Here is a 57,671-nt window from a genome sequence, read left to right on the forward strand (position 1 = left end):
ATGTCGGTGGCCGTCGCCGACATGTCCGGTCAGCCGGTCGCCACCGTCGACTCGCTTCTCGTACGGGCCGTGTCGCGCGAGCAGCTGACCGGCCCCGGCGGCGCGGGCAGGGACTCGCTGTTCGGTCTGGAGTGGACGGCGGTGACGGCCGCGGCCGGGCCGGACGTTCCCGAGTCGGCCGCGATCCTCGGACCGGACGCCTTCGGGCTCGCCGGCGTACTCGCGAAGGACGGTACGTCCGGAACGGGTGTCGAGGCGCACGCCGATCTGGCCTCGCTGGCGGCCGGGGACGCCCCGGCGCCGGGTGTCGTGCTGGTGCCCGTCCTGGGCGAACAGGGCGGAGCCGCGGGGCGGCCGGCCGTACCCGGCTCGGTGCGCGAGGTCGTCTCCCGGGCGCTGGGACACCTCCAGGGCTGGCTGGCCGAGGAGCGGTTCGCCGGCTCGCGGCTGGTGTTCGTCACGCGGGGGGCCGTGTCCGTGGACGGCGGTGCTGTCGCCGATCTGGCGGCGGCGTCCGTATGGGGTCTGGTGCGGTCCGCGCAGTCGGAGAACCCGGGCTGCTTCGGGCTGCTGGACCTCGACCCGGTGGATGACGCCGACGCGTTGGCGTCGCTCGTTCGGGCTCTCGGCTCCGAGGAGCCGCAGTTGGTGCTCCGAGCGGGCGAGGTCAGGGCCGCCAGGCTGGACCGCGTAACCCTCCCGGAGCCCGTCACGCCGACCGGCGGGCAGCCCGTCGGCCCGACCGGCGGGGAGCCCGTCAGCGCGACCGACGGGGAGACGGGAGACGCCCGAGCGACAGGAGTGAGCTGGGAGCAGGGCGGGACCGTACTGATCACCGGCGGAACCGGCGGCCTGGGCGCCGTACTGGCCAGGCATCTGGTCGCGGAACGCGGCGTACGCCGGCTGCTGCTGCTCAGCCGCCGCGGTCCCGGCGCCGAGGGCGCGGGAGCGCTCGTCGAGGAGCTGGAGCGGCTCGGAGCCGAGGTCACGGCCGCGGCCTGCGATGTCGCCGACCGGGAAGCGCTGGCCGAGGTGCTGGCCGCCGTACCCGCCGCACATCCGGTCTCGGCGGTCGTCCACGCGGCGGGTGTGCTGGATGACGGTGTGGTCGGTTCGCTGTCGCCTGAGCGGTTGGACACGGTGCTGCGGCCGAAGGTGGACGCGGCGTGGCATCTGCATGAGCTGACGCGTGATCTCGGTCTGGACGCGTTCGTGGTGTTCTCCTCTGTCGCGGGTGTGTTCGGTGGTGCCGGGCAGGGTAATTACGCGGCGGCCAATACGTTCCTGGACGCTTTGGTGGCGTGTAGGCGGGCCGAGGGTCTGCCGGGTGTGTCGCTGGCCTGGGGTCCGTGGGATCAGGTGGGCGGGATGACCGGGACGGTGAGCGAGGCGGACATGCGGCGCCTGGCACGCTCCGGGATGCCGCCGCTCTCCGTCGAGCAGGGCGTCGCCCTCTTCGACGCGGCGGTCACCGGCTCGCGGGCGCTGGTGCTGCCCGTCCAGCTGGATCTGGCGGCCCTCCGTGCCCGGGGCGAGATCCCGGCTCTGCTCAGCGGTCTGATCCGTACTCCGGCGCGGCGCTCGGCGACGGCCGCCCCGCGGTCGGCCGAATCGCTCGGGCAGCGGCTGACGGGACTGACCGAACAGGACCGCCGTGCCGTTCTGCTGACGCTGGTCCGCGAGCAGGCGGCCGTGGTGCTCGGACACACGGACGGGACGGCGGTCGGCGCCTCGCGGCAGTTCCAGGAGCTGGGCTTCGACTCCCTGACGGCGGTGGACTTCAGGAACCGGCTGAACGCGGCCACGGGGCTGCGGCTGCCGGCCACCCTGCTGTTCGACTTCCCCACCCCGGCCGAGGTCGTGGACCATCTCCACTCCCGGCTGGTGACCGAGGAGGTCACCGGTGCCGGATCGGTGCTCGCCGTCCTCGACCAGTTGGAGAAGGCGATCACGGAGATGACGGTCGACGCGCAGGAGTTCAAGCACGTCGCCGGACGCATCGAGGTGCTCAGGGCGAAGTGGGCCGCGTTGCGGCAGGAGTCGGCGAACGGCTCCGGCGAGTTCGACCTGGAGGCGGCGTCGGACGACGATGTGTTCGCGCTCCTCGACGACGAACTCGGCCTGTCCTGAACCGCGGCGGCTCCGGAAAGCGGCACGGTCCGCCTCCCGGAGCCCCGGGCGGTCGAGGCTCCGGGCGGTCGAGGCTCCGGACGGTCGGGCTCCGGACGGTCGGAGTCCCGGACGGTCGGAGCTCCGGGCTCAGGGAGGCGTTTCCTTCACTCCCGAGCGGGTTCCGTCACCGATGTCCCTACGGAGACCAGGGAGAGACTAGGGAATTTCCCACTGTCCGTCCTAGTGGAATGGGGAGGTCGGTCACCGGGCCGGCACGTGGCGGTCGATGAGAGTGCGAGTGGGACGATGCGAGTCGTCCGCCCACTCTGTTGGGTAGGAGTGCCGCATGGAACGTTCGGTCGCTTCGGCGCGATTACGGCGCGCGGTGTGCCACGTCCCGTCATATTCCACTGTCATTGGCCCGGAGGCCCGGATCGCTGCGCGGTCCGGATCGCCCGGCCCACGCCTAGGAGGATGCAACACGATGACGACGTCCACCGAGGAGAGCCTCTGGGCGCGGTGCTTTCACCCGGCACCGGCCGGCTCGGAACAACTCTTCTGTTTCCCCCACGCGGGTGGCTCGGCGTCCTTCTACTTCCCGGTCTCCGCCCAACTGTCGTCCGTGGCCGAGGTGTTCTCGGTGCAGTACCCCGGCCGTCAGGACCGGCGCAAGGAGACCAGCCCCGGCGATCTCGGGGTCATGGCCGATCAGATCTACGAGGCGCTGCGCAAGCGGCTCCGGGCCCGGCCGACCACGTTCTTCGGGCACAGCATGGGCGCGACGATCGCTTTCGAGGTCGCGCGGCGGTTCGAGGCCGACGGCGGTGAACTCTCCCATCTGTTCGCCTCCGGCAGACGCGCCCCGTCGCGCCACCGGGCCGAGAGTGTGCACGAGCGCGACGACGACGGCATCGTCGCCGAGCTGAAGCTGCTGTCCGGTACGAATACGGCGCTGCTCGGAGACGAGGAGATCCTGCGGATGATCCTCCCGGCGATCCGCAGCGACTATCGGGCCATTGAGACCTACCGCTGCGATCCAGCGACGAGGGTCCGGGTCCCGATCTCCGCGCTGACCGGCGACAACGATCCGAAGACCACGCTGGACGAGGCCGAGGACTGGCGTGGCCACACCACGGGAGCCTTTGACCTGAAGGTCTACCCCGGCGGGCACTTCTTCCTCAGTTCACAGGCGCCGGCGGTGATCGCGCTCCTGCGGAAACATCTCTCCACTCAGGCGTAGTCCGCCGATCCGGCTGAGCCGAGCGGGCCCCCTGAGCGGCCGAAATCAGTGAGCGAGCGGTCAACGCCTCTCGGTTGATCAACACCTTCGGGTGGTGTGTGCTCCCTGATGTGCCTCTAGCGCCCGTGATGGCACGGTTGTGCCCGTTGCTCTGGAAGAATGTCTTCTCGTGCGGTCATCCGGATCATCCGGTTATCCGGACATCCGGGTCTTCGGAGTCGGTCGCTGCCCGGAGAACGGGCGGCTCGCCGGGCGGGCGCGTCACCAACTCCCGCACGGCGCAATGGCGTCCAGCGGACAGAAGTGCTTGATCCAGTTTGCGCTGGGTAGTTCCCAGGTGCCGAAACGGGCCTCGTGGGTTTCGTGGGTTGCGGGATCTTGTGATCATGTAACCGCGCGCCGCCGATCGTGGAACGTTCAGTTGTTTTTGCGAGATGTGCGAGTTGCGCGGGATGAGCGGGATGCCTCGATGAGTCATCGCGTCTGTTGTGTCCCCCGAGAGGCGAGGAGACCATGATGCTGGAACAGGCCGACCTCTCCGGTTTGTCCAGCAGATTGGTCGGCCGCGCCCGTGAGCTGCGGGTGCTGCGCCGCCACGCCGACGCCGCGCGCGCCGGACGTGCGGGCCTGGTGATGCTGTCCGGCCCCGCGGGCATCGGGAAGACCAGTCTTCTGCGGACGTTCCTCAGGAGCGACGCGTGCCACAACATGGCGGTGCTGTACGGCTCGTGCGGCGAAGTCGCCGCAGGCGCGGGATACGGCGGCGTACGGGAGCTGTTCGGCTCGCTGGGGCTCAGCGGAGAGGACGCCAAGAACTCCCCGCTGCTGCGCGGCCTCGCCCGTCGCGCGCTGCCCGCCCTCACGGCGGGACCGTTCGAGCAGGAGACATCGGGCGCGTCCGCCGCCTATCCGGTATTGCACGGGCTGTACTGGCTCGCGGCGAATCTGATGGTGGACCGCCCGCTCGTGCTCGTCCTGGACGATGTGCACTGGTGCGACGAACGCTCCCTGGGCTGGGTGGACTTCCTGCTGCGGCGCGCGGACGATCTGCCGCTGCTGGTGGTGCTCGCCCACCGAAGCGAGGCCGAGCCGGTCGCGCACTCCGCGCTGGCCGACATCGCCGCGCAGCGCCGGCCCGCCCTGATGCGGCTGGCGCCGCTCACGCACGCGGCCGTCGGCGAGATGGCCCGGCAGATCTTCCAGGCGCCCGTCGAGCCGTCCTTCGCCGAGCGCGCCGCCGCCGTCTCCGGCGGCAACCCCCTCACCCTCAGCCGGCTCCTGGGCGAACTGCGCGCCGAGGGCGTGCAGCCCGACGAGAAGGGCGTACGGAGAGTCGCCGAGGTGGGCGGCCAGGTGATCGCGTCCTCCGTGAGCGCGCTGCTGGACAATCAGCCGCTCTGGGTACGTGAGGTGGCCAGGGCGATCGCCGTCCTCGGCGAGGAGAGCCCCGATCTGGTCGGCATGCTCGCCGATGTACCGCCCGCGCTCGTCGCCGAAGGCGTGGTGTCCCTGCGGCGCGCCGAGGTGCTGGCGGCGGACCGCGCGGACCTCGTGCACGAGGTGGTGCGCTCGGCCGTACTGGAACCCCTCGGCGTCGAAGCGCTGGCCGGGCTCCGCACCAGAGCCGCCCTGCTGCTGAGTGACGCGGGCAGGCCCGCCGAGGAAGTCGCGGGCAGGCTCATGCTGTTGCCCGCCCTGACCCAGCCCTGGATGCCCGCGGTGCTCCGCGACGCGGCCGTCCAGGCGGAGGGGCGTGGCGCTCCCGAGGCCGCGGTGCGCTATCTGCACCGTGTGCTGGAGGTGGAGCCGGACAGTGTGCCGGTACGTGTCCAGATGGCCACGTCCCTCGCGGAGATCAATCCGGCGGAGGCCATCCGGCTGCTGGAGGAAGCGCTGCCGCTGGCCGGCGACCCACGCGCCAGGGCGATGGTCGCCGTGCGGTACGGAATGGTCTGCCTGGCCGTTCAGCGGGCGCCCGCCGGCGTACGGGTCCTCGAAGAGGTCCTCGCGGAGCTGGAGGCCGAGTTGGGACCCGGCCCGGATCCGGCCGACCGTGAACTGCGCACACTCGTCGAGTCGGTCCTGCTGATCGCCGGGGCGGACGAGAAGTCGACGGTCCCCGCGACCCTGGAGCGGGCCGCGCTGCTGACCGCGCCCCCCGGTGATACGCCCGCCCAGCGCCAGATGCTCGGGATGATGACCGTACTGACCGCGATGGACGGCCGCTCGGCGGAGCGTACGGTCGAACAGGCCCGCCGCGCGCTGAGTTCGCCCGGGACGGAGCTGGAGAGCTGGCCACTGCTCGCCTCGTCCTTCGCGCTCAGCCTCGCCGACGAGGCCGAGGAGGCGCTGGACGCGCTGGACCGCACGCTCCGGCACAGCCAGGACAACGCCGCCGTCCGGACCTTCGTGCTCGCTCTGTCCACCCGCGCTCTGGTGCTGCACGGCGCGGGCGCGTTCCCCGACGCGCTGGCCGACGCCCAGACGTCCATCGAGATCATCGGCGAGGAGAGATGGGGCGACGGCGCCGCGCTGCCGCAGATCGCGCTCGCGACGATGCTGGTCGAACGGGGCGAGCCCGAACGGGCCGAGGAGGTGCTCCGCGGTATCAAACGGGTCGGCCTGGACCGGTTCGTCCTCGAATACCACTGGTGGCTGATGGCGCGGGCCCGCGCCCGATGGGCGGTCGGTGACCGGGAGGCGGCCCTCGGCCTCTACCGCGCGTGCGGCAGGTCGCTGGAGGAGTCCCGGTTCAGCAACCCGGCGTTCCTGCCGTGGTGGTCCGAGGCGTCCTGTCTGCTCGCGGTCATGAACCGCGGCGACGAGGCCCGGGAAATGAGCGAGTACGGCAGCGAGCTGGCCCGGCGATGGGGCACCCCCCGCGCCCTCGGGCTCGCCGCGCTCGCCCGCGGCGTGATCGCCCCTGGCGGGACAGGCATCGACACGCTCACCGAATCGGTCCTCACCCTGGCCGGCTCGCCCGCCAGGGCGGAACACGCCAAGGCGGAACTGATCCTCGGCCGCGCCCTGCTGAAGACCGGCGACCAGCGCGGCGCCCGTGAGCATCTGCGTACCGCCACCGACCTCGCCCAGCGCTGCGGAGCCCTCGCGCTCGCCGGAGTCGCCCGCAGGCTGCTGGTCACCGCCGGCGGCCGGATGCGGAAAATGAGTGCCTCACCGCTCGACATGCTGACGGGAATGGAACGCAGGGTGGCCGGCCTCGCCGCGGCGGGCGCCAGCAACCGCTCGATCGCGGAGACCCTGTTCGTCACGGTACGCACCATCGAAACACATCTGACCGGCGTGTACCGGAAACTGGGCGTGAGCGGGCGTACCGAACTGGGCGCCGTTCTGCGCACACCCGACATCCCCGATGGACAACCACCGGGCTGGGTATCCGAATCACGCTGGCGACGCTGAAGCGAACGAGGCGAGGCGGTGCGTGTGACTGGCCGGAACAACAATTGTCTGAGCACGCGATCCCAGGAGTGGACGCATGGATCCGACACCCCTAGAGACGCGATGGACCTGCTCGAACGAGGCCGCGAGCAGGCGGCGCTGACCTCTCTGCTCACCTCGCTCGGCGGAAGACGCGCGGGCATCGTGACCCTGACCGGGAGACCGGGCCACGCGCAGAACGCCCTACTGAGATGGGCCGCCCGGCGTGCCCGGGACGGCGGGCTGTCCGTGCTGCACGCCCAGGCGTCCCCGGCCGAACGTGACGTGCGCTACGGCGTGATCGCCCAGCTCATGACCTCGCCGACTGGCCAGGCCGAGTGCGGCCCGGCCGGCGGCTCGCTGCGGGAGCTGATGGAGCACCGGCATCCCGATCCGCTGCCCGGACTCGACGCGACCCTTCATTCCGCACAGGAGATGCCTACCCTCGTGGCGATCGAGGACACGCAATGGCTCGATCCCGCCTCCCTGCGCTGGCTCCACGCGCTGGTCCGGCGGCTGACCCCGGACACACCGGTCGCCGTGCTGGCGAGCGGCAGCGGCGTGTCGGCCAAGGGCCGGGACTGGCTCGGCCTGCTGCCCACCTCCCCGGTGCCCGCCAAACAGCTCGTGCTGCGCGGTCTGACCGAGAACGGTGTCGCCACCGTGGTGGAGACGGTCTGCGGCACCCCCGGCGACCAGCGGTTCACCGCGACGGTCGCGGCGGCCACCGAGGGCAACCCCGCCGTACTGCGCGATGTGCTGAGCCAGTTCACCGGCCAGGGCCATGAACCGGTCGCCGCCCGGCTGCCCGAGCTGCGTACGATCACCGCCGCCGTCGTCGGCGACCACGCGACGCGCGCGCTGCACGGACTGCCCGCCGAGGCCGTCTCGCTGCTGCGGGCGCTGGCCGTCTGCGGCGAACTGCTCAGCTTCCCCCTCGTCCGCGCGCTGGCCGGGCTGAGGCCCGTACGCGGCCAGGAACTGCACGTGATGCTGGAGGCGGCGGGACTCACCGTCTCCGGGGGAACGAAGACACAGGTACGCCACCCCACGGTGAAGGCCCGGGTGCTGGAGGACATGGCCACCGGCGAACGGGCCCAGCTGTACTCCCGGGCCGCCGAACTGGCCCACCGGGCCTGGGCGAACGACGAGGACGTCGCCCAGATCCTGCTCCGCACGCCGCCGCTGGGAGCCCCCTGGGTGGTCAGCACCTTGCGCGAGAGCTTCGCCGCCGCCCTGAGGGCGGAGGACCACGGCCGCGCCGCCGCGTATCTCTCCCGCGCGCTGCGCGAACCGCTGGAACCGCGCGAGCGCGCCCGGCTCACCCTGGAACTGGCCGCCGCCGAAGCGATGTCGGCGCCCCTGGCGGGGGACCGAAGGCTCGGCGAACTCGTCAGGGCCGGCAGCGGCGCCCCCGAAGGACTGCGGGCCCGCGCCGTCGACCTCGGACTCGCCCGCGGCGACAGCGACTGGGCGCGCAGGGCCGCGGCCGAGGCGCTGTGCGACGTCCGGCCCGGCGAACGCGACAGCCTGGTCGCGCTGTTCTGGCTCGCCGACGAGTCCCGGGACGACACCGAACCGATGGTGCCCGAGGTGCCCGCCCTGCCCGAGCGGCCCTCGTCCCCCGCGCAGAGCGGTGTACGCGCCTGGCGGCTCGCCGTGCGCGGCGAGGACCTGGAGACGACCAGGAAGCTGGCCCGTGCCGCTCTCACGGGCGACGGCTCCGACACCCCGCTGGTACTGCCCCGGCTCGCCGCCTGCCGGGCCCTGATCCTGACCGATGACCACGAAGAGGCCCGCGCCGAGCTGGACGCGCTGCTCACCGCCGCACGGCACGGCCACAACAGGGCGGCCACCGCACGGATCCTGACGCTGCGCGCCGAACTGTCCCTGCGCGCGGGCAGGTTCGACGCCGTCGAACGGGACGTCGAGACCGCCGAGCGGGCCCTGCCCATGTCGAGCAGGCATCCGCTCATCGCCCCGAGCCTGACGGCCCTGCGCATCATGACGGCGGTGGAAGCCGGTCGCCAGGGGTACGCGCGGTCGCTCGCCGCCGCGCCCACGCGGCCCGGGGCGGAGGAGAGCGTGGCGTGGTCCGCTCTCCTCTTCGCCAGGGCGCGCGTGGCCGCCGTCGACGGGCGCTGGACGGAAGCGATGGAGCTGGCGAAGGAGAGCGGCAGGCGGCTGCTGCGCCGGCGGTGGAGCAATCCGGCGCTGCTGTACTGGCGCCCGCAGGCGGCCGCGGCCTGCTACGCACTCGGCGACCGCGAGGAGGCGGAGCGGCTGAGTCAGGAGGAACTGAGGCTCTCCCGCCGGTGGGGCTCCGCGAGCGCGGTCGGCCTCGCCGAGCTGTGGACCGCCCGGATGCCCGGCTCCGGCGGCGGGCCCGTGGTCCGCGCCCGCGAGGCGGTCCGGGTGCTGCGCGGCTCACCCGCCCGGCTGTCCTACGCGTGGGCGCTGGCCCGGCTGGCCTCCTGCGAGCTGGAGGAGGGCGACAGCCGGGCCGCCGCGCTCTCCCTCTCCCAGCTCTCCACGTTCATCACGGCCTGTCCGCAGGGCCGGCTGGCGACGGCCGTGCGCGGGCTCACCGAACGGCTGGAGAGGCCGGCCGGTCCTGTGCCCCCCGCCCTGCCCCGGGAGTGGACCACGCTCTCGGAGGCCGAACAGCGCACCGCGACCTTCGCCGGACGCGGCCACGGCAACCGCGAGATCGCGGAACTGCTCTCCGTGAGCAGACGCACCGTCGAGCTGCGACTGAGCAACACGTACCGAAAGCTGCGTATCACCGGGCGCGAGGAACTGTGCGTACTGGTTCGGAACATGGGAGAACGGCCGAGCGATGCTTCTTGAGCGGGAGACGGAACTGGCACGGGTGGGGGCCGCGTTGGACGCCGCCGAGGGGGGCACCTCGTCGGTGATCCTGTTGTCAGGACCCCTCGGCATCGGAAGAACGGCCCTGCTGCGGCAGCTGCCCGGTGTCGTCTCCGGCACCGGTGTACGAGTCCTGCGGGCGAACGCCGCCCCGATGGAGCGCGACTTCGCGTTCGGCGTGGTCCGGCAGCTGCTCGACAGTCTGCTCGCCAGTGCCTCCTGGGCGGACCGCGAGCGCTGGGCGCGCGAACCCGACCAGGCCACCGGCCTGATGTTCGGCGCCGACGACCTTCCGCCCGGCCGCCCGCTCGCCGAAGACATGCCGGGAGGGAACACGCCCGGCGGCGCGGGGGCCGGAGGACCGGCCGGCGCCGCGTCCGAGGCGACCCTGCACGGCCCGCGCTCGCTCCTCGCCGACATCAGCGAACACGCCAGGCTGCTCATCCTCGTGGACGACCTCCAGTGGGTGGACATCCCCTCGCTGCGCTGGCTCGCCTATCTCACCAAACGGCTGCGGGGCCTGCGGGCCGTACTCGTCTGCACACTCCGGGACGGGGACCGGGGAGCCGGACACGCCCTGGTGCGCGAGATCGCCGCCGCCGCGACCCAGATACTGCGCCCCGCCCCGCTGTCGCGCGACGCCACCCGGGCCGTGATCCGCGAACGGTCCGGCGTGCCAGGACACGAGGAGTACGTACGCGCCTGTCATGAAGTGAGCGGCGGCAACCCGCTGTTCCTGATGTCCGTACTGCTGGGCATGGAGTCACGGGGCCACGCGCCGACCACCGACCACACCGACCGGGTACGCGCCCTGCGACCGGCGGGGCTGCGGGAGCGGCTGGCGAGCTATCTGAGGACCCGGCCGCGGGCGGTACGCGACACGGCCGCGGCGATCGCCGCCTTCGGCGGTCACGGAGACCCCGCGCTCATCACGGAACTCGCCGGACTGGACGAGACCGGCTTCGGCGCCGCCCGGCGCGCGCTCCGCGAGGCGGGGCTGCTGGCCGACGCGCGCGAACCGCGCTTCATCCACCGTGTCGTCCAGGACGCCGTCGAATCCGCGATGTCCGTGGCCGAACGCGAACGCTGGCACGCCGCCGCCGCTGACCTGATGTACCGCAGCGGCCGTCCCGCCGAGCAGGTCGCCGCCCATCTGATGGCCGTCACCACCTTCGGCCGCCCCTGGTCGGTGATGGTGCTCCGCGCCGCGGCCGACACCGCGCTGCGCCGGGGCGCTCCGGAGACCGCCGCCCGCTATCTGCGCCGCGCGCTGCTCGGCCACCGCCGCCAGGACGAGAGCCGGGCCAGACTGCTGGTCGATCTGGCCACCGCGGAGCGGGAGTTCGACCCCGAGGCGTGCCGGCGCCATATCGTCCAGGCGATGCCCTTGCTGACCACGATCAGGGACCGGACCGCCGCCGTGCTGCGTACCCCGCCGCCGCTGCTCGACGCCGTACCCTCCTCCACCGCCACGCTCCTGCGCGGTGTCAGTGACGAACTCGGGCCGCCCGCGGAACTCGACGAGCCGGCACGGGAGATGGCGCTGCGGCTCGAAGCCCGGCTCAGGCACTACGGGCACGAGAACCCCGGAGAGCTGGCCTCGGCCGTGGAACGCCTGCGCGAGCTGGGGGAGGAGCCCCCGCTCGGCTCCGCGGCCGAACGCGAGCTGCTGGCCGTGCTCCTCTTCTCCGGCGCTCTCACCGGCCGGCTGTCCGCGGCCGAGGCGGCGCGTACGGGCGCCCGCATCCTGGAACGCGAACCGGCGGCCTCGGCGGGCGTGCACACCACACTGCCGCTGGTCGTCGTCACCCTCTTCGCCGCCGAGTCGGTACAGGACGTGGGCTCGTGGCTGTCGACAGAACAGCAGACCCGATGGCAGAACGCGACGGGCGCCGACGGCGTACTCCTCCTCGCGGAACGGGCGTTCGTCCTCGTCTCGCAGGGCAGGCCCACCCAGGCACGCGAGTATGCCGAGCGCGCCCTGGGGTCGGCCGGGGCGGACTGGCGCGAGGTCTCCCTCATCATCCTGTCCGCCGTCGCGCTCGAACTGCGCGACCCGGCGCTCAGCGAGCGGATCCTCGCCAGGGCCCGGCGGCGCCGGACGGCGGGGCTGGCGCTGACGGCCTCACTGCAGATCCTTCAGGCGTCGGTGGACGCCCAGCGGGGACTGCGGCCCAGAGCACTGGAGACTCTGCTCGCCTGCGGCCGTCAGCTGGACGCCTCCCGCTGGCGGAACTCGGCGCTGTTCCCCTGGCGTCCGCATGCCATCGGCCTCTACCAGCGGCTCGGCGACCCCCGTTCCGCGCAGCGGCTCGCCGAGGAGGAACTCGCCTGGGCCACGGCATGGGGAGCCCCCGCCGCGCTCGGCCGCGCCCTGCGGCTGAAGGGCTGGCTCCACGGCGCGCAGGGCGTCCCGCTGCTGCGCGAAGCGGTCACCGTACTGCGCGGCTCATCCTTCGAACTGGAACTCGCCAGGACACTCGTGTTGCTGGGCCGGCAGTTGGGCAGCGGCACCGAGGCGGAGGCGGCGCTACGGGAGGCGGGTACCCTCGCGGCGGCCTGCGGTGCTCCGTGGCTGGTCGAGCGGGCCGAGCACGGCCTCGGTACGGCCGCCGCGCCGAAGACGGCCGTCCTCACCCGCAGCGAGCGCAGGGTGATCACTCTCGTCGGCCGCGGGCTCACCAACCAGGAAATCGCGGATGAACTCGGCGTGAGTTCGCGCGCCGTCGAGAAACATCTTACGAATTCCTATCGGAAGCTTGGCATCTCGGGCCGGCATGAGCTGGCGGATGCTCTTCCCGCGTAGCCGCCGAGGCGTAACTGTTAACGGCATGCTACGCGGAGCTGTGACCTGTGCGGCCCCTGGGCGGCCTGGTTCGGCCCCTCTTGCCGCGCGTACCCTCAAGGGAACCTCAAACAGGGCTGAATTACGCGGATGCCTCGCCAATCCGTCCCGCCCGGCATGCCGGGTTTTTCCCACCGTCGACATCGTCATTGCGGACCGAACCTTCCGGGGGAGGGACCACAGCTTTAGCCGTGTGAGCAGGGCTCTTGTTGACGGGCAACCGCAAAACTACCTACTCTCAATTCAGTAAATGGATAACCCCGCCAATGAGGTCAGGGGAGGCCGGCTGCCGGTGTTATCCCACCCGCATAATGATGTTGAGTATTCCCAAGGAATCGGGGGAACTCGAAAGGATGGCGGTCTCGTGGCGATTGCTGCACTCGCAGATTCGGCGCAGGTCACAACGAGCGATCATAAACCCGACCAGAACGGGCACGGACACGCCCAGTTCGACCAGCCGGGGCTGTGCATGGCCTCACTCGACCCGGCTCTGACCATCCAGCAGGCGAACGAGGAGTTCTTCCGCCGGTTCGGCGACTCCTCGGCAGGCGTCTGTGGCCGCAGCTTCCGTGATCTGGTGCATCCCAGCGTCCAGCAGCCGCTGATGCGCCAGTTCTCCCGCCTGGTGGAAGGCAAGCGCCAGCGGTTCGCCTCGCACGTGGTGGCCGTGGGACCCGAGGACTCCGCGTTCGCGGGGACGCTGACGGCCGCGGCCGTCAGCGGGGAAACCCCCGACGTGGCCGCGATCCTGGTGCTCATGCGCTCCTCGGAGGGGTCCGAGGACGCGGGCGTACTGACCCATCAGAAGAAGATCCTCACAGAGATCGACGCGCGTATTCTCGAGGGCATAGCCGCGGGTCTGTCCACGATCCCGCTGGCCTCCCGGCTCTACCTGAGCCGGCAGGGCGTCGAGTACCACGTCACCGGGCTGCTCCGGAAGCTCAGGGTGCCCAACCGGGCCGCCCTGGTCTCCCGGGCCTACTCGATGGGGGTGCTGAACGTCGGCACCTGGCCGCCGAAGGTCGTCGAGGACTTCATCAAGTGACGACGGAGCCGCAGCCGGCCGCCAACGGCTCGGTCCGTCGCGGTTGATAACGCCTGTACCGCGCGAATCCGCCGAACCGCACATTCACTCTGGAACCGCAGGTTCTCCCCGGACCGCACATCCACCCGCAGAACCGTGACGCCTTGATCGGGCGCCACGGTCCTGCGGGTTTCCGCGTTCTTGTCCGACTTCCCTCACCGATCCGCCCCGTCGGCTATTTCTCCCGGTATCCGTCACGGTTTCGTCCGGCCATGCGACCGTGATAACTCACTCATGAGTCCGCTTGTGCCGTCCCGGTTGTCTGTTTGCCGAACTCGGCAGCATGGGACAGTGAAGTTCACATGTTTGTGCTATTTCGCATGGCGTGCGAGAAACGTTTCACTTCGTCTGCCCGCAAGTGCTCCGAGCCGTGGAGAGCGTGCGACCCACAGTAATTGTGCTGCGCGGCACATTTCGAAGCCCGATGTTCGAATGGAATGGTTACCGTGTGGTTTTGGCCACCGCCGCTTGTGGTTTTGCTGACCGATTCGACCGGTGATTCGGGGCGGGACGGGGCGGGGCGCGGCGGGCGGGATACCGTCCGCCGGTATCAGTGGCCGAGAAGTGCCAGATGCATAGTCATGTGTCCCGCGAAGCCGCCGACCGCCTTTCCCCTCGCGCCATGTTCTCAATCTCCCGGCCGCAATCGAATCCGGACCGGCCGTGGCTCAGCCACGGCCGGTCCGGAAGAGACCTCCATACGAGGGGCGGACACAGGCGGTGTGGGGGGCGGTGGTCGATCAGACGGACGCTCAGCCGGCGGACGCCTGATAGAGGCCGCGGCCGGCCCGGTGGGCCCGCGAGGTGCCGACGAGCCGGTCGAGCGTGCTGCGTACCGCGTTGATGCTGCCGGGGGTGCTGTCGCGCCCCAGTTCCTTCGCCACATCGCGGGCACGGACGGGAGTGCCGTCGGATGCCGCGAGCACCGCGAGGATCTGCTCGGTCAGTCCGCTCGCCGACTCCTCCGCCGTGGCGGGGGCGGCGGCCGTCTTCTTCGCCGCACGGGTCTTCGTGACCGTGGCGGGCGCGGACTTCTTGGCCGGGCGGCTCTTCCGCTCCTTGGGAGCCGACGACTTCGCCGCGGAACCCCCGCCGGAGGTACGCGCCGACGCCGGGGCCGACGCCGACGCGGTCGCGGACTTACGGGACTTGGCCGCCTTGGCCGGCGCGGGCTTCTCCTTGGCGGGGGCTTCCTTGGCGGGAGTCTCCGCGACGGGAGCTTCTTCGGCGGGAGCCTCTTCGGCGGGAGAGTCCACCGCGGGGGTCTCCTTGGCGGGAGTCTCCGCGACGGGAGCCGGGGAGGCGACCGTCTCCACGACCGCCGGCTCCGCGGCCCGCTGCTCCGGCACGGTCTCCTGTGCCTGGCGGGCGGGGGCGAGCGCCTGCAGGGCGCTCAGGGCCGTACGTACCGACTCCAGGCGCTCGGTGACGCCGGCGAGTTCCTGTTCCAGCGACTGCTGCTGTGTTTCCAGCTGGGGCAGTTCACCGCGGAGGAACTCCGTCGTGGTTTCGATGCTGTCCGGTGTGCCGGATGGTGATGTCATGGTGTAGCCCTCTCGTTCCGTGTCACCGTTGTCGTTGTCCCCGTTGGTGACCGTTGGAGAGCAGACTAGGCTCTGTTGCGTTGTGATTGGTAACGGATGAGCCAGGTACGGCCCGGGGTTCGCGGTGAAGTGCCCGTGCGCCGAGGTGTGAAACGGTGGCCACCGCAGGCCAACTCCCCCTTTAATCAAGGGTGGTGTGGGGCGGAGGCGCGAACTGCCTCCCGCGCGGGGACGCCGTCATAATTACCGGCGGCATTATTGTCGGCGACGGCAGTGTGGTCGCGGGGTGATCCCGGTGGCCCGACCGGAGCCGGGAGCCCACCGACCGGGAGCCCATCGCCCCCCCGGAGCCGCACCGCTCCGGAACGCCTGCGACATATGTGCGTAACAGAACGGCTGCTCGAAGGACGAGTGTCGGTGTTACGGTCATGGACACGCGGTCGCCGCTGCCCGCCGGTCTGCTTCCCCCGCTCGACGAGACCGGTCGTACAGGAGACTCGTGCCCGCACCGCCTTCCCTTCGTTCTCTTTCCTCCATCGCGCGCTCCGTGCCCGCCTGGCTCACGCACCCACTGGGCTGGCGCTCCGCGCCCATCCCGTGGACCGCCGTGCTCCGCGGTGCCCTGAGCGCGGGACCGCTGCTGGCGCTCGGCCTGCTGACCGGACACCTGAGCCAGGCGGTCCTCGCCGGGCTCGGCGCGATGCTCGCCGGTGTCAACGACCGGCCGGGTACGCGGCGTACCGGTGTGGTCCACATCGGTCTGCCCGCCGTCGGCGGCGCACTCGGACTGCTGTGCGGCGGACTGCTCGCCGACGGCGGGAGCCGCTGGGCCGCCGTGCCCGCGCTCTTCGTCGTGGGCTGGCTCTCCGGCGCGCTGAGTGTGACCGGCCCGGTGTGGTCGGCGGCCGCCATGCAGTGTCTGGTCACCGCGTCGATCGGCGCCGGGATGCCGATACCCGGCCCCGCGTGGCTCAAGGCCGTCTGCTATCTCGGCGGCGCGGCCTGGCTCCTGCTGCTCCGGTTCCTGCTGCGCGCCCCGCGGCACCTGCTGCGGCGCGGCGCCCGCCGCGAGGGGGAGCGCGAGGCCGTCGCCGCGGTCTTCGACGCGCTCGCCGACGCCCTCCTCGCCCTCGGCTGCTCCGGCGCGGAGCCGGCCCGCCGGCGTCTTGTCGCCGCACAGCACCGCGCGGACGAATCGTTGCGCCTGATGCGGCTGCTGCCCTTCCCCGGACGGCGCGAGGGCCGCGGTTCAGCCCAGGCGTACCGGATAACGGAGCGCTTCGCCGCCGCCACCGCCCTGTGCGAGGCAGGGATCGCACTGCTGTGGGAGGGCAGGCCGCTGCCCCGGCACGTGGCGGAGGCACCGCGCCTGCTGGCCGCCGCCGTACGGGCCGACTCCGCCCCCGGCGCCCTGGCGAGCCCCGTCTCCGACACCGTCCAGCGCGGCGCGTTCGACCGCGCGCTGCTGGCCGCGGCGGTGACCTTCGACCGTACGGCGCTGCGCGGGACGCCCGTACGGCCCGTCCCGCCCGAGCCCCGCGAGCCCGGTGAGCCGACGCGTGCGACACGGCCGGTGCGTCCCCCGCGTCCGTCCCCGAACACGCGAGGCCTCCGCCGGGCGCTGAAGGAACTGACCGCGCGCGGCTCGCTCCGTGCGCTCGGCCGTGTGTTCGCCCCCGCCAGGCGCGAGAACGCGCTGCGCGTGGCACTCTGCGTCGCGGCGAGCACCGCCGTCGCGCTCAGCCTCCACCAGACCCACTGGTACTGGCTCCCGGCCACCGCCGCCTTTCTGGTGAAGCCCGATCTCGGGCCGCTCTTCTCCCGTGTGGTCAACCGCGTCGCGGGCACCGCCACCGGGGTGCTCGTCTTCACCGTCCTCACCCTGGCCATGGCCGGACTCGGCGGCCTGTGGTGGCTGGTCGCCGTGGTCGTGGCGGGCGGCGCGCTCATCCCGGTCGCCACCCGCCACTTCGGTTTCCAGACCGCGGTGGTGACGCTCCTCGTCCTCTCCTTCGTCTACGCGCTGGGCGACACCGAGGCGACCGCCGCCCGGCTGCTGGACACGGCACTCGCCTGCGGGATCGTGCTGCTCGTCGGCCACCTGCCGCATCTGACGGACCCGCGCGTCCGGGTCGGCCACCGCTTCGCCGTCGCGCTGCGCCGCACGGAACGGTATCTGCGGTACGTACTGGACGCCCCGGAGACGGCACCCACCACATCCGCGGGCGCGCCGGGCACAGAGAGCACGGACGGCACGGCGGGCACAGCGCCGGTGGCGCCCCGCGGTGGAGACGCGACGGGCATCGCGCTGCGGTACGCCGCGTACCGGGCGCTCTCCGAGGCGCGGGCCGCGGCGGAGACGGCCGCGGCCGAACTGCCGGGGCCCCACCGCGCACACCGCCACGACTGGCTGGCCGTCATGGCACGCGCGGAGCGCATCGTGGACGCCGCCACCGTCTGCGCCGTACGCGTCGAGCAGGGGGTGCCCCGGCCCACGGCCACCGAGGCGCGGTGGGTGACCGAGGCGCTGGCCGCGACGGCGGACGCGCTGGAGGGCGGCCGTGGCACGCCGATGCCCACGCTGCCGCCGGTCCCGAAGGACTGCCGTTCACTGCGCGATGTGATGACCGAGCTGCACGGCATCCAGTCCCTGACGACCGTCACCTGAGCTGTGCGCCGGTCACCGCCCCGGCAGCGGGTTTCGGGCGTTTGCGCCGGGTGAGGGGTTTTTCGATGAGGTAGTGGGACGCCGTGGCGGCGAGGAGACTGGCGGCGACCGTGGCGGTCGCGTGCCACGTGTCGTCCACTCCCAGATCGGAGACCAGCCGGCTGAGCGGGTAATGCCAGAGGTAGAGGCCGTAGCTGAGATTGCGGCCCACCCAGACGAGCGGGGCCAGGGACAGTCCCCGGGAGAGCCAGGTACGGGGCTGGAGTTCCAGGGCCGCCACCACCGTCGCCGACAGCACGGCGGTCACCAGGAAGCCGACGGTGTACCAGGGCATGGTCCACGCGTTCGAGCCGGTCATCGGCACGTACGCGACGATCAGCGCCAGGACCCCCAGCGCCGGCCAGGCGAGCCGCGCCGACCAGCGCCGCAGCGCGGCCAGCCGCGGGTCGTCCCTGTGCAGCCGGGCCACCAGGACCGCCAGCACCGCACCGGCCAGCAGTTGGTCCGCGCGGGTGTCCACCCCGTTGTAGATACGGTGTGCCGCGGTCGGGTTCCACAGGATCAACCGCCAGACCAGCGGCAGCAGACACAGCACCGCGGCGCAGAGCAGCACGGTCCGCGCGCCGACCCGACGCAGGAGCAGGACCAGTACGGGCGGCCAGATCAGGTAGAACTGCTCCTCCACGCTGAGTGACCAGGTGTGGGACAGCAGAGAGGTGTCACTCGAATAGACACCGGGCTGGGCGGCCCTGACGATGTTCATCAGGAACGTGGCGGCCAGCACGATCGCCGCCCACGCGCTGTCGAAACTCGGCAGCCGCGTGGTGAGCGCCAGCACGGCGCACACCGCGCAGACCGCCAGCAGGGCGGGGACCAGCCGCAGCCAGCGCCGCCAGTAGAAGGACCGCATGGCGACATCGCCGGTACGGGCGAACTCCGCCAGCAGCAGCCGGGTGATGACGAAGCCGCTGATGGTGAAGAAGACATCCACCCCCAGGGCGCCGCCCGGCAGCAGGCCCGGTTCCAGGTGGTAGACGATGACCACCGCGACGGCCAGCGCCCGCAGACCGTCCACGCCCTGGACCCGCCCGCCGGCCCGCAGCGCGGAGGGGAACCCGCGCCCGCCGCGGACGAGCCGGCCGTCGACCCGTCGTGGGAGGAGGGCCAGAGCGACACCGGGCCGGGTGGAGTGATGTCCGGCCCGGTCGGGTAGGTGAGCGGCAGCGGTGCCCGCGCTGCTTCGTGTGTCCGCGGTGGGTGGGGTGTCCATTCATTTCCCGTGCCCGCGATGCGGCGGAGCACGCGGCAGTTAACCGAAATCTCAGAAACACCACCCGTCCGCCCCACACCGGCGCCTGCCCCATACCGGCGTCCGGGCCGCGACGATGCCCCGCCACACCGGCGTACGGCCCACACCGGCGTCCGGGCCGCGCGGCGGTGTCGCCACGGTGTCCCGGAAAGCGGCTACTTCAGTGGTTCGGCGAGCAGCGGGACGACCTTCTCCAGCGCGTACGCCACCGACAACACCGAGTCCGTCGAGAAGGCCGCGCTGAGGGTCGAGTCGTCGAACACCACCGAACGGCCCGCCTTGACGGAGGGGACGGCCCGGTACAGCGGGTCGTCGCTGATCTTCGCGGCGGGGATCCCGATGGGTGTCATCACCGTCAGATCGGCGTCGAGCAGATCGAGGTTCTCGCGGGAGACGTTGATGAAGAACGACGCGCCGGCCTTGGCGTCGACCCGCGGGTTGTTCGTGAAGCCGAGGCGCTCGATGAAGTCGACGCGGCCCGTGCCGTGCACGTAGGCGCCGAACCCTTCGCTGGTCCGGGAGCCGAGCGTGATGGTCTTGTCCTTGAACTCGGGGTGGGCGGCCGCCGAGTCCCGGAACTTCTTCTCGGTCTCGGATATGACCGTCTTGCCCTTCCCGGGAACACCGAGGGCGGTCGCGACCATCTCGGTCTGCTCGCGCCACGAGATCTTGTACTGCTCGCCGCCCTTCGGGACGCCGATGGTGGGCGCGATCTTGCTGAGCGTGTCGTAACGGGACCGGTCGCCGCTGGACTTGGTGTCCAGGATCAGATCGGGCTGAAGGGCCGCGATCTTCTCGAACTCCGGCTCCAGTGTGCCGATCATCTGGGGGCTCTTCTTGTAGAGGCCCTTCGCCCAGGGCCCGACCCCGTCGCCGCCGAACGCCAGCCAGTCGCTGGCTCCGACGGGCTGTCCGCCGAGCGAGAGCACTGCCTCGGCGTCGCCCCAGCCCAGCGCGACGACGCGCTCGGGCCGCTTCTCCACGGTGATGTCCCCGAACTTGGTCGCGACGGTGGCGGGGAAGGCACCGTCCTCGGCGCCGGACGCGGCTTCCGGCGAGGAGCCGGCGGAGTCCGACGCGGTGCCGCAGGCCGTCAACCCCACGACGAGGGCGGCGAGTACGGCCCACAGCGCGAGGAGAGCCGGCCGGGGGCGGTGTGGGGAGGGGGCGGAGGGGTTGTTTCGTGATGACATGGGCTTAGGTTAGCCTATCCTAAGTCACGCCTGAACCGGGGTGATGTGATGACGCCCGATCGGTACGATCATGGGCGTGCCCGAGGCGGGGTCCTCGGTGATCGAACAGCGCATCCCGAACACCTCCGTGACCAGCTCCGCCGTCACGATGTCGGTGGGAGCGCCCTCCGCCACGATCCGCCCCTCCTTCATCGCGACCAGATGGTCCGCGTACCGGCAGGCCAGATTCAGATCGTGCAGGACGACCGCGATGGTGGAGCCGTACTCCCGGTTCAGATCGGTCAGCAGGTCCAGCACATCGAGCTGGTGGCTGATGTCGAGGAATGTCGTCGGCTCGTCCAGCAGCAGGATGTCCGTACGCTGGGAGAGCGCCATCGCGATCCAGACCCGCTGCCGCTGGCCGCCGGACAGTTCGTCGACCGGCCGCCCGGCGAGCTCCAGCACATCGGTGGCCAGCAGGGCCCGCGCCACGGCCGCGTCGTCCTCGGACGTCCAGCGGCGGAACCACCCCTGGTGCGGATAGCGGCCACGGCCCACCAGATCGCTCACCGTGATGCCGTCCGGCGCCACCGGGCTCTGCGGCAGGATGCCGAGCACCGACGCCACTTCCTTGGTCGGCATCTCCTGGATGCTCCTGCCGTCCAGGAGCACACTGCCCGAGGACGGCGCCAGCAGCCGGGCCATCGACCGCAGCAGGGTGGACTTCCCGCAGGCGTTCGGGCCGACGATCATGGTGATCGCGCCGGGCGGTATGTCCAGACTCAGCCCGCTGACGACCTCACGGCCGTCGTAGCCGAGCCGGACGTCCCGCGCCGCCAGCGTGTGCTCCGCACTCATGCGCGAATCCTTCCGTTCCATCGGTCAGCCGCCCTTGCCCACACGGTTCGAGCGGGCCAGCAGCCACAGCAGATACGGGGCGCCGATCAGGCTCGTCACCACGCCCACCGGGAACTGGACGGAGCCCAGCAGATGTTGTGCCGCGAAGTCCGCGACGCTCACGATCAGCGCTCCCGTCAGCGCGGCGGGCAGCAGGGCCGCGCCCTGCCCCGGCAACAGCCGGCGCGCGATCGGCGCCGCCAGGAAGGCCACGAAACTCACCGGTCCCGCCGCGGCCGTGGCCACTCCCGCGAGCGCCACCGCGCAGCCGATCAGCGCCAGCCGGCCGCGCTCCACCCGGGTGCCGAGCCCCCGCGCGGCGTCATCCCCGAGTTGCAGCGCGGGCAACGACCGCGCCGCCAGGAAGGTCAGTGGTACGAGCACCACCATGGCCCCCAGCAGCGGCCACAGCTGCGACCAGGACCGGCCGTTGAGGCTGCCCGCCAGCCATGCGAGGGCGTCCTGCGCCTCGGTCACCGCCGAACTGGTCAGCAGGTACGAGACGAGGCTGGACAACCCCGCGCCGATGCCGACGCCGACCAGCACGAGCCGATATCCGGCGACGCCCTCGCGCCAGGCCAGTGCGTAGATCGCCACCGCGGTCAGCACCGCCCCCGCCAGGGCGCAGACCGAGAGCGGGAGACCGCTGAGGCCGAAGGCCGCACTGGCCAGTACGCCCGCGGCGCTCGCGCCCCAGGTGATACCGATCATGTCGGGGCTGGCCAGCGGGTTGCGCAGCAGCGTCTGGAACACCGCCCCCGAGAGCCCGAACGCCGCGCCCACCAGCAGACCGGTCAGCGCGCGCGGCAGCCGCAGTTCGATGATGACGAACCGCGAACCGGCGTCGCCCCCGCCGGCCAGGGTGGCGACGACCTCGCGGAGCGGGAGGACGAGATCGCCCACGGACAGCGCCAGGCACAGCGTGGCGAGCGTCGCGGCCAGCAGGCTGACGGTGACCACGGCGGCGCGGGCCCGGCCCGCCCGGCGGACCAGGGCGACCTCCCGTACGGCACCGGCCAGTCGCTCCTCCGTGAACGGGCCGCCGGGGGGCCGTATCTCTCCGGCCATGTCACGTCCCACGTCCGCCGCCGACTCCCTCACAGCTCCGCCAGATCGCGGCGGCGCACCAGCATCACGAAAGGCACGGCGCCGATGGCGGCCGTCACGATCCCCACCTGTACCTCACCGTTCGAGGCGATGAGCCGCCCCACGATGTCCGAGACCAGCAGCAGAACGGGCGCCAGGAGCATGCTGTACGGCAGGATCCACCGGTAGTCGGGGCCGGTGACGACCCGCGCGGCATGCGGGACGAGGAGGCCGACGAAGCCGATGGGTCCGGCGACCGCGGTGGCCGCGCCGCACAGCAGCACCACCGCCGCGGCGGATGCCAGCCGGGCCATCCCCACGCGCTGCCCCAGCGCCCGCGCGAGGTCGTCACCGAGCGAGAGGGCGTTCAGCCGCGGACCCAGCGCCAGCGCGAACACGGCGCCCACACCGATGAACGGCAGCGCCTGCCAGAGAACTTCGGGATCCCGGTCGGCGAGCGAGCCGACCTGCCAGAAGCGGAACCGGTCGAATGTCTGACGGTCCGTCAGCAGCAGGGCGGTGGTCAGCGAGGTGAGCACGGCGCTGGTCGCCGCGCCCGCGAGAGCCAGCTTCACGGGCGTGGCCCCCTCCCGGCCGAGCGAGCCGATGCCGTAGACCAGGACGGCCGCGCCGAGCGCACCGAGGAACCCGAACCAGATGTACTGCGGCGGCTCCGTCAGCCCGAGCACCCCGATCGCGAACACCACGACCACGGACGCGCCCGCGTTGATCCCGAGGATGCCCGGGTCGGCCAGCGGATTACGGGCCACTCCCTGCATCACCGCCCCTGCCAGGCCCAGCGCCACGCCCGCCAGCAGACCGGCGACCGTACGCGGAACACGCACCTCCCGCACGATCAGCTGCCCCTTGTCGGACAGATCGGGATCGAGCAGCGCACGGAACACGTCACCCGCTCCGGCGTCTCCCGAACCGGTCACCAGGCTCGCCCAGGTCGCCAGCGCGAGGGCGGCGGCGGTCACCAGCAGCCCCAGGGCGAGCAGCGGACGGCTCAGGACCGCACGACCGGCCTTCCCGGTCTCCACGCCGGCCAGTGAGTCCGCCGTCACGCCCCGCGGACCTTCGAACCGATCGTGCCACCACGCATGCGAGCCGCCCTCACTGCCTCTCCGCGTCCGGCTGTGCCACCGGGCGGAATCTCACCATCCGAAAAGTAAGGTGACCCTAACATTGAAGCGCGGCGGGGTGCGCACCCGCCCGGGGGCGCTCACCCGCCCGCCGGCACCCTCGGCGTCACGCCGATTCGCGCCGTACCAGTTCGGTGGGGAGGATCACCGTGGACGTGTCCTCCCCGCCGATCTGCGCGAGCAGCACGCGCACCATCTCCGAGCTGATGCGGTCCCACGGCTGCCGGATCGTCGTGAGCGCGGGCCGGGTGTCCAGCGCCGCCGGGGAGTCGTCGAACCCGCCCACCGCCACGTCGTCGGGCACCCGGCGGCCCGCGTCCCGCAGCGCGCTCAGCACACCCTGCGCCATCAGGTCGGACGCGACGAACACCGCGTCCAGGTCCGGTGCCCGCCGCAGCAGTTCACCGGCACACGACTCGCCGCTCGCCCTGCTGTAGTCCCCGGTGGCGACCAGCCGTTCATCGGCCTCGATACCGGACTCGGCGAGGACGTCCCGGTACCCGGCGAGCCGTTCGGTGCCGCCCGGGGTGTCGAGCGGACCGGTCACCGTCGCGATCCGCCGGCGCCCGCTCCGTACGAGATGGCGGACCATCTCCCGGGCGCCGTCCCGGTCGTCGGCCGCGACATAGCTGACCCGTGAACTCTGCCCCAGCGGCTTGCCGCAGGCCACCAGCGGGACGCGCGCCGCGCGCAGCTGCTCGGCGACCGGGTCCCCGGAGTGACTGGACACCAGCAGCACACCGTCCACATGGCCGGCGGTGATGTACCGCGTGATCCTGCGCCGTTCGTCCTTCGTGCCCGCGATCATCAGCAGCAGCGGAATGTCGTGGCCGGCCAGCGCCTGCGTACAACCCCGCAGCAGCACATTGAAGTTGGGGTCCTCGAAGAAGCGCTCCTGCGGTTCGGTGAGCAGAAAGGCGACCGAGTCGGACCGGCCCGTGATCAGACTGCGCGCGTGCCGGTTGACCACGTACCCGGTCTTGCGGATCGCGGCGTTGACCGCCTCCTCCGCCGCCGGGCTCACGTAGTGGCCGCCGTTGAGCACGCGCGAGACGGTGCCCCGTGAGACACCCGCCTCCCGTGCCACGTCATGGATCGTGGGCGGCTTGCGCCGGCCGTTGCTGCCCGTGGTGCGGCTCATACCTGTCGTTCTCTCATGATCGTGCCTGTCGCGTCAGGACTTTACGGCCCCGGACAGCAGATCCAGGCTCCAGAACCGCTGGATGACCAGGAACAGCGCGATCAGCGGCAGCACCGCGAGCAGCGCGCCGGTGATCACCAGGGTGTAGAGGGCGGGGGTGTTGGAGCCCTGCTGGAGCAGGGTGTAGAGGCCCAGCGTCACGGGGAACTTCCGGTCGTCGCCGAGCATGATGTACGGGAGCAGGAAGTTGTTCCAGACGGCGACGAACTGGAAGAGGAACACCGTCACCAGTCCGGGCACCATCATCGGCAGCGCCACCGACCGGAAGATCCGCCACTCGCCGCCCCCGTCCATCCGCCCCGCCTCCACCACATCGGGCGGTACGGCCGCGGTCGCGTAGATCCGCGCGAGATAGACCCCGTACGGAGAGAGGATCAGCGGGAGCAGCACGGACGGATAGCTGTCCGCCAGGCCGGCCTTCGCCATCAGCAGATACTGCGGTACGGCCAGGATGACCGGCGGCATCAGTACGCCCGCCAGCAGTACGTTGAAGAGGGTCTCGCGGCCCCGGAAGCGGTAGACCGCGAGCGCGTAGCCGCTGAGCGCGGACACCGCGGTCGACAGCAGGGCGCCGAACCCGGCGTAGAAGAGGGAGTTGAGCATCCACCGCCAGTACACCCCGTCCCGGTACGCGGACAGGTCGGCGACATTGCCGGCGAACCCGGTGCCGGGCAGGAAGGTGAAGGTGGAGAACAGCTCCCGGCCGGACTTCGTGGCGGCCACCACGACCCAGGCCACCGGCAGCAGGCAGTACAGGGCGCCGATCAGCAGTGCCGTGGTCGGCACCCAGGCGATCCGGCGGGTGGTGGCGGCGGTCACTGGGTCTCTCCCCGGTTCGAACGGGAGCCCACGGTCCTGAGGAAGCCGAAGGACAGTACGAGCGTGATGACGGCGATGACCACCGAGGTGGCCGCCGCGGAATAGATGTCTCCCTTGACGAAGGCGTCCTGATAGACCTTCATCAGCGGGGACCAGGTGGTGGACAGCGAGTTGGTCAGCGGCTTGAGCGTCGTGGGCTCGCTGAACACCTGAAGCGTCGCGATGATCGAGAAGAAGAAGGTCAGCACCAGCGAGGGCGCGACGATCGGGATCTTGATCCGCAGGGCCGTCTGGAGCGGGGACGCCCCGTCGAGCCGGGCCGCTTCGTGGATCTCCGCGGGGATCGAGCGCAGCGACGTATAGATGACGATCATGTTGAAGCCGGTGCCGCCCCACAGGGCGATATTGGCCAGGGCCGCGTAGAGCGGTCCGCCGTCCAGCAGATCGGGCGCCGGCAGACCCGCCCTGTCGAGCAGGTAGTGGAACGGGCTGACGTCCGGCAGATAGAGGAAGCCCCACATCAGCGCCGCGATCACCCCCGGGACGGCGTACGGCAGGAAGATCGCGAGCCGCGAGAAACCGCCGAGCCGAGTGCGCTCGGCGTCCAGCATCAGCGCGAGGACGAGGGCGAGCCCCAGCATCGACGGCACGACGATCGCCCCGTAGCCCAGCACACGCAGCGCACTGGCGAGCAGCTCGGAGTCGGAGAGCGCGGCGGTGTAGTGGGAGAGCCCCGCCCACACCTCCTGCCGCGCCCCCGAGCCCAGCCCGAGCCCCTTGACCTCGACCTTTCGCAGGCTCAGATAGACGGCGTACCCGATGGGCAGGGCGAAGAAGAGCGCGAACAGCACGACGGCGGGGAGGAGGAAGGCGTACGGGGCACCCCGTACCCGCCACCCGGAGGGGCCGCGTCCGGAGTGCCCGGCCCGAGTGGCACGCGGGTCCGGGGCCATCACCCGGTGACCTCGAAGCCCTGCTTCTCCAGGTCGGCGACGGTGTCCCGCTGCATGACGCCGAGGGCCGCGCCGAAGTCCGACGTGTTCTTGGCCGCCGAGGCGAACGCGTCACGGAACGCGGTGTACGCGACGTTCACATTCGGCCCCCACGCGGAGGGCGCGGCGGTCTTCGCGATCCCGGCCGCCTCGGCGTAGAAGTCCGGCTGGTTGGGGAAGAAGGCGGGGGCCGCGCTCAGCGCGCCGCCCGTCTGCGCGGCGGTGGCGGCCGGATAGATCCCGCCCTCCTTCACCAGCGCGGCCAGCGCCCGGCTGTCCGTGTTCAGCCAGGCGGCGAACCGCGCGGCGGCCTTCTTGTGGCCCGAGTCGTTGGTGACGCCGGTGGAGGAGCCGCCCCAGCTGCCGGTCGTGCGCTCGCCCGCGCTCCACTGCGGCAGTGGCGCCATCGCCCACTTCCCCCTGGTGTCGGGCGCCGCGGTGGTCAGGGTGCCGGGCGCCCATACCGCGCTCACCCAGGCGAGTTGCCCGCCCGTGTTGAGCGCCTTGTTCCAGGAGGGCGTGTACATGGGCTGGTTGTCGATGACACCTTCCTCGACCAGGCCGCCCCAGAAGTCCGCGACCTTCGCCGTCGCGGCGTCGGCTATCCCGACCTTCCACGTCTCGCCCCGCGTCGTCCACCACTTGGCGCCCGCCTGCTGTGCCAGACCGGCGAAGAGCCCCGCGTCATTGCTGGAGAAGGTGGTCAGCGCCTTGGACGGGTCCTTCTCCTTCAGGGCGCGCGCGGTGTCGGCGAACTCGTCCCAGGTCGTGGGCACCGTCAGCCCGTACTTCTTGAAGAGATCCTCGCGGTAGAAGAACATCATCGGCCCGGAGTCCTGCGGGACCGCGTAGACGGCGTCCGTACCGAGTGTCGTCTGCTGCCAGACGCCCGGGGCGAACGCGCCCTCGGCGGCGGCCACTTCGGAGGAGATGTCCGCCAGTACGTCATTGCTGACGAGCGTCGGGAGCGCCTGGTACTCGGCCTGCACCAGGTCGGGGGCCTTCTTCGCCTTGGCCGCGGTGATGATCTTGGTGACCAGATCGTCCCCGGACGCCTGCTTCTTGACCGTGACCGTGACGCCGGTCCTCCTGCCCTCCGTCGAGTTCCAGATGTCGGCGACCTTGTCCATGCCGGGCGCCCAGGCCCAGTAGGTGAGTGAGACAGGACCGTCGGACCCGGACTCCGCGTCGTCCCCGTCGCCCGAGCCGCAGGCGGCGAGGGTGGTGGCGCCGAGCGCGACGGTGAGGCACATGGCCACGAGGCGTCCGCGCGTACTGAAGTGCATGGTGTTTCTCCCCTGACGAAGGTCCCCGACCTGGCTGCGTCGGACCGGCCGTGCTCTGTGAGCGTTCACAGTAGAGAAACGTCCCGGACACTTGTCAATGGTTGTTCCTGTGCGCTTATGTGGGATCCGCGTCGCCGCTCATGTGTGTGCACGTTCCCACACTCCGCAGTCCTCATCGCACGCAGCACAGGAGGCACCTTCATGCCGGACACCGCACCCCGAGGTCTCGAAGGGCTCGCGTTCGGCGGGGACTACAACCCCGAACAGTGGCCGGAGGAGGTCTGGCGGGAGGACGTCCGCCTCATGCGCGAGGCAGGCGTCAACCTGGTGAGTCTCGGCATCTTCTCCTGGGCCCTGCTGGAGCCCGAGCCCGGCCGCTACGACTTCGACCGGCTCGACCGGATCATCGGCCTCCTCCACGAGCACGGCGTCCGGATCGACCTCGCCACCCCCACCGTCGCCCCGCCCGCCTGGTTCTACCGCGCCCACCCCGACGCGCTCCCGGTGAGCCGGGAGGGCATGCGGTACGCGTTCGGCTCGCGCGGGGCGATCTGCCACAGCTCACCGGCGTACCGCGCCGCCGCGGCGGCCATCACCGAACAACTCGCCCGCCGCTACGGCGGCCACCCCGCGCTGGCGCTGTGGCACGTCCACAACGAGTACGGCGTCCCCGTCAGCGCCTGCTACTGCGACAACTGCGCGGTCCACTTCCGCCGCTGGCTCAGCGCCGCGTACTCCACGGCCGACGCCGTCAACGAGGCCTGGGGGACGGCGTTCTGGGGTCAGCGCTACGGCTCGTTCGACGAGATCGAACCGCCCCGCGCCACCCCCACCGTCTGCAACCCCGCCCAGCGCCTCGACTACACGCGCTTCGCCGACGCCACCATGCGGGAGAACTTCGTACGCGAACGCGACCTGCTGCACCGGCACTCCCCGGGCATCCCCGTCACCACCAACTTCATGACCGCGCTCAGCCAGTGCGACTCCGTCGACTACTGGGCCTGGGGACGCGAGGTCGACCTCGTCACCAACGACCACTACCTCATCACCGACGGCCGGCGGACCCATGTGAACCTCGCCATGGCCGCCGACCTCACCCGGTCCGTGGCGGGCGGCGCCCCCTGGCTGCTCCTCGAACACTCCACCAGCGGTGTCAACTGGCAGCCGCGCAACCCGGCCAAGGCGCCCGGCCAGATGGCCAGGAACAGCCTCGCCCATGTCGCCCGCGGCTCGGACGGCGCGATGTTCTTCCAGTGGCGCCAGTCCCGGCGCGGCGCCGAGAAGTTCCACTCCTCGATGCTCCCGCACGCGGGCACCGACAGCCGCGTCTGGCGCGAGGTCGTCGGACTCGGCGCCGCGCTGGGCGGTCTGGAGGCGGTACGCGGTACGAGAACGGCCGCCGACGCCGCCCTGGTCTGGGACTGGCAGTCCTGGTGGGCACAGCGCCTCGAATGGCGGCCGAGCGAGGACCACGACGCCCGCGAACGGGCCGACACCTTCTACGAGGCGCTCTACGACCGCCATCTCACCGTCGACTTCGCCCACCCGGAAGCCGATCTGTCGCGCTACCCCCTCGTCGTGGTGCCCGCCCTCTATCTCGCGGTCGAGGCCACGGGACGCAACCTCCGTACGTACGTGGAGAACGGCGGCACACTCGTCGTCTCGTACTTCTCCGGAATCGTCGATCAGCACGACGCCGTCCATCCCGGCGCGCACCCCGGCGTCCTGCGCGACGTCCTCGGCCTCACCGTCGAGGAGTTCTCACCCCTCGGCGAAGGCGAACGGGTCCGGCTCACCGCGGCCGGCGGAGCGGAGCTGACCGGCGACGTCTGGAGCGAGTTCGTGGTCCCGCGCGGCGCCGAGACGATCTGGACCTACGCCGACGGGCTCACCGCCGGACGGCCCGCCATCACCCGGCACCGGCTGGGCCGGGGCACGGCCTGGTACGTCTCCACGCGCCTGGACGCCCGCGCCCTCGACACCGTCCTCGACGCCGCCGCCGAGGACGCCGGACTCGCGCCGCGCACCGGCCTGCCGCGCGACGTCGAGGTCGTACGCCGCACCGGCGAGGGCGGCGACTACCTCTTCGCCGTCAACCACACCGGCACGGACGCCAAGGTGCCGCTCCCCGCGCACGGCACCGAACTCCTCACCGGTGAGAGGACGGCGGGCCGGCTCGGCCTGCCCGCCGGAGCGGTACGTGTCGTGAAGCTCGACGACTGAGCCCCGTCACCCCCCGAAGGGACATCGAAGATGCACCTCGCACACCGCACCTGGACTCGGCGCTCACCACGCGCCGTCGCCGCGCTCTGCGTGCTGGGCGCCCTGCTCCTCACCGTGCTGCCCGCCCAGCGGGCACACGCCGCCGACACCCTCGGCAACGCCGGATTCGAGGCCGACCCCACCGGCACCACCACCCCGGCAGGCTGGAGCACCTACTCGGCCACCGGGCAGAACACCGCCTCCTACAGCGAGAACGGCGGCTACAGCGGCAGCCGCCGGCTCACCCACTGGTCGGCCTCGGCCTACAAGGTCGAGACGTATCAGTATCTGACGGGACTGGCCGCCGGTACCTACACACTCGGCGCCCGGGTCCGCTCCAGCGGCGGCCAGAACTCCGCCTACATCGCCCTGCGCAACTGCGGCGGCGCCGAACAGCGCACCGACCTGCCGCCCACACCGAACGGCGAGTGGATCCGTCTCGTCACGTCGATACGGGTGAGCGGCGGGAACTGCACCGTCAGCCTCAACTCCGACGCCCACGCGGGGGAGTGGGCCAACTTCGACGACCTCACCTTCACGGCCGGCGCGACGGGCCTGGCCGTCAAGGGCGGAGACCTCTCGACACTCGCGAAGAACGAGGCGTTCGGCGCCACCTACCGCGCCGCCGACGGCACGAGCGCCGACGCCCTGCGGATCCTGCGCGGCGCGGGGATGAACCACGTGCGGCTCAAGGTCTGGGTGAACCCGGCCGACGGCTACAACAACAAGGCACGGATCCTGGCACTGGCCAAGCGCGCCAAGGCCGAGGGCATGAAGCTCCTGATCGACTTCCACTACTCGGACCGCTGGGCCGACCCGGGGCAGCAGAACAAGCCGGCCGCGTGGGCCTCCCACCCGTACAGCCGGCTGCGCACCGACGTCTACGACCACACCTTCGATGTGCTGAACGCGCTCAAGGCCCAGGGCACCACCGCCGACATGGTGCAGATCGGCAACGAGATCAACGGCGGGATGCTGTGGCCGGAAGGCTCCACCGACAACTGGACGCAGCTCGCCGGGCTGCTCACCTCCGGGGCCCGGGCGGCGAAGGCCGTCTCCGCCACCACCCAGGTCGCCCTGCATCTGGCCGAGGGCGGCGACAACGCGGGCACGCGCTGGTGGTTCGACCAGGCGGTGGCGCGCCAGGTGCCGTTCGACGCGATCGCGCTGTCGTACTACGGCTTCTGGCACGGCCCGCTCTCCGGTCTCCAGGCCAACCTGGACGATGTGGCGGCGCGGTACGGGAAACCTGTCCTGGTGGCCGAGACCGCCTACGCCCACACGCTCGCCAACGGCGACTTCCTGGAGAACAGCGTGTCCTCCGCCGCCCAGCTGGCGCCCGGCTATCCCGCGACTCCGGCCGGTCAGGCGGCCAATCTGCGCGATGTCATGAACGTCGTCGAGGCGGTCCCGGGCGGCCGCGGCCTCGGCGTCGTCTACTGGGAGCCGGCCTGGACCGCGGTGAACGGAAGCGGCTGGGACCCGCAGGACCCCTCGTCGGGCAACGCGTGGGAGAACCAGGCGCTCTTCGGGTACGACACACGCCTGCTGCCCGCCGCGGGGTGGTTCGCGCACCGGTAGAGCCGCCGCCACGGGGGTGCGTACCGCACGGCATTTACCATGGTCGCCGTGACCGTGATTGATGCCGAGGAAGTCCGCCGTATCGCGCTGTCCCTCCCACAGACCGTGGAGAAGGAGGCGTGGAGCATGCCCACGTTCCGTGTCGCCGGGAAGATGTTCGTCACGGTCCCGGACGATCAGACGTCGTTCGCCGTGCGCTGCCCCCGGTACGAGCGGACGGAGCTGATCGCGGCCGAGCCGGAGAAGTTCTGGGTGCCGCCGCACGAGGCGAGTTCCGCGTGGGTGCGGGTCCGGCTGAGCGCGCTGGAGGACCTGGACGAACTGCGCGACATCCTCGTGGACTCCTGGAAGCAGGCAGCGCCGGACCGCCTTGTGGAAGCGTTGCCCGCCGCGGAAACCGGTACGGGCACGGACTGAGCCGCACGGACCGGCCCGCACGGACCGACCCGCACAACAAGAACGCCCCCTCCGTCGGAGGGGGCGTCGTGCTGCTCGACGTACTGCTCGATCACGTCGGCCGGGGCCGACGGCGGGATTCGTACCCGCGAACTGAGAAGACCATAGCCCGCGATCGCTGCCCGTAGGTGGAGTCCGGCGGGACACGCCGGTCGGCCGGGGAGTGAATTCACCCATTCGGCTGAGCCGTAGACGGTATTGATCACGATGGGGCCCGGGACATACATTCCGGTCCGTGCCGCGCCGACGGACCGTGGGAGGGGCGGAACGACAGGACGGACGGGCAGTGCGAGACGGATGGGGGCCGAGATGGGGAAGTCCGGAGTGCCGGTCACGGAGGGCGGGGAAGACGCGCAGGTCGTGATCGTCGGTGGCGGACCGGTCGGCATGCTCCTCGCCGCCGAGCTGGGGGCGTACGGCGTCGACACCGTGGTCCTCGAAGTCCGTGCCACCACGTCGGACCGGCCGAAGGCCACCACCGTGCACGCGCGGACGGTGCAGTGCCTGGCGCGGCGCGGCTACTTTCCGGCGCCCGACGCGGCGGCGGAGGGCACCGTCTCGCGGCAATTCCACTTCGCCGGCCTGCCCGGACTCCGTATCACCGCTCCCGCGTCCGAACCCGAGCCTCTCCTGAAGGAGACCCAGGCGGCACTGGAGCGGTCCTTCGAGGCGCGGGCGCGGGCCGTCGGCGCGAGGGTGTTGCGTGGGTACCGGGTGACCCGGGTGCGGCAGGGCCCCGAGGGCGTGGACGTCACGGCCGAAGGCCCGGAAGGCGTACGGGTGTTCCGTGCCGCGTATCTGGTGGGAGCCGACGGTTCGCGCGGCGCGGTCCGCGCCTGGGCGGGCATCACGGCGGACACCCGGCCCGCGACGGTGTCCGCGCTGATGGGGCTGGTCCGCTTCACGGGGGAGCGGGTCCCGCCGCTCGGCTGGCACCGTACCCGCCGCGGCTGGATCGTCACCAAGACCATGGCGGACGGGCGCGTCCTGGTCCGTACGCTCGACTGGAACGGCGGGCACGGCGACCGCAACGCCCCGGTCTCCCTCGACGAGTTGCGCGACCGGGTGTCGTGGATCGCCGGACACGACGTGGAGATGGCGTCTCCGAGCAGGCTGAGCCGGTTCAGTGACTTCGCGCGGCAGGCGGACAGTTATCGCGCCGGGCGGGTGCTGCTCGTCGGCGACGCGGCGCATGTGCATTTCCCCATCGGCGGACAGGGCCTGAGCACCGGTCTGCTGGACGCTCTGAACCTCGGCTGGAAACTCGCGTTCACCCTGCGGGGTACCGCGGGCGCCGATCTCCTCGACACCTATCACGACGAGCGCCGGCCCGCCGCCCGCCGGGTCATCGACAACACCTCCGTCCAGGTCGCCCTGATGCGTCCGGGCCCCGAACTCGACCCGCTGCGCGCGTTGTTCGCCGGGCTGCTCACGGGCGACGAGCCGAAGGAGGGAGACGGCGCGGAGGGGCGCGACCGGGGCGGGGACGGGGCCCGGCATCTGAGCGACATGATCAGCGGACAGGACACGGTGGTCGCGCCCCGGTCGGTCCGGTCCTCGCGGTGGGAGGGACGGTTCCTGCGGAACACCCCGCTGCTGACGGAGTCGGGCCCGGCGGATGTGATCGGGCTGCTGCGCGGCGGCGGGCCGCTGCTCCTGCTGTGCGGCGAACGGGGCCTTCCGTACGCGGCCGGCGCGCGGGGATGGGCCCATCTCCTCCGGGTGGTGCGGACCGAGACCGTACCCGCGCTGCCCTGCGCCGCCCTGCTGGTACGCCCCGACGGCTATGTGGCCTGGGCCCCGGAGGACGGCGCCGCGGACGGCGCGGGTCTGGGCGAGGCGCTGCGCCACTGGTTCGGCGGGCCGCGGTGAGCGCGCGCGCTCCGGACGGTCGTTCCGAGGGGAGTACGTGCCAGGTAGTGCGCCACAACTGAGTGATCTGCGCCACATTCGGACCGATTGTGGATTGAACTGAACGCGAGGGCGACCGGTGGCGGCTCGGTCCGCATGGTCGCGTCGGCGCAGGTCGGAGCCTGCCTGAGGGTGTTCGTCCGATCACGCGGTGTGGCGCATGAGGTGGATGGGGCGGCTTCCGCACGTAACGGGACGATCGCTTTCCGTATTTTTCTTGGGTGTCGCGTTGCACGTTTGACCACCCCGGTCCGAAAAGCTGCTTCTTGAGGACATCGAAGTCCTCCAGCACCAGCGGGAGTTCGAGGTGCTGCTCAGTAGAAGAAGGACATGCCGTGACGCCCAACGACGTCTTCGCCCTGCTGGTGCTCGCCACCGCCGCGCGCGTCTTCGCCTCGGACCTGCGCTACCTGACGCGGCGTCTGCTGCGCGCCGGGGTGCGGGTGGGAGCCGCCGCGCTGATAGAGGACCGCCACCGCGGTGCTCCCCGTGCTCCCCGGACCGAAGTGCTCACGCCCGCAGCCCACGACGAGGAGGCCCAGCCGTGAACACCGACCTCCCGTCGCCGGACGACCACGGCGAATACCTGGCCGAAGTGCAGTACACCCTGCCGCCCGCCCTGGAAGCCTTCCACGACCTGTATGTGAAGGCCTATCTGAACTACGCCCACGCCATGCTCGGCGACAAGGCCGCCGCCGTCGCGGTGGTGCGCCGCTGCTTCTCCCATCTGGCCCTCAACTGGGAGCGCGTCATGCGGGCGGAGAGCCCGGAGGCGTACGCCTGGGCACTGCTCAAGGCGCGGGTGGACACCCATCTGCGGCTCGCGGGCCTGGACCCCCAGCTCGTGGAGACCGCCGCGTTCCAGCGCACCGCCCGCGCGGTACTGGAGTCGGTGCGGTGCAAGTTCGAGGTGATGGAGACCTCGCTCGGCCTCTACACCGCCATCGCCTCCCTGCCCGAGCGGCAGTACGACGTGATCGTGCTGCTGTACGTGCTGGGCTACCCCTCGTACCGGGTCGCCCGCATCATGGGCGTGGAGCGCGACACCGTCCGTTCCCACCGGCGGCTCGCCAAGCGGCGCATCGCCCAGAAACTCGGCCTGCCCCCGTACACGGACGCCGACAAGGAGAAGGAGTGAACCCCATGCAGCCCCCGCGCGGTATCGACGAAGTCCTGGAAGACGCTGTGATCCCCGACGCGTTCGCCGAGTACGACCTCGCGGCCTCCAAGGCGCAGCTCGCCCGTGATGTCGCCGACACCCTCATGTTCGACACCCCCGCCGCCCGTGGCGCCGGTATCGCACGCTCCCATCCGGCGGCCCCGGCCGGATTCTTCCCGACCGTCCACGACCAGGCGGGCAAGGATCTGCACGCCCTGTCGGCCGAGGCGCTGCACGGTATCGACGCGGCCGGTCAGCTGGCCCGGCTCGCCAACTCCCGCCGTATCGACCCCGACGGCGCACTGCACTTCGCCTGCCTGCTGAATCTGGCCGGATGGCACGAAGGCGCCCAGTTCTGGTGGCAGTTCGCGGCCGGCGCCGGCAACCCCACGGCCGCCTACTGCCTCTATCTCCTCCATCTCGGCAGAGGAGAGCGGCGCGACGCCGCGCACTGGGCGGACCAGGCCGCCGATCTCGACTCGGGGCTCGTGGCGCTCCCGGCGGGGCGGCTCAGCGTCTGCCACCCCACCACACACCACCGCCGCCCGCCCAGCCCGGCACTGCGCGCGGCCGTGCAGCGCCTGACGATCGAGGAGGACGAGGAGTTCGGCAGCGTCCCCCACCCCGACCCGCATCTCGCGGAACAGATCGGGGAACTCGCCGACGCGTTGTGAGCCGACGCGCTGTGCGTCCGCCTCCGCGCCTGGCCCGGCCTCCCCACCGGTGGAGGGCCGTGTCGCGGAAAGTGTGCGGCACGGCCGGCGGCGGCGCGTCCTCCGGCGCCGGATGGGGGTGGCCGGCGGCCAGGACGTACAGCGGGCTACGGGCGATGTTGCCTCGAACGCGGAGAGGATCTCCTCCGCCGCCGGATGGAGTGTGACGGGTGTGCCGCGCGGATACGGATGCACGACGAACTGGCCTTCATGCCAGTAGCAGGACAGGCCGCGGGGACGGCGAAGACGCATCACGAACCTCCGGTGTGACCGGTGTACGAGCGGCGCCGGCGGACGGAGGGGCCGGCGGACGGTGGGCCCTGGAGGGCCGGAGCCCCTGCGGACTCCGGCCCCGGCGCGCGAACACGAGCGAGTGGCCGGTTACGCGTAGTACCACCGTCAGCTCCACGACAGTCCGGCCCGGTCGGAACGGGACACCGCCTGGGCGTTGATCGAAATACGGCGCATGGCTCACACCTCCTCTCAGCACCTGATGGGAGGCGTTATCCCCGGCTTGAACGCAAATATGAGAAATGCAGCCCGATAGGGGATGAAACAACCTTTTAGTGTGCTGTTGGGGCGTGCCGCTCTCTCATCGCACGCTTGAGGCACGGCCGTTCGACCTCCGGCGCACGCCCGGCGAGGGGGCACGGAGCCCCGTCCCCGGTGACGGCCTGTGGCGACGACTTCCGGTGACGGACCGCGGTGATGGCCCGTCAGCTCCGTGCCGTCGCCGGCAGAGCCCGCAGCCATTCGGTCAGCAGCCGGTTGACCTCGTCGGCGCGTTCCTGCTGCACCCAGTGCCCGCAGCCGTCGAGGATGTGCGAGGAGACCAGACCGGGGAGGGTGGTGGGGTACGCCGCGATCGCGTCGGCCAGCCAGGTCGTGGACGCGTCGAGCGCACCGCCGATGAACAGCGACGGCTGGGCGATCGGCGCCCCGTCCCACGCGGCGAGATCCTCCCAGTCCCGGTCCATGTTGCGGTAGCGGTTGAGCGCTCCGGTCAGCCCCGTACGCTCGAACTCGTCCGCGTAGACATCGAGACCGGCCTCGCCGAGCCACGAGGGCGGGGAGGCGTCGGGGAAGCGGTCCGAGAGCTTCCCGCCCGCCGGGACGAAGTGCGGGTCGCCGCCGTCGGCCGGGGGGACCGCGTCCCCCGAGAACGCGGCGTAGAACCCCGCCAGCCAGCCGCGCACATCGCGCTCGATCTCCGCCTCCGCCCGGCCGGGCCGCTGGAAGTAGCTGACGTAGAACTCTTCGGGGCCGCCCATCATGGAGAAGGCGTCCGTCGGCCGGAAACCCCCGCGGGGCGCGTAGGGAACGCTGAGCAGCCCCACGGCGGTGAAGACATCGGGCCTGAGCAGCGCCGTATTGGCGGCGATGGCCGACCCCCAGTCATGGCCGATGACGACCGCGGTCTCCTCGCCGAGCGCCCGCACGACACCGACGTTGTCGGCGACATGGGCCAGCATCCGGTACGCCTCGATGTCCTGGGGCTTCGACGAGCGCCCGTATCCCCTGACATCGACGGCCACCGCCCGGAACCCGGCCGCGGCGAGCACCGGGAGCTGGTGGCGCCAGGAGTACCACGACTCGGGGAACCCGTGGACCAGCAGAACGAGGGGGCCGGTGCCCTGCTCCACCAGATGGATCCGGCCGCCCGGAACATCCACCAGCCGGTGTGTCACGTCCAGTACCTGAGCGGGCTGAGTCATGCGTCCTCCTCGTGCGTTCCTGCGTTGGTCGTGCGACGGCGCACCACGGCGGGGGAGCCGCCTGTCAGCGCCTCGCCGTGACCGCGCCGCCGCGGCCGGCGCCGCCGTCACGACACGACCATGTCGCCGCGACCGGACCACGGGCAAGTTTCCTTGCCGACTCGGCAAACCGGCTCAGGGACACCCGGACAGGGCCCGGGGCGTGTCCGCGGACGCCGCACGCAGCAGCCGGAGCTGGCCGATCTCGGCGACGTTCTTCATCAGCTCGGAATTCACCCAGCCGGCCATATCGGCGACGGTGTGTCCGGGGTCGTTCTGCCACGGGAACGGGGCGGTGGCGTCCAGGCCGGTGTCGGTGAGCCCGTCGAGCACCGCCAGCCACTCCTCACGGAGGCCGCGCAGCCAGGCGATGGCCGCCTCACCGTCACCCGGCCACCGCACGTCCTCCCGCTCCCGTGGCGTCCGTCCCCGCGCGTGATCGATGGTCACGCTCCACCACCACCCGATGTGCCAGCTCAGCCAGCCGATCGTGGGGACGGGAACAGGGTCGGGCTCGGTTTCCGCCCAGTCCGGCACCCATGTCCCGTCGGCGCCCTGCCGTACCGTCCAGCAGTGGGACACCGGCTCCCACAGGAAGTCCGCGCGCTCCAGCCGCTCCAGGTGGTGGTCGAAGAGCTGCCAGGTGAGGTCGAACTGCCGGCGCAGCAGCTCACATCGGGATGCGTTCACCGGCCGACCCTGTCACGCCGCCGCCCGCCCGGGAAGCCGTTTTCCGGTGCCGGCCCCGTACGGGAAGCCCTCGCCGGTGTCAGATCTTCCCCGTGCCGGCACCCGCCGTCACCGAGGCGACGACGCTCGACGCAGGTTCCGCCGTGTAGCTGTACGGCGGCGCGGTGAAGGACCCTGTCTGCGAGATCTCGGTGGCGGCGCCCCCGAGGTCGTTTCCGCGCAGCACCGCGTAGCCGTCCACGTCACTGCTGCGGTTCGTGGTCACCGCGACCTTCGTGTCGCGGAAGACATTGTTCTCGACCAGCATCTGCGCCCCCATCCGGGAGTGGCAGGCGGTCTCGGCGCCCTGGACGTAGTTGTCGTAGAAGTGGCCGGTGCCGAAGCGGAGGCTCGGGATGCGCGAGTAGACGTTGCTGAAGTGGTTGTGGTGGTACGTCACACGCAAGTGCCCGGTGTCCTCACCGCTGTTGTTGTCGCTGTGCCCGACGAGTGATCCCTTGAAGTGGTCCTTGAACGTGTTCCAGGACACCGTGACCTGGTCGGACGCGTGGGAGATGTCCAGCAGACCGTCGTAGTGGTCCTTGTCGTGGTCGCGGTCCGCAGAGAAGGCGTTGTGATCGATCCACACCTTCGTGGACTTCTGCACGGTGATGCCGTCCGCGGGCGCGACGGGCTTGCTGATCCGGAGGTTGCGGATGATGACATTGGTCGATTCCTTGACGCGCAGTCCGCCACCGGTGAAGCCCGACGCCGAACCCACCCCCAGGACCGTGGTGTTGGAGCCGATGTCGACCTGGCCGCTGAGTGTGATGAGCCCGGAGACCTGGACGACCTTCGCGGAGTCGTCCGCGACGGCGGACGTGAACGCGGCGAGTGTGCTGACCGTGACGGGCGTCGCGCCGCCGCCTCCGGTGGCGCCCGCGCCGAACCCGACGGGCCCGGTCTCCGCGGCGGCGGCGGACTGCTGCGGTATCGCGCCGAGGGCGGCGACGGCGACGGTGGAAGCGAACAGGGCCGCCAGACGGCGCCGGCTGATGATCGAGGACATACCGGTGTGTCCCTTCGAGGGCGAGGAGAAGGAGAGGGACGGGCGCTGTGCGCCCGGGGCACTTCACCCGCTTGTCGCCGACGGGGACGGAAAGGTTGCCGGTCCGCGGGGACAGGGCCGGTGACCGGTGAAGGTCAGCCCCCGGCAGCGGACCCGGTGGAATCGACGCGGCCGGCGGCCGGGGCCGCCAGGTCGGACGAGTCGGCCGGATCGGACGAGTCGGCGGCCTGAGTGATCGGCAGACACACCTGGAACCGGGTATGGCCCGGCCGCGAGTCCACCCTGATGTCACCGTGATGCTTGTTGACGACGATGCGGTACGAGATGTCCAGGCCCAGGCCGGTGCCCTCGCCCACCGACTTGGTGGAGAAGAACGGTTCGAAGATCCGCGGTCTGACCTCCGGAGGGATACCGCTGCCGGTGTCCGTCACCTCCACGAACAGCCGGTCGCCCTCCCGCCTCGTGCCCAGCGTGAGCGTGCCCTCTCCCTCCATGGCGTCGACCGCGTTGTCGATCAGGTTCGTCCACACCTGGTTCAGCTCGGCGCCGAACGCCGGGACCGGCGGCAGCGTACGGTCGTACTCCTTGACCACCCGGATCCCGGCGGGGATCTTCGCCCGCATCATCGTCAGCGTGGCGTCGAGCAGCGCGTGCACATCCACGACCTGATGGGGCGCCCGGTCCAGCTGGGAATACTGCTTGGCCGCCCCGACCAGGTCCGAGACCCGGGTCACGGCGTCATCGATCTCCCCCATCAGGAGTTCGCTGTCGATGGTGTACGCCAGCCAGCGCACCGCCGAGTCCAGGTGGTCCTCGCCCACCGCCTCGGCGACCGCCGCCAGCCAGGGCACATTGACCCCTCCGGAGACCAGGACGGACGCCACGTCCCAGGGGCCGGCCACCTCGTGCTCCTCCAGCCAGTCGGTGAGTTCGTCCTCGGCGTCCGAGGCGTCAAGCGCCGACAGGGGAGAGGCCGCGGCGGCCTGCTTGACCGCCGCGTCCTGGAGCTCCACCAGTCCGCGCAGCCGGGTGCCGTCCAGCCGGCCGTCCGCGATCAGGGCGAGTTTGTGCCGCATACCCGTCACCCGCTCGCGCAGCGCCTCGGTGGCTCGTACCGCCGCCGCGGCCGGATTGTTGAGTTCATGGGTGAGGCCGGCGGACAGGGCGCCCAGCGCGACCAGCCGCTCCCGCTCGCCCAGGATCGTGTCCGCCGCACGCGAGCCGAAGAAGAGCCCCTCCAGCAGATGGAGCGCCATCGGGAACCAGGTGCGTATGGCCGTGGCGAACTCATCGGCGGGCAGGACGAAGAACTCCGCGTCGCTGACGGCCCGCAGCGTGTTCGGATAGACCTGGTCGACACGGTCACCGAGGTACGCCTGTGTCGCCCCGCTGTAGACACCGCGCCGGTCGGTCCTGGTGACCTCGATGTCGTCGCCGTGCAGCCGCCTGCTGAGCGTCACCGCACCACCGAGCAGCACGAAGAAGCAGGTGGCCGGTTCACCCTCGTTGTAGACGGCGCTCCCGCCCGTCCGCTGTTCCACCCTGCCCCGCTCCGACAGCCAGGTCAGCTGGTTCTCGTCGAGCGCCTCGAACAGGAACAGGGTGCGCAGTTCCGTCGGCGTCATACGGTTCGAAGCGCTCACTGTGACTCCAAGTAGCGGTGGACCAGGGAAATGGCCATCGCGCCGTCACCGACGGCGGAGGCGACACGTTTGAGCGACGCGGCACGGACATCACCGGCCGCGAACACCCCCGGCACGCTGGACTCCAGGTGGTACGGGTCCCGTGGCAGCGGCCAGTTGGCCGGCCGCTGTCCGTCGGCCACCAGGTCGGGGCCGGTGATCACGAACCCCCGCGCGTCGCGCTCGACCACGCCGTCCAGCCACTCCGTACGCGGCTCGGCGCCGATGAAGACGAACAGCCAGGACGAGTCGACCGAGTCCGTCGCCCCCGAACGGACGTCCCGCAGCGTGAGCTGCTGCAAGTGGCCGTCGCCCTTCCCGCCGACCACCTCGGTCCAGGGGTGCACGACGATGTGGTCGATGTCGCCGATCTGCTCGATCAGGTACCGGGACATGGAACGGGTCAGCTCGGCGCCCCTGATCAGCAGGTGCACCTTCCGTGCGTAGCGGGAGAGATACACGGCCGCCTGCCCGGCCGAATTGGCGCCGCCCACCAGATACACCTCTTCGCCCGAGCAAGTGGTCGCCTCGGTGACGGTGGACCCGTAGAAGACCCCCGCCCCCGTGAACTCGTCCAGGCTGGAGGTCGCCAGGCGGCGGTACGAGACGCCGGTGGCGAGCACCACCGTATGGGCGGTGATGGCGCTGCCCTGCCCGAACCGCACCACCCGGCCCGATCCCGCCGCGTCCAGGCCGACGACCTCGCGGGCACTGAGGATCTCGGCGCCGAACTTCAGCGCCTGGCGGCGGGCCCGGTCGGTCAGCTGGGCCCCGGAGACGCCGTCGGGGAACCCGAGGTAGTTCTCGATCCTGCTGCTCTGTCCCGCCTGCCCGCCGGTCGCCTCGCGCTCGACCAGGACCGTACGCAGCCCCTCGGACGCGCCGTACACGGCGGCGCCGAGCCCGGCGGGTCCGCCGCCGACCACCACGAGATCGTAGAAGTCCGCGGTGGGGATGGTGCTCAGGCCGACATGGGCGGCGAGCTCGCCCTCGGCCGGTGCCACCAGCGACGTGCCGTCGGCGGTCACCACCAGCGGTACGTCGGCGGGGGCCACTCCGGCGGCGGCCAGCAGCCTGGCGCCCTCGGGCTCGTCGGCAGGCAGCCACCGGTACGGCACCAGATTGCGGGCGAGGAAGTCCCGCACGGCGAAGGACGGAGCCGACCAGCGGTGCCCCACCACCCGGGTCTCGGTGATACCCGGGTCCGGGGTGGTCGCCCAGGCGTCGAGCAGCTCGTCGATCACCGGGTACAGATGCTCCTCCGGCGGGTTCCACGGCTTGAGGAGGTAGTGGTCCAGATCGACGACATTGATCGCGTCGATGGCGGCGCCCGTATCCGCGTAAGCGGTCAGCAGCACCCGCCGCGCGAGCGGGAAGAGGTCCATCGCCGCTTCGAGGAACTCGATGCCGTTCATCTGCGGCATCCGGTAGTCGGCGAGCATGACCGCGAGCCGTTCACCGCGCAGCTTGATCTCGCGCAGTGCCTCCAGCGCCTCTGCCCCGGAGACGGCGCGCACGACCCGGTACCGGCCGCCGTATCTGCGCCGGATGTCGCGGGCGACCGCCCTGGAGACCGCCGGATCGTCGTCGACGGTCAGGATCGTCGGGTTCGCCATGCCATCACCATCGCCTGAGGACGAAACGGCCTTCAAAGAAACAGTCTACGAGCGCACGCCCCGTCCGCCTCCAGAAGGACGGCGTACGGATCGGTGCGGAGATCAGTGCGGAGACCGGAGGTTCACCTGCGGTTACACGCGGTTACGCTCCGGCCGATCAGGGGCGGCGCCCGGTTCGGGCGCCCCACCGGGTCCCGGCGGCACGCGGTGCCCCGTTCCAGGGGACACCATCCCCCGAGGCAGGTGGGGCGGGCGGGGCTGGCGAGGGGCCCAGTTACGGTGTGGCAGATCATGGTCTTCGAGATGTCAGCCGCCCGTTGGCGTCCGGGGGTTGCGGGGAGGGTCGATGAGGCTCTGTTTTGTCGTGGAGGAGCAGTACCGGTTCGACGGCATGCCGGTGGAGGTGATCCGTCAGCTCGCCGTGTGGGGGCACCGGGTGGACGTGGTGCGGCCGGGCACGTCACTGCTGCGGTTGTCCGAGGCCGTACGGGCGGGCGGACATGACGCGTGGGTACTGAAGACCGTGTCCGGGGGCCCGGGGCTGGCGTTGCTGGAAGCCGCCGCGGCGGTCGGACTGACGACGGTGAACGACGCCCGGTCCATTCGAGGCGTACGGGACAAGGTGGTGGCGGCGGTGATCGGCCGCGGCCGGGGGCTGCCGGTTCCTGAGACATACGCCGTCGCACGCCCCGAGTTGCTGGCGGAGCTTCCCGCGGCGGCGTTTCCGCTGGTGGTCAAGCCCGCCGAGGGGAGTTCCGGGCGGGGGGTGCGGCTGGTGCGGTCGCCGGAGTCGGCGGCGGCGAGCGCCGGGCCGTCGGAGGAGGGGATGCTGATCGCCCAGCCGTACATCCCCAACTCGGGCGTCGATCTGAAGGTGTACGGCGTGGGTGGCGAACTGTTCGCGACGGAGCGGTCCTCGCCGCTCCATCCCGGCGCGCCGCGGCGGGAGCGGTCCGTGCCGCTGCCCGCGGAGGTGGCGGGGATGGTCGCCGAGGCCGGTGAGGTCTACGGGCTCGATCTGTTCGGTGTGGACGTGCTGCTGGGCCCGGACGGTCCGGTCATCGTCGATGTGAACGACTTCCCGAGCTTCCGGTGTGTGCCGGACGCGGTGGCGCGCGTCGCGAGGGCGGTCCTCGATCTGGCCCGTACGGGCGGTAGCGCCCCGGGCACGGCGGCCGTTGGCCCGCTCCCGCCGCCGGACCCGGTGTCCGGGACGGTGCTCGGCACGATGCCAGGTCCGGTCCCCGAGTCGGTCCCCGTCCCGGGACCGGTGGCACTCCTGACATCCGCCGGGGTTCCGTTCCGGATACCCGCGACGGCGGGTGAGGCCGGATGAGGATCTGTCTGATCACATCCCGGCCCGATCACCCGCTGCTGGCGGCCACCACCGCGCTGCTGACGCCCCACCACCGGGTGGAGACGGTCGACCCCGAGACGGAGGGCGACGGCGCCCCGGCCGCTCCGGGCCCGCTCGCCGATGTCTATCTGCTGAAGGCACACACACCGCGGTCGCTGGCCCTGGCCGGGTCGTTCGAGGAGCGCGGGGCTCCGGTGCTGAACTCGGTGGCGGCGACCACGCTCTGCCAGGACCGTACGGCGATGGCCGGCCTGGCCCGGCGCGCCGGGCTGCCGTTCGCGGCCACCCGGACCGTGGCGAGCCTGGCCGAACTCGCCGACGAGCGGGACCTGCCGTACCCCCTGGTGGTCAAGAGCAGACACAGCCGGCGCCATGACCTCGTCACCCGGGTCGACAACGCCGCGCGACTGCGCGGACTGCGCTCCGGTTGGGCCCGGGAGCCGGTCGTGGTCCAGGAGTTCACGGAGAACAGCGGCTGGGACCACAAGCTCTGGGCGATCGACGGCCGGGTCTTCGCCGCCCTGCGCCGCTCGGAACTGGCCGAGGGCGGGCAGGGCCCGACGCTGCCGCTCGCACTCGGTGATCTGCCCAGCGGCTGGCAGGACTTGGTGCGCACGGTCGGTTCCGTCTTCGCGCTGGACGTGTACGGAGTCGATGTGATCGACGCGGGCGACGGCACCCCGCTGATCGTGGACATCAACGCGTTTCCCGGAATACGCGGCCAGAGCGGCGCCCCGGAAGCCCTCGCGGCCCTGGCCCTACGGGCGGGCGGGCGTCCCCGGGGCCGCTCCTGACGTTCCGGGCCGTCGGCGTGATCGGCGCCTCACCCGCTGTCCGTACCGCCTTCGGCCCGCGAGCCGGGGCGGCGGGTGCTCTCCCGTCTGCGGGCACGGTGGCTGGCCACGTTGAGGCGGTTGCCGCACACCTCCGGCATGCAGTAGCGACGGCGCCCGGCCTTGCTGGTGTCGACGAACATCCCCTCGCACACCGGCGAGGCGCAGCGGCGGAACCGGTCATGGCTCAACGTCCGCAGGGCGCCGAGCAGCCCGGTGCCCATGAGGACGGCCAACTCGTCGGCGACGGACGTACCCGGTGAGGTCGCGACGTACCACTGCCAGCGGTCCTCGGCGTCGCGGTACAGGGACGGACCGATGCCTCCCCGCCCGACCAGCGCGCTCGCGGCCTCGACGACGTGCTCCTCGGCGCCGGCCTCCAGAATGGCGCGGACCTCCCCGCGCAGGGCGCGTACCTCGTCGAGGTCGGCGTCGTCCGGCCGCCGGCCGTCGGCCAGGGCGTCGGGGCGGACGTCGTGCTCGGCCAGGAAGAGCGCCAGCGCGGCGGGGCCGGTGAGGATCTCGCCCAGCCCCGTACGGACCACGGGTGAGGTGTTGACCAGATCGGTCGCTACGCCCGCCCCCAGCATGTAATCGGAAAAAGGAATCTTCAAGCCTTACTCCATGCTAGGGTAACCGGATAAATCAACTATACCCATTAGCCTGCGACCGGCTCGGAGCCGGCCGTCAGGGGTCGATACGCCGGTGCCCCCGAAACCCGCTGAGGAGAACACCATGGACACCGCCCCCTTCCTGGCCTACCTCGACGGACGCCACGTCCGCTGGCAGCTGACGCTCGACCAGTGCGTCGACGACGCGGGCGACGACCCACGCGCCCGGCTCCTCGCCGTCTTCGACGCACTGCGGTCGTGGGCGGCCTCGTCGCCGGGCTTCCGCAGCTGCGCACTCGTCAACGCCATGGTCGAGCTGGCCGACCCGCAGCACCCGGCCCGCTCCGTGACCGCGGCCCACAAGCGGGCGCTGCGCGCCAGGATGCTGGAGCTCGCGGAGGCGACGGGCGCGCCCGATCCCGGCCTGCTCGTGGACCAGCTCCTGCTGGTCTACGAGGGAGCGATCGCCGGACACGCCGTGGGCAGCGTCGAGAAGGCCGAGGACAAGGCCCACCTCACGGCCCGCCGGCTGATCGCCGCCGCCACCCCGCACCCCATGGACAGCTTCTGGGCCGGCCCTGATCCCACGTCGCGTTAGCGGAAGCGGCGCCGCGGAGGGAACGCGCCAGGTCCGGTGACATCATCGGGCGCATGACTCCGATCGAGGTCGTACAGGGTGACATCACGCGCCAGGACGTGGACGCCATCGTCGCCGCGGCGAACCAGTCGCTGATGGGCGGAGGCGGCGTGGACGGCGCGATCCACCGGGCCGCCGGGCCGCGGCTCGCCGAGGCGGGCGCCGCGATGGGGCCCTGCCGGCCGGGCGACGCCAAGGCGACCCCGGCCTTCGACCTCGACCCGCCGATCACGCATGTGATCCATACCGTCGGCCCGGTCTGGAGAGGCGGACAGCACGACGAGGCCGAAGTCCTCGCCTCCTGCTATCGCCGCTGCCTCGAGGTCGCCGACGAACTGGGCGTCAGGACCCTCGCCATTCCGGCCATCTCCACCGGTGTGTACGGGTTCCCGGCGGAGAAGGCGGCGCGGATCGCCGTCACCGCCGTCAGATCCTCGCCGACCGCTGTCGAGCGCGTCCGGCTCATCGCATTCGACCGGGAGACACACGATCTGCTGGCAGCCGCCCTCGCGGAGTGAGACGCCCCCGGACCGGACCCGGCACTTCCCGTACGGCCCGGTCCACGCCAGGCTGGGGCGGCACGAGTCACCAGCGAGAGGAGCCGACGGCAATGACCTTCGACGTGGCGGCGGTACGCGCGTCCTATCCCGCGCTCAGCGACGGTACGGCGTATCTCGACGGCGCGGCCGGCACGCAGGTGCCGACGGCCGTCATCGACGCGATCACGGACACCTACCGGTCCGGGATCGGCAACGTGGGCGGCTCGTTCGCGGCCAGCGGGCGCGCGGGGGAGATCGTCGCCGCGTGCCGCCTGGCAGTCGCGGACCTGGTCGGCGGGGTCCCCGAGGGCATCGTCCTGGGCCCGAACACCACGTCGCTCATCTACCGCTTCTCCCAGGCACTCGGCTCCACCTGGCGGCCCGGCGACGAGATCGTGGTCTCCCGGCTCGACCACGACGCGAACATCCGGCCGTGGCTCCAGGCGGCGGCCCGCGCGGGCGCGGTCGTACGGTGGGCCGAGGCCGACCCGGCGACGGGCGAACTCCCCGTGGAGCAGTACGACGCACTGCTGGGCGACCGCACCCGCCTGGTGGCGGTGACGGCGGCCAGCAACATCCTCGGCACCCGCCCCGATGTCCCGGCCATCACCGCCAAGGCGCACGCGGTCGGCGCCCTGACGTTCGTGGACGGGGTCCACGCCACCCCGCACGGCCCCGTCGACGTCATACGGCTGGGCGCGGACTTCTACGCGACGAGCGCCTACAAGTGGTCCGGTCCGCATATCGGCGCGGTGGCGGCGGACCCGCGGCTGCTGGAGTCCCTGAGCCCGGACAAGCTGATCTGCTCGCCCGCCGCCGTGCCGTCCAGGTTCGAGACCGGCACGGCGCCCTTCGCGGACCTGGCCGGAGTCACGGCCGCCGTCGACCATCTGGCCGCTCTCGCCGGACCCGCTCCGGGAAACCGGCGCGAGCGGCTGCTCCGCTCGATGGCCGCCGTCGAGTCGTCCGAGGGGGAGCTGTTCGCCGTGATGCGGCGGGGGCTGGCGGACCTGCCCGGGGTCACGCTCTACGGCGAGCCCGCGCACCGGACCGCGACCGCCTACTTCCGGGTGGCGGGCCGCACGCCGGGAGAGGTCTCCGCGTGGCTGGCCGGACGCGGGGTGAACGTCTGGGACGGGCACTGCTACGCCTGGGAACTGGCCGGCGCGCTGGGGCTGCGGGACACCGGCGGCGCGGTACGGGCCGGGCTGGTGCACTACAACGACCGCTCGGACGTGGACCGGCTGCTGGCGGCCGTCGCGGAGCTGGAGGACTGACGGGCGCGCGCCATCACCGCCGGGCGCCATCACCGCCCCACGCCGTCCCGCCGGGAAATCCGTTGGCCCGTGGCCGCCGGTTGCCTACGATGCGGACGACACAGCCCTCCCGGCCGTCGCCGCGGCTGTGTCGCGTACGAAGGGACGCCAGTGACAGGACCAGGTACGGAAGACATCGTCGGCCTGGTGCGGCGGGTGCTCGGCGCGGACGTCGTCGGCAGCTACCTGCACGGCTCCGCCGTGCTCGGCGGCCTGCGGCCCCACAGCGACATCGATGTGCTCGCCGTCGTCCGCCGGCCCACAACACCACGGGAGCGGCGGGCACTTGTCGACGGGCTGCTGGAGATCTCCGGCCAGAAGGCCCGGCACGGCCCCGCTCGTCCCGTCGAGCTGACCGTCGTCGTCCAATCCGACGTCAACCCGTGGAGCTACCCGCCGCGCCGCGAGTTCCAGTACGGGGAGTGGCTGCGCGAGGCATACGAGCGGGGCCTGACGCCCTCGCCGGTCCCGAGCCCCGATCTCGCCCCCTTGATCACGATGGTGCTCCTCGGACAGGCCCCGCTGACCGGCCCGCCGCCGGGCGACGTACTCGCCCCCGTCCCGCACGAGGACCTCGTCCGCGGGATCGTCGACGGCGTACCGGACCTGCTCACCGAACTCGGATCCGACACCCGCAACGTCCTTCTGACGCTCGCCCGGGTCTGGATGACCGTCGCGACCGGATCGGTCGCCTCCAAGGACGCCGCCGCCGCGTGGGCACTCGCGCGGCTCCCGGCCGAGCACCGCCCGCCGCTGGCACGCGCGCGAGCCGTCTACCTCGGAGACGAGGAGGAGCGCTGGGACGACCTGCTGCCGTACGCCGACGCGCTCGCCGCATATGTCGTGGCGGCGATCGACCAGGGCACCACAGGGCCGGATGCTCGTGACCATCGCTGAGGAGCACGGGGGAGACCGGGAGACCCGCCGACGGGTTCCCGGGGGCGGGTCCTGGCGCGGGCGTGTCAGGCCGGGGCACGCGGCGTACGGACGTACGCTGAGCCGGCGGCCCGGCCGGACCTCGGGCGTCGCATCACGAGGACGGCACGGAGGCCGGTGTCCGGCGCGCGCGACGGTCCGCGGCCCTTCCCTCTCGCCCCGGAGGCGTCCTTGCGGTTCAGCTCACCCTCGCCGGGTCTGTTCAGCCGTATTCCGCTGGCCGGGCGCTATCCCGCGGCGGTGGTGCTCTCCCTGCTCGCGCTGAGCCCGTATCTGATCCTCACCACCGCCACCGCCCTGGCGGAACCGCGGATCATGGGGGACATCGGCGCCACCGCGTTCGAGCTCCAGCTCGCCAGTGGCATGTCGAACGCGGCGTACGCGTTCGGCGCGGTGCTCGCCGCGGACCTCGTCCAGCGGGTCGCGCGGCGCAGGATCTACCTCATCGCCGAGACGGTGTTCGTGCTGAGTTCGGTGCTGGCGCTCAGCGCACCGGGCGTCGGCCTGTTCACGGCCGGTGTGGTGATCCAGGGCCTGTGCACCGGGATGCTGCTGGTCGCGGCGCTGCCGCCACTGGTCACCGGGCACCCCATCGGACGGCTTCGGACGACCGCGGCCGTCGTCAGTCTCGGGCTGTTCGGCATGGTGGCCTTCGGGCCGCTGGTGGGCGGGCTCGTCGGCAGTCTGGGCGGCTGGCGGGCGCTGTTCGCGGGACTCGCCGCGCTGGCGGCGATCGGCCTGACCGTCGGCGCCCTGACGTTCGAGGGCAATGAACCACCGGCCCGCCGGGCGCGGTTCGACTGGTCCGCGATCCCCCTCGCGTTCGGCACCACCACGCTGCCGTTCTTCGGCGTCTCATGGCTGACCCGCGGCTCGTTCAGCGACCCCGAGTTCTTCGTGCCGGTCGTCTGCGGGCTGATCTGCGGAATGCTTCTGGTGGGAGGTCAGTACCGCAAGGCCCGTCCGCTGATGCCGGTACGGCCCATCAGCAACACACTGCCGGTCGTCGGGACGGTCAACGCGATGCTCGTCGGCGCGTGCTTCACCTCGCTCCTGGAACTCACCGAGGTCTATCTGACGAGGGAGGCGCACTACGCCCCGCTGCGTGTCGGGGCACTCATCACGCCCCAGATCCTCGGCGTGTTCGTGGCCGCCGTCCTGTTCCGGCGGCTGGTGTCGACCCGCTGGACCCCGTATCTGGCCCTGTCCGGCACGGTCAGTGTGGCCATCGGCGCCGCCGTCCTGCTGACCGTGTCCACGGCGAACGCCTCCTCGGTCGTCCCCGTCGCCGCGCTCTTCCTGGGCTTCGGGGCGGGCGCGGGGGTGACGCCGGGACTCTTCCTGGCCGGCTTCTCCGTACCGTCGGCTCAGATCGGCCCGACCTTCGCCCTGGTCGAACTGCTGCGGTCGGAAGCGGCGTTCCTCGTCGGGCCCGTGCTGCTGCACCTCGCCCTGACCACGGGCCTGGCGCACGGCTTCCACCTCGCCGTGACGATCACACTCGCGATCATCGTGATCGGCGCGCTGCTCCTGGTGGGCCTCTACGCGCTGGGCGGCGCGCGTCCCCAGCCGCCGGACCTCGAATCCTGGCTCTCCGGCCCCTCGACGGCGTACCACTCACCGGCTCTGCTCGCCGCGATCCGCAAGACCTGAGCGGCTGAGCGTCTGAGCGGGACAGCCCTCAGGGGCGCACCCGCCGGTGGTGCGCCCCGGCAACGGCGTCAGCCGGGCTCCGGCGCCTCCAGCAGGCCGCGGACCTCTTCCGCGGTGGTTTCCCGAAGCCCATCCGCGAGGAGCAGCCAGCGGGTGATGCCGACCGCGTCGAGGAACGGCAGATCGTGGCCGGCGATCAGGAGCGCGCCCTCGTACGACGCGAGCGCGCTCGTCAGCTGCCGCACGCCGGCCGTGTCGAGGTTGTTGGTCGGCTCGTCCAGCATCAGCAGTTGGGGGGCCGGCGCGGCGAGCATCATCGCCGCGAGTGTGGCGCGGAAGCGTTCCCCGCCCGAGAGGGTGCCCACGGGCTGCTCGGCGCGGGCACCCTTGAACAGGAATCGCGCGAGCTGGGAGCGGAGGTGGTTGTCGGTCACCCCGGGGGCCATCCGGGCCACGTTCGCCGCGACGCTCAGCTCGTCGTCCAGCACATCCAGGCGCTGGGGCAGAAACCGCAGCGGCACGAACGTCCTGGCCTCCCCTGCCAGCGGAGCCAACTCCCCGGTGAGGGTGCGCAGTACGGTGGTCTTGCCCGCGCCGTTACGCCCGACCAGCGCGATGCGCTCGGGCCCGTGCACGTGGAGGTTCCCCTCGCGCAGCCCCCCGAACCGGGGGCGCAGCCCGCGCAGGGTCAGCACGGTGCGGCCCGCGGGCACGGCCGTGTGAGGAAGGCTCACGCGGATCTCCGCGTCCTGACGGACCGCGTCCGCGGCCTCCTCCCGGCGCTCGCGCGCCTCATGGAGTCTGTCCTCGTGAAGGCCGCGCAGCTTGTCCCCCGACTCCTGCGCGGAGCGCTTCCGTTCGCCCGCCACGATCCTCGGGGCCCGCCGCTGGGCGTCCATCTTCTTGCTGTGCCGCTGCCGCCGGGCCAGCTTCACCTGGGTCTCCTCCAGCTCGCGCTTCTGCCGGCGTACGTCCGCCTCGGCGGCCCGCAGCATCCGCCCGGCCGCTTCCTGCTCGGTGGCCAGGGCTTCCTGGTAGGCGGACCAGCCGCCTCCGTACCAGCTCACGGATCCGGCCCGCAGCTCGGCGATACGGTCCACGCGTTCGAGCACTTCGAGGTCGTGGCTGACGACGACGAGCACACCGGAGCGCCAGGAGTCGACGGCCTCGTAGAGCCTGCGGCGCGCGGACAGGTCGAGGTTGTTCGTCGGCTCGTCCAGCAGGAGGATGTCGGGACGCTCCAGCAGTGAGGCGGCCAGCCGCAGCAGGACGGTCTCCCCGCCGGACATCTGGCCCACGGTGCGGTCCAGCCCGACGTCGCCGAGGCCGAGAGAGCCCAGTGTCGCCAGGGCCCGTTCCTCGACGTCCCAGTCGTCGCCGATCGTCTCGAAGTGTGTTTCGCGCACGTCCCCGGCCTCGATGGCGCGCAGCGCGTCCCGCCGCTCGGCGATGCCCAGGGCCTCGTCGACGCGCAGCGCCGTGTCGAGGGTGACGTTCTGGGGAAGGTACGCGAGGCTGCCGCTCGCGCTGACCGACCCCTGGGCGGGGCGGAGCCGGCCGGCCAGCAGCCGCAGCAGTGTGGACTTGCCCGCGCCATTGGTACCGACGAGACCGGTGCGGCCCCGGCCGATGGTGAGGGACAGCCCGTCGAAGAGGGGGGTGCCGTCGGGCCACTGGAAGGACAGGGCGGAGCAGGTCAGGGAGGCCGTGGGGGTGGTGGGTGTCGCCATGGGGATTCTCGCAGTCGAAAGCGCGGTGGACGGGGGGCTTCGCAGGCGAGCACCACGCGGCGACCACACCGGGAAAGGGAGAGTGCGGCGGTCCGAGGAGTGGGAGGACAGCCAATGCACCGAGGTCGCATCCACGCGGGCGTCACGGGCGGCACAGAAAGCCGCTACGACGTGACAGGCGTACGGCGGGAGCCGTACGGCGCGGTGATCGCGAACCTCAGATGCGCAACGTCCACCTCAATCGGAGACAACAAGGCCGTGTGAAACCATAACGACCCATCCGGCGAAAGGCAAAGCCCCTGCCGGCGGCCCTCCTCCCGGGCCCGACCCGTCCGGAGGCGGTGCGGTCGTGCCCCGGCCCACGCGGATCGCCCGGTCGGCCGTACGGATTGTTGTGCCGGGGCCGTGGAGGGTACGTGGCCCTTGACCGCGGGTGCGCGGGTCCGGTGGATGCGCGACCGATCCGCTGAACCCGCGACCGTTCCGCAACCCCCGAGAACCCGGAATCCGAGGGAGCCGCTGTGAAGTTCGGTGTATCGACCTTCATCACCGACCAGGGCATCGCGCCCACCACGCTGGGGCGCGCCATCGAGGAGCGAGGACTCGACTCCTTGTTCATCGCCGAACACACCCATATCCCGGTGGACCGCCGGTCGCCGTACCCCGGCGGCGGCGAACTGCCGGAGATGTACTACCGCACACTCGACCCGTTCGTCGCGCTCAGCGCCGCCGCCGCGGTGACCGAACGGATCCTGCTGGGCACCGGCATCGCGCTGGTGGTCCAGCGGGACCCGATCATCACGGCGAAGGAGGTGGCGTCCCTGGACCTCGTCTCCGGCGGGAGGGCGGTCTTCGGCGTCGGCGTCGGCTGGAACGAGGAGGAGATGGAGAACCACGGCACGGACCCGCGCACCCGGGGCCGCCTCGTGGACGAGCGGCTGCGGGCCATCCGCGAGCTGTGGACGAAGGACAAGGCCGAGTTCCATGGGGAGTTCGTCGACTTCGATCCCGTCTACTCCTGGCCGAAGCCGGTCCGGCGTCCGCACCCGCCCATCTATGTGGGCGGCGGCGAGGGCGCCTTCCACCGGGTGGCCGCCCTCGGTGACGCCTGGCTGGCCAACAGCATGCGGCCCGAGGATCTGGGGCCGCGGATCCACCGGATGCGAAGTGTCGCGGGCCGGGAGGTGCCGGTGACCCTCTACGCGGTGGGGAAGGAGCCCGAGCTCGTCGAGCAGTACGCACAGCTCGATGTGGAGCGACTGCTGTTGTATCTGCCGACGATGCCCGAGGCCGGGACGCTGTCGTACCTGGACGAGCTCACCGCCGTAGCGGAACGCTTCCGGTGAGCCGCCGGGTCCCGCCGTGCCCAGGATGACGAGCGGCCTGGCCCGGGAACACTTCGCCCGTGCCCGGATCGCCCGTCTCGCGACGGTCGGCGCCGACGGCCGCCCGCACCTGGTCCCCGCCGTCTTCGCCCTCACCGGTGACACCCTGGCCTTCGCCGTGGACCACAAGCCGAAGCGGACGGCCCGGCTGAAGCGGCTGGCCAACATCCGTGCCCACCCCGGGGTCTGCCTCCTCGTCGACGGCTACGACGAGGACTGGGACCGCCTGTGGTGGGCGCGCGCGGACGGAACGGCCACCGTGCTGCCACCGGCCGAGGGCTCCGAGGTGTCCGCGCGGTACGTAGGCCTGCTCACGCGCAAGTACCGGCGGCAGTACGCCGACCGCCCGCCGGAAGGACCCGTGGTGGAAATCGCGGTGGCCCGCTGGTCCGGCTGGCACGCCACCTGACCGGCTGCCGTGGCCGGATGCCGGACCTCGGAGTTCCGGACCTCGGGGCTCCGGAATCACAGTGCGAGCCGTTTGTCCTGTTCTGGTGGGCCGAGCGAGTGACATAGTCCGGGATTCAGCGGAAAAGGCGCTATACCAGGGCATGCATCCGATGTTCGCTTCACCTGACGTAGGGAGCTCACATGCGTATCCGTACGGCGCTCGCCGCCACCGCCCTCGCCACCACCGCTCTGCTGGGCGGCGCCAGTTCGGCGTTCGCCGGGGAAGGTCACGAAGTGACCGCCGCGGCGGGCGGCTTCGAGGCGGCGGGCGGCACGGGTCACTACCACAACCTGGGCGGCGACGCGGGAATCACCGAGGCCGACCACTCGGCGTTCGAGATCGCGGGCTGGTTCGGCTTCCTCGACCTCTGATACCCGCGCTGCCGTTGCCGCCGCACCGCCCCCTGTGCCCAAGCACAGGGGGCGGTGCGGCGTTTCACACGACGTGGGCCGGTCAGTAGACGCTGACGCCGTACGCGTTCAGCACCGGAATGATCGGCTGGAAGAACGATGTTCCGCCACTCGCGCAGTTTCCGCTGCCACCCGAGAGCACACCGATGGCGCGGTTGCCCGCGTAGAGCGCGCCGCCGCTGTCGCCCGGTTGTGTGCAGATGTTGGTGACGATCAGGCCGTTGACGATGTCGCCGTTGCCGTAGTTCACCGTGGCGTTGAGGCCGGTGACCACGCCGCTGACGACGCCGGAGACCGCGCCGCGGAAGGTGACGGCCATGCCGATGGTGGCATTGGCCGCGCCGGTGATGTCGACGCTTCCGACCGTGCCGGACGCGGGCACCGCGGAGTTGGCGTAGCGCACGAGGCCGTAGTCGTGGCTGGGGAAGCTGGACCCCACGGTGGGGCCGATGAGCGTGGTCAGCCCGGAGTTGGCGTACCAGGTCGAGCCGGCGTTGGCGCAGTGTCCCGCGGTCACGAAGTAGTACGTACCGCCGCTGACGACATTGAAGCCGGCCGAGCAGCGCGCGCCCGCGGAGTAGATGGCGTCGCCGCCGGAGAGCTGGGTGGAGAGCCGGCCGGCGGTGCGCTCGATGCGCAGCGCACCGGCGTGCGGGCCCGCGGCCCGTTCGATCGCGGCGGTCTGCGCGGCGGTCACGGTGCTGTCCGCGGTGACGACCACGGTGCCGGACGCGGGGTCGGCGTACCAGGCGGTGCCCGCCACACCGGCGTTCAGGACCGCGTCACCGGCGGCGGCGAGCACGTTCGCGCCGGACGCGTCGGTGACGGTCCCGGCGCTCGCCGCGGGGACCGCGAGCGCCACGGCGGCGGCGAGGCCCGTGGCGACGGCGAGCAGACGGGGGCGTCCGGGTGTGCGGGCGCGGTGAGAGGTGCGCTTGATCCTCACTTGGCGTTTCTCCCGGGATTCGGGGGCCCTCCGAGGCGTGCGGGCCCGTGAGGCGCGGCGTGGGTGGCCGTGCACTCCGGCCGGACCGCGCGCCCCCGGCCGGCGTTGCTCGGGAGTATCGGGGGCCTCAACTCGCCGCGCAAGAGCGCCTTTTGGCCGTGATCCGGCGTGCCGTCCGGACTACGGGCCGGACAGCGGGCCCGGACAGCGGGCCCGGACACCGGGGCGACCACCGGGCGGACTGTCAGCCGAGGTGCAGGAGGCGCTCGGCGTTGCCGTGGGCGATCTTGTTCAGGTCGGCGTCGCTGAGGGGGAGGCCGCGGAGGAAATCGATGGCCTGGGTGCTCGACTCGTACGGGTAGTCGATGGCGAAACAGATGTTGTCGATACCGATCGCGAGGACCGCCCCCAACAGGGCGCTGGTGGCCATGACGCCGCTGGTGGTGATGTGGAAGTTGTCGATGAAGTACTCGGAGGGCTTTTTGGCCAGCTTCACATCGGAGTCGACATACGACAGCCGGGTGTCGACCCGGGACAGATGGAAGGGCAGCATCTCACCCATGTGGCCGAGGATGACCTTGGCGGTGGGGAACTGGTCGAACAGTCCGGCGCAGATCAGGCGGAGCGCGTGGGCGCCGGTTTCGATGGTCCACGCGTAGGTCGGTCCGATCAGTTCGGGGCGGCCCTCGAACACCGACCAGCCCAGGGGTGCGCTGTTGGGGTGCAGATACAGCGGCACGTCGTGCCCGGCGAGCGCTTCCCAGAAGACACGGAACCGCGGTTCGTCGAGGTAGTGGCCCAGGGTGTGCCCGTTGACCAGGACGCCGGACAGGCCGAGGCCGTTCACGGCGCGGTCGAGCTCGCGTACAGCGGCGGCGGGGTCCTGCAGGGGCATCGCGGCGAGCCCCGCGAACCGGGTGGGGTGGTCCTGGACGACGCCCGCGAGGACGTCGTTGGCCAGCTGTGCGTCGGAGACGGCGATGGCGGCGTCGGGCTGCATCTGTACGCCGGGACTGGTCAGGGACAGCACCTGCATGTCGACGCCGTGCTCGTCCATGTCCTTGAGGCGCAGCTCGTTGAAGTCGGGCAGCCGGCGCTCGAACTCGGCCAGCACGCTGGGCCGGAATTTCGTCGGCTGGTGGAGGGACGCTCCGGCGGTGGCCATGCCGGGCACGCTGAAGGCTTCCTCAAGCGCGATGATCTTCATGGTGGTTTTCCCTTACCGTTGGGGTGCCCGTCCCGCGCCGCATGAGAACGCAGCCTTCGCGGCTCCTTCACGCCGTGGCCGTCAGCGGCGAGGCCGCGCGTGCGGAGGTGCTGTGCGGAGGTGCTGTCTCGAATATGGAGGACGCCGGTGCCTGCCGCAAAGCGGGGCTGACCCGGCTGGACTGGCTCCAGCTCCGTCGTTCCGTCGGTGTCAGCACTCGTCGTGCGGTGCCAGCACTCGTCGTGGGGGCGGGGCCGGCCGGGGGCGGCGAGGCCACAGCGCGTCAGCGCTGGTAGCGGTCGAGGATGCGGTTGCCGTCGTCCGCCAGGCGTTCGCGCAGTTCCGCGAGGCCGAACGCGCCGTTGTAGTACTCCTGGTAGGCGGGGGTGGCGATCTTGTCCTTCCACTCAGGGTAGCCGCGTACCCCGAGCACCGGGGACGGGCGCAGACCGGCCGCGAGGTCGGCGCCGGTCTTCCATCCGTACGCCTCGGTGTTGAGGGACGGGTCCTTCAGGGCTTTGACGCTGGTGGGCAACAGCCAGTCGCCGCGCGCCAGCCGCACCTGGTGTTCGGGCCGCGTGAGGAAGGCGATGAAGTCGACCGCCGCCCGCTTGTGCGCGCTGGCCTGGGAGACCGAGAGGGTCTGCGGGATCGTGCCCTGCGTCGGTTCCCCGTTGCCGCTGGGCATCGGCAGGACCGTCCAGTCGAAGCCCTTGGGAGCCTGCTGCTGTACCTGTTGGCGGAAGGAGAAGTTGAGCGGAAGCATCGCGTAGCGGCCCGCGAAGAAGCCGGGCAGGGTGTCGGAACCCGACATGCCGAGGCCGTTCCTGGGCGCGGTCCGGTCGTCGTTGACCTGTCGGTCGATCAGCTGTGCGACGGCCGAGTCGGCGCTGTCGTAGCGGATCTCGTTCTTGCCGTCCGCGTCCTTGTAGAAGATCTTGCCACCGGTGGACAGTGACAGATTGACGGACTGGGCGACCGGCTCCTTCATGGACCAGGCCACGCCGTACTGGTCGTTCGTGCCGTCGTTGTTCTTGTCGCGTGTCAGCTTCTTGCTGACGTCCTCGAACTCGTCCCAG

Annotated in this window: 44 protein-coding genes (1 of these 44 only partly in view); 24 read left to right on the forward strand and 20 right to left on the reverse strand. The window is 71.5% G+C overall.

What is annotated here, in order from left to right:
• The 6 genes from CU044_RS12345 to CU044_RS12370 form a co-directional block, all read left to right on the forward strand.
• On the forward strand, window positions 1-2,130 hold a 2,130-nt coding region (locus CU044_RS12345; RefSeq protein WP_240045527.1), incomplete at its 5' end, for a beta-ketoacyl reductase.
• A gap of 466 nt (window positions 2,131-2,596) precedes the next feature.
• On the forward strand, window positions 2,597-3,352 hold the full coding sequence (locus CU044_RS12350) for an alpha/beta fold hydrolase (RefSeq protein WP_129768586.1): 756 nt from the start codon (window positions 2,597-2,599) through the stop codon (window positions 3,350-3,352).
• A 513-nt stretch (window positions 3,353-3,865) separates the two neighbouring features.
• Window positions 3,866-6,772, forward strand: a complete 2,907-nt coding sequence (locus tag CU044_RS12355; RefSeq protein WP_345790130.1) for an AAA family ATPase — start codon at window positions 3,866-3,868, stop codon at window positions 6,770-6,772.
• Between the two features lie 102 nt (window positions 6,773-6,874).
• Window positions 6,875-9,640, forward strand: coding sequence for an AAA family ATPase (locus CU044_RS12360; protein ID WP_129768587.1), 2,766 nt, complete (start codon window positions 6,875-6,877; stop codon window positions 9,638-9,640).
• On the forward strand, window positions 9,630-12,467 hold the full coding sequence (locus tag CU044_RS12365; protein ID WP_129768588.1) for a LuxR family transcriptional regulator: 2,838 nt from the start codon (window positions 9,630-9,632) through the stop codon (window positions 12,465-12,467). Before CU044_RS12360 ends, CU044_RS12365 begins: the two co-directional genes overlap by 11 nt.
• Before the next feature lie 502 nt (window positions 12,468-12,969).
• Window positions 12,970-13,551, forward strand: coding sequence for a LuxR C-terminal-related transcriptional regulator (locus CU044_RS12370; RefSeq protein ID WP_345790131.1), 582 nt, complete (start codon window positions 12,970-12,972; stop codon window positions 13,549-13,551).
• Between the two features lie 791 nt (window positions 13,552-14,342).
• Here CU044_RS12370 and CU044_RS12375 read toward each other — a convergent pair.
• Window positions 14,343-15,134, reverse strand: a complete 792-nt coding sequence (locus CU044_RS12375; RefSeq protein ID WP_129768589.1) for a hypothetical protein — start codon at window positions 15,132-15,134, stop codon at window positions 14,343-14,345.
• 547 nt (window positions 15,135-15,681) lie between these two features.
• Here CU044_RS12375 and CU044_RS12380 point away from each other — a divergent pair.
• Window positions 15,682-17,802: an FUSC family protein gene (locus tag CU044_RS12380; RefSeq protein WP_240045528.1), complete on the forward strand. Its 2,121-nt coding sequence runs from the start codon at window positions 15,682-15,684 to the stop codon at window positions 17,800-17,802.
• Here the strand turns inward: CU044_RS12380 and CU044_RS12385 are convergent.
• The 9 genes from CU044_RS12385 to CU044_RS12425 all read right to left on the reverse strand — a co-directional run bounded on the left by CU044_RS12385 (window position 17,795) and on the right by CU044_RS12425 (window position 27,709).
• Window positions 17,795-19,072 (reverse strand): acyltransferase, encoded by a 1,278-nt coding sequence (locus CU044_RS12385; RefSeq protein WP_129768590.1) that lies wholly within the window; start codon window positions 19,070-19,072, stop codon window positions 17,795-17,797. The two genes, CU044_RS12380 and CU044_RS12385, sit on opposite strands and share 8 nt — an antisense overlap.
• Before the next feature lie 194 nt (window positions 19,073-19,266).
• Window positions 19,267-20,304 carry an iron-siderophore ABC transporter substrate-binding protein gene (locus CU044_RS12390; protein ID WP_129768591.1) on the reverse strand — a complete coding sequence of 346 codons (1,038 nt, stop codon included), beginning with the start codon at window positions 20,302-20,304 and terminating at the stop codon, window positions 19,267-19,269.
• A gap of 24 nt (window positions 20,305-20,328) precedes the next feature.
• Window positions 20,329-21,141 carry an ABC transporter ATP-binding protein gene (locus CU044_RS12395; protein WP_129768592.1) on the reverse strand — a complete coding sequence of 271 codons (813 nt, stop codon included), beginning with the start codon at window positions 21,139-21,141 and terminating at the stop codon, window positions 20,329-20,331.
• Between the two features lie 24 nt (window positions 21,142-21,165).
• Window positions 21,166-22,248, reverse strand: a complete 1,083-nt coding sequence (locus CU044_RS12400; RefSeq protein ID WP_129768627.1) for an iron chelate uptake ABC transporter family permease subunit — start codon at window positions 22,246-22,248, stop codon at window positions 21,166-21,168.
• Between the two features lie 29 nt (window positions 22,249-22,277).
• On the reverse strand, window positions 22,278-23,333 hold the full coding sequence (locus CU044_RS12405; RefSeq protein ID WP_193563949.1) for an iron chelate uptake ABC transporter family permease subunit: 1,056 nt from the start codon (window positions 23,331-23,333) through the stop codon (window positions 22,278-22,280).
• A gap of 184 nt (window positions 23,334-23,517) precedes the next feature.
• Window positions 23,518-24,552: a LacI family DNA-binding transcriptional regulator gene (locus CU044_RS12410; protein ID WP_129768593.1), complete on the reverse strand. Its 1,035-nt coding sequence runs from the start codon at window positions 24,550-24,552 to the stop codon at window positions 23,518-23,520.
• A 33-nt stretch (window positions 24,553-24,585) separates the two neighbouring features.
• Window positions 24,586-25,431: a carbohydrate ABC transporter permease gene (locus tag CU044_RS12415; protein ID WP_129768594.1), complete on the reverse strand. Its 846-nt coding sequence runs from the start codon at window positions 25,429-25,431 to the stop codon at window positions 24,586-24,588.
• Window positions 25,428-26,384: a sugar ABC transporter permease gene (locus CU044_RS12420; protein WP_129768595.1), complete on the reverse strand. Its 957-nt coding sequence runs from the start codon at window positions 26,382-26,384 to the stop codon at window positions 25,428-25,430. The genes CU044_RS12415 and CU044_RS12420 overlap by 4 nt, the downstream gene beginning before the upstream one ends.
• Window positions 26,384-27,709, reverse strand: a complete 1,326-nt coding sequence (locus CU044_RS12425; protein WP_129768596.1) for an extracellular solute-binding protein — start codon at window positions 27,707-27,709, stop codon at window positions 26,384-26,386. Before CU044_RS12425 ends, CU044_RS12420 begins: the two co-directional genes overlap by 1 nt.
• Before the next feature lie 201 nt (window positions 27,710-27,910).
• Here CU044_RS12425 and CU044_RS12430 point away from each other — a divergent pair, with 201 nt between their 5' ends.
• The 7 genes from CU044_RS12430 to CU044_RS38525 all read left to right on the forward strand — a co-directional run bounded on the left by CU044_RS12430 (window position 27,911) and on the right by CU044_RS38525 (window position 35,752).
• Window positions 27,911-29,932: a beta-galactosidase gene (locus CU044_RS12430; protein WP_129768597.1), complete on the forward strand. Its 2,022-nt coding sequence runs from the start codon at window positions 27,911-27,913 to the stop codon at window positions 29,930-29,932.
• A 30-nt stretch (window positions 29,933-29,962) separates the two neighbouring features.
• Window positions 29,963-31,552 carry an arabinogalactan endo-1,4-beta-galactosidase gene (locus tag CU044_RS12435; protein WP_129768598.1) on the forward strand — a complete coding sequence of 530 codons (1,590 nt, stop codon included), beginning with the start codon at window positions 29,963-29,965 and terminating at the stop codon, window positions 31,550-31,552.
• Between the two features lie 39 nt (window positions 31,553-31,591).
• Window positions 31,592-31,969, forward strand: a complete 378-nt coding sequence (locus tag CU044_RS12440; RefSeq protein ID WP_240045529.1) for an MmcQ/YjbR family DNA-binding protein — start codon at window positions 31,592-31,594, stop codon at window positions 31,967-31,969.
• Window positions 31,970-32,317: 348 nt separating this feature from the next.
• Complete coding sequence (locus CU044_RS12445) at window positions 32,318-33,880, forward strand: FAD-dependent monooxygenase (protein ID WP_129768599.1); 1,563 nt, start codon at window positions 32,318-32,320, stop codon at window positions 33,878-33,880.
• Window positions 33,881-34,254: 374 nt separating this feature from the next.
• Entirely contained in the window at window positions 34,255-34,467 is a 213-nt protein-coding gene (locus tag CU044_RS12450; protein WP_129768600.1) for a hypothetical protein, read from the forward strand.
• Window positions 34,464-35,057, forward strand: a complete 594-nt coding sequence (locus tag CU044_RS12455; RefSeq protein WP_240045530.1) for a sigma-70 family RNA polymerase sigma factor — start codon at window positions 34,464-34,466, stop codon at window positions 35,055-35,057. The genes CU044_RS12450 and CU044_RS12455 overlap by 4 nt, the downstream gene beginning before the upstream one ends.
• A gap of 5 nt (window positions 35,058-35,062) precedes the next feature.
• Complete coding sequence (locus CU044_RS38525; RefSeq protein ID WP_165371869.1) at window positions 35,063-35,752, forward strand: hypothetical protein; 690 nt, start codon at window positions 35,063-35,065, stop codon at window positions 35,750-35,752.
• Window positions 35,753-36,507: 755 nt separating this feature from the next.
• Here CU044_RS38525 and CU044_RS12465 read toward each other — a convergent pair.
• From CU044_RS12465 to CU044_RS12485, 5 genes are all read right to left on the reverse strand, one after another.
• Window positions 36,508-37,506 (reverse strand): alpha/beta hydrolase, encoded by a 999-nt coding sequence (locus CU044_RS12465; RefSeq protein ID WP_129768601.1) that lies wholly within the window; start codon window positions 37,504-37,506, stop codon window positions 36,508-36,510.
• Between the two features lie 174 nt (window positions 37,507-37,680).
• Entirely contained in the window at window positions 37,681-38,235 is a 555-nt protein-coding gene (locus CU044_RS12470) for a DinB family protein (protein WP_129768602.1), read from the reverse strand.
• 79 nt (window positions 38,236-38,314) lie between these two features.
• Window positions 38,315-39,283 (reverse strand): polysaccharide lyase family 1 protein, encoded by a 969-nt coding sequence (locus tag CU044_RS12475; protein ID WP_129768603.1) that lies wholly within the window; start codon window positions 39,281-39,283, stop codon window positions 38,315-38,317.
• Between the two features lie 134 nt (window positions 39,284-39,417).
• On the reverse strand, window positions 39,418-40,908 hold the full coding sequence (locus CU044_RS12480) for an ATP-binding protein (protein WP_129768631.1): 1,491 nt from the start codon (window positions 40,906-40,908) through the stop codon (window positions 39,418-39,420).
• A 14-nt stretch (window positions 40,909-40,922) separates the two neighbouring features.
• Window positions 40,923-42,581 carry an FAD-dependent oxidoreductase gene (locus CU044_RS12485; protein ID WP_129768604.1) on the reverse strand — a complete coding sequence of 553 codons (1,659 nt, stop codon included), beginning with the start codon at window positions 42,579-42,581 and terminating at the stop codon, window positions 40,923-40,925.
• A gap of 346 nt (window positions 42,582-42,927) precedes the next feature.
• Here CU044_RS12485 and CU044_RS12490 point away from each other — a divergent pair, with 346 nt between their 5' ends.
• Window positions 42,928-43,917 carry a hypothetical protein gene (locus CU044_RS12490; protein WP_129768605.1) on the forward strand — a complete coding sequence of 330 codons (990 nt, stop codon included), beginning with the start codon at window positions 42,928-42,930 and terminating at the stop codon, window positions 43,915-43,917.
• Window positions 43,914-44,732: an alpha-L-glutamate ligase gene (locus tag CU044_RS12495; RefSeq protein WP_129768606.1), complete on the forward strand. Its 819-nt coding sequence runs from the start codon at window positions 43,914-43,916 to the stop codon at window positions 44,730-44,732. The genes CU044_RS12490 and CU044_RS12495 overlap by 4 nt, the downstream gene beginning before the upstream one ends.
• 29 nt (window positions 44,733-44,761) lie before the next feature.
• On the opposite strand, the gene CU044_RS12500 is transcribed toward CU044_RS12495, so the two are convergent.
• Complete coding sequence (locus CU044_RS12500) at window positions 44,762-45,385, reverse strand: CGNR zinc finger domain-containing protein (RefSeq protein WP_165371870.1); 624 nt, start codon at window positions 45,383-45,385, stop codon at window positions 44,762-44,764.
• A 121-nt stretch (window positions 45,386-45,506) separates the two neighbouring features.
• Between CU044_RS12500 and CU044_RS38530 the strand changes: the two genes are divergently transcribed.
• The 5 genes from CU044_RS38530 to CU044_RS12530 all read left to right on the forward strand — a co-directional run bounded on the left by CU044_RS38530 (window position 45,507) and on the right by CU044_RS12530 (window position 50,463).
• Window positions 45,507-45,980, forward strand: coding sequence for a TetR/AcrR family transcriptional regulator (locus CU044_RS38530; RefSeq protein WP_165371871.1), 474 nt, complete (start codon window positions 45,507-45,509; stop codon window positions 45,978-45,980).
• Window positions 45,981-46,033: 53 nt separating this feature from the next.
• Window positions 46,034-46,537: an O-acetyl-ADP-ribose deacetylase gene (locus CU044_RS12515; protein ID WP_129768609.1), complete on the forward strand. Its 504-nt coding sequence runs from the start codon at window positions 46,034-46,036 to the stop codon at window positions 46,535-46,537.
• Between the two features lie 92 nt (window positions 46,538-46,629).
• Window positions 46,630-47,835 (forward strand): cysteine desulfurase-like protein, encoded by a 1,206-nt coding sequence (locus tag CU044_RS12520; RefSeq protein ID WP_129768610.1) that lies wholly within the window; start codon window positions 46,630-46,632, stop codon window positions 47,833-47,835.
• A 150-nt stretch (window positions 47,836-47,985) separates the two neighbouring features.
• Window positions 47,986-48,771 (forward strand): aminoglycoside adenylyltransferase family protein, encoded by a 786-nt coding sequence (locus CU044_RS12525; RefSeq protein WP_129768611.1) that lies wholly within the window; start codon window positions 47,986-47,988, stop codon window positions 48,769-48,771.
• Window positions 48,772-48,927: 156 nt separating this feature from the next.
• The gene (locus tag CU044_RS12530) at window positions 48,928-50,463 is read left to right on the forward strand and encodes an MFS transporter (RefSeq protein WP_240045531.1); all 1,536 of its coding nucleotides are present in this window, start codon (window positions 48,928-48,930) and stop codon (window positions 50,461-50,463) included.
• A gap of 68 nt (window positions 50,464-50,531) precedes the next feature.
• Here CU044_RS12530 and CU044_RS12535 read toward each other — a convergent pair whose 3' ends face one another.
• Entirely contained in the window at window positions 50,532-52,193 is a 1,662-nt protein-coding gene (locus CU044_RS12535) for an ATP-binding cassette domain-containing protein (RefSeq protein ID WP_129768612.1), read from the reverse strand.
• 521 nt (window positions 52,194-52,714) lie between these two features.
• Here CU044_RS12535 and CU044_RS12540 point away from each other — a divergent pair.
• The 3 genes from CU044_RS12540 (at window position 52,715) to CU044_RS12550 (ending at window position 54,400) form a co-directional block, all read left to right on the forward strand.
• On the forward strand, window positions 52,715-53,539 hold the full coding sequence (locus CU044_RS12540) for an LLM class F420-dependent oxidoreductase (RefSeq protein WP_129768613.1): 825 nt from the start codon (window positions 52,715-52,717) through the stop codon (window positions 53,537-53,539).
• A 16-nt stretch (window positions 53,540-53,555) separates the two neighbouring features.
• Window positions 53,556-53,987 carry a TIGR03668 family PPOX class F420-dependent oxidoreductase gene (locus tag CU044_RS12545; RefSeq protein WP_129768614.1) on the forward strand — a complete coding sequence of 144 codons (432 nt, stop codon included), beginning with the start codon at window positions 53,556-53,558 and terminating at the stop codon, window positions 53,985-53,987.
• Between the two features lie 182 nt (window positions 53,988-54,169).
• On the forward strand, window positions 54,170-54,400 hold the full coding sequence (locus CU044_RS12550; RefSeq protein WP_129768615.1) for a hypothetical protein: 231 nt from the start codon (window positions 54,170-54,172) through the stop codon (window positions 54,398-54,400).
• A gap of 82 nt (window positions 54,401-54,482) precedes the next feature.
• Here CU044_RS12550 and CU044_RS12555 read toward each other — a convergent pair whose 3' ends face one another.
• The 3 genes from CU044_RS12555 to CU044_RS12565 form a co-directional block, all read right to left on the reverse strand.
• A complete protein-coding gene (locus CU044_RS12555; protein ID WP_129768616.1) occupies window positions 54,483-55,385 on the reverse strand; it encodes a S1 family peptidase in 903 nt (300 codons plus the stop codon).
• Between the two features lie 244 nt (window positions 55,386-55,629).
• Window positions 55,630-56,592 carry an amidohydrolase family protein gene (locus tag CU044_RS12560; RefSeq protein WP_129768617.1) on the reverse strand — a complete coding sequence of 321 codons (963 nt, stop codon included), beginning with the start codon at window positions 56,590-56,592 and terminating at the stop codon, window positions 55,630-55,632.
• Between the two features lie 283 nt (window positions 56,593-56,875).
• Window positions 56,876-57,671, reverse strand: the 3' portion of a protein-coding gene (locus CU044_RS12565; RefSeq protein WP_129768618.1) for a sugar ABC transporter substrate-binding protein. Its footprint extends 524 nt past the window's final position; the window shows 796 of its 1,320 coding nt (coding positions 525-1,320); its start codon lies off the right edge, out of view; it ends in the stop codon at window positions 56,876-56,878.

Source organism: Streptomyces sp. L-9-10 (assembly GCF_004151105.1).
Taxonomy (GTDB): Bacteria; Actinomycetota; Actinomycetes; order Streptomycetales; family Streptomycetaceae; genus Streptomyces.

Excerpts from the sequence above, each read along its gene's own strand:
- CU044_RS12465 (WP_129768601.1), bottom strand. The coding sequence starts at position 37,506 with ATGACTCAGCCCGCTCAGGTACTGGACGTGACACACCGGCTGGTGGAT.
- CU044_RS12360 (WP_129768587.1), top strand. The coding sequence starts at position 6,875 with ATGGACCTGCTCGAACGAGGCCGCGAGCAGGCGGCGCTGACCTCTCTG.
- CU044_RS12480 (WP_129768631.1), bottom strand. The coding sequence starts at position 40,908 with ATGACGCCGACGGAACTGCGCACCCTGTTCCTGTTCGAGGCGCTCGAC.
- CU044_RS12425 (WP_129768596.1), bottom strand. The coding sequence starts at position 27,709 with ATGCACTTCAGTACGCGCGGACGCCTCGTGGCCATGTGCCTCACCGTC.
- CU044_RS12375 (WP_129768589.1), bottom strand. The coding sequence starts at position 15,134 with ATGACATCACCATCCGGCACACCGGACAGCATCGAAACCACGACGGAG.
- CU044_RS12385 (WP_129768590.1), bottom strand. The coding sequence starts at position 19,072 with ATGGACACCCCACCCACCGCGGACACACGAAGCAGCGCGGGCACCGCT.
- CU044_RS12430 (WP_129768597.1), top strand. The coding sequence starts at position 27,911 with ATGCCGGACACCGCACCCCGAGGTCTCGAAGGGCTCGCGTTCGGCGGG.
- CU044_RS38525 (WP_165371869.1), top strand. The coding sequence starts at position 35,063 with ATGCAGCCCCCGCGCGGTATCGACGAAGTCCTGGAAGACGCTGTGATC.
- CU044_RS12390 (WP_129768591.1), bottom strand. The coding sequence starts at position 20,304 with ATGTCATCACGAAACAACCCCTCCGCCCCCTCCCCACACCGCCCCCGG.
- CU044_RS12475 (WP_129768603.1), bottom strand. The coding sequence starts at position 39,283 with ATGTCCTCGATCATCAGCCGGCGCCGTCTGGCGGCCCTGTTCGCTTCC.
- CU044_RS12520 (WP_129768610.1), top strand. The coding sequence starts at position 46,630 with ATGACCTTCGACGTGGCGGCGGTACGCGCGTCCTATCCCGCGCTCAGC.
- CU044_RS12365 (WP_129768588.1), top strand. The coding sequence starts at position 9,630 with ATGCTTCTTGAGCGGGAGACGGAACTGGCACGGGTGGGGGCCGCGTTG.
- CU044_RS12490 (WP_129768605.1), top strand. The coding sequence starts at position 42,928 with ATGAGGCTCTGTTTTGTCGTGGAGGAGCAGTACCGGTTCGACGGCATG.
- CU044_RS12395 (WP_129768592.1), bottom strand. The coding sequence starts at position 21,141 with ATGAGTGCGGAGCACACGCTGGCGGCGCGGGACGTCCGGCTCGGCTAC.
- CU044_RS12495 (WP_129768606.1), top strand. The coding sequence starts at position 43,914 with ATGAGGATCTGTCTGATCACATCCCGGCCCGATCACCCGCTGCTGGCG.
- CU044_RS12435 (WP_129768598.1), top strand. The coding sequence starts at position 29,963 with ATGCACCTCGCACACCGCACCTGGACTCGGCGCTCACCACGCGCCGTC.
- CU044_RS12355 (WP_345790130.1), top strand. The coding sequence starts at position 3,866 with ATGATGCTGGAACAGGCCGACCTCTCCGGTTTGTCCAGCAGATTGGTC.
- CU044_RS12485 (WP_129768604.1), bottom strand. The coding sequence starts at position 42,581 with ATGGCGAACCCGACGATCCTGACCGTCGACGACGATCCGGCGGTCTCC.
- CU044_RS12420 (WP_129768595.1), bottom strand. The coding sequence starts at position 26,384 with ATGGCCCCGGACCCGCGTGCCACTCGGGCCGGGCACTCCGGACGCGGC.
- CU044_RS12535 (WP_129768612.1), bottom strand. The coding sequence starts at position 52,193 with ATGGCGACACCCACCACCCCCACGGCCTCCCTGACCTGCTCCGCCCTG.
- CU044_RS12560 (WP_129768617.1), bottom strand. The coding sequence starts at position 56,592 with ATGAAGATCATCGCGCTTGAGGAAGCCTTCAGCGTGCCCGGCATGGCC.
- CU044_RS12410 (WP_129768593.1), bottom strand. The coding sequence starts at position 24,552 with ATGAGCCGCACCACGGGCAGCAACGGCCGGCGCAAGCCGCCCACGATC.
- CU044_RS12350 (WP_129768586.1), top strand. The coding sequence starts at position 2,597 with ATGACGACGTCCACCGAGGAGAGCCTCTGGGCGCGGTGCTTTCACCCG.
- CU044_RS12550 (WP_129768615.1), top strand. The coding sequence starts at position 54,170 with ATGCGTATCCGTACGGCGCTCGCCGCCACCGCCCTCGCCACCACCGCT.
- CU044_RS12515 (WP_129768609.1), top strand. The coding sequence starts at position 46,034 with ATGACTCCGATCGAGGTCGTACAGGGTGACATCACGCGCCAGGACGTG.
- CU044_RS12445 (WP_129768599.1), top strand. The coding sequence starts at position 32,318 with ATGGGGAAGTCCGGAGTGCCGGTCACGGAGGGCGGGGAAGACGCGCAG.
- CU044_RS38530 (WP_165371871.1), top strand. The coding sequence starts at position 45,507 with ATGGACACCGCCCCCTTCCTGGCCTACCTCGACGGACGCCACGTCCGC.
- CU044_RS12440 (WP_240045529.1), top strand. The coding sequence starts at position 31,592 with ATGGTCGCCGTGACCGTGATTGATGCCGAGGAAGTCCGCCGTATCGCG.
- CU044_RS12400 (WP_129768627.1), bottom strand. The coding sequence starts at position 22,248 with ATGGCCGGAGAGATACGGCCCCCCGGCGGCCCGTTCACGGAGGAGCGA.